The sequence below is a fragment of the Candidatus Dependentiae bacterium genome (assembly GCA_040878395.1).
Taxonomy (GTDB): Bacteria; Babelota; Babeliae; order Babelales; family Vermiphilaceae; genus JAKBEL01.
Window position 1 is genome coordinate 1 of record JBBDMI010000014.1, and the last position, 57,671, is coordinate 57,671.

The window sequence follows — 57,671 nt, forward strand, 5'->3', positions numbered from 1 at the left end:
TTACAGGATACTGGCTTTGATTTAAATTATGCACTTCAATATTGAATGTGCGTACTAAAAAAACTCTCTCTTTATTAAAAAACAAAGAACTTACGAATGCTACTTTAAAAAAAAATGACATTCCCACAAGTGATGGCGAAAACCGCTCCTTTTTTTCTGCTCTTGCCTTTGTACAACAGGTCAGTTTTCCACTCGTGATAAAACCGACATATGGTACACTCAGCCAAGGTGCACATTTCCCTATCAACTCTTGGCCACATTTTGTATATGCATTTTTTGCCTCCAAAAGATATGGATGGCACACCATGGTGGAAAAATATTATAGCGGCAAAAGTTACCGTATTGTAGTTACTCAAGATAACATGCTTGCAGCGGCACACAGGCTCCCTGCCAATGTAATAGGAAACGGTAAAGATACAATTAAACAGTTAATACAACAAAAAAATAAAGACCCTAGACGCAAACCAAAAGAAATTCAAAATACGACATTGCACCATGTGATAATCGATAATAACACCACGCGCATGTTACGCCAACAAAACAAAACATTACATTCTATACCCGCACAAGACGAACAAATTTTTCTTGAACAAAAACTACTCCTTTCCCGCGGAGGTGATGTCATTGATATTACTGATCAAGTTCACCCAAAAAATAAAGCGATGTTCATCAGAACAGCAACTGTTTTAGGCGCAAACTTGGCTGGCATCGACTGCATTATGACAGACATATCTCAACCATGGAACGAACAAGAGACCGGCATCATCGACGTAAATGGGAAACCATATATTGATATGCATCATTTTCCCTCTCAAGGAATTACTCGTAATATTGCAAAATCTATAGTATCTCTGCTTGATGATATCCCCTCAGGAATATATCTATAAAGGGTTTTCCTCATTATAAAAAAATAAATGAACAAAATCCTTTATTCTGGGTAAAAAGCACGCAACTTTTAAACATAATCTATTATTACGTAATGCTTTATGATAATCTTGAAACTGTATAAATATACATAAAAGAAAAATCCAAAAATAGGTTACATCATGCAAAAAAGATATAGTGACATAGAAATAATAGCTTGGACTAGGCGTCGAGAAGGCAGTCGCATACATACATCTGCTGCACTTAGCGAAATTGAGTATATACTCAGCCTATTGTCATTAGATAGTGATCTGATCAATCAAGGCGATGCTGAAAATGCCACACCATTACATTATGCATGCGCAGTCGGCAGCCTGGACACTGTTATATCTTTAATTCAGCATGGCGCCAATATAAACGCAACAAACTTTCATGACGAAACACCATTGCTTTGGGCACTTCTGGAATCTGATATCAAAAAAAGACACGGCAAAATTACATATTTAATTAAAGCCGGTGCGGATATCAACAAAGCAAATGTCGAAGGCGAAACTATAGCACATCAAGCATTTCGCGATCCAATACTATTACTGCACCTTCTACAACATGCAGCTAATCCAAATGCAAAGAATATCTTCGATTGGACACCACTCCATTATGCAATGCTATTTGAAGACTCTATCGAAAGCGCAAAACACCTTATTGATCATAATGCGAATATTAATAGCCCGGACGATGAAGGCTTTACGCCATTACATTTAGCAGCGAAATATAACAATATAGATGCTATCAAATTACTCATCTCATCAGGTGCTGACCTGACCATACAAAATAAATATGGACAAACAGCCTATGATCTTGCTTGTAGCTTGGAATTAGATAATAAAATTTTGGACAGATTAAAGTAATATGAATTCGACCTAAAACAGCACAAACACATTTAAATAAACAAACTTTTTTGGCCAAGTATTCCTCAGCCTGTCCTTTGTAGTTCTTTAGTCCGGTATAACTTTATGTAACGATGGATTAACGAAACAGGAAGACCACACCGATCACCGCTGGATCCTCTGCGCCTGTCCGCCATAGCCTTGGCGTCGGCTGGGAGGATGCCAAAATGGGCAAATTGCTTTGTTCTTTGCACCTGGATTATTACATTTTATTTAAGAATTTTTTGAACATACTTAGTGACAAAAATAACGTCTTTTACAATACACAAAGAACTATTCAGATCGAACTCATGTTAAAATAAAACTACTCAACTGTCACTGATTTTGCTAAATTACGTGGTTTGTCAATTTCACAACCTAACACTTTTGCAACTTCATATGTAAAGTACTGCATTAAACCACTCATGGCCAATGGCTCAAGCATCGGTTTTACACGCGGCAATACAAATGCAGTTTCAGCTAAATCATAGAGCTCATCTTGGCCTTCAAACGCAAATACCACAATATGCCCACCTCGAGCTTTTGCCTCTTGTGTATTTGCAACCAATTTTTGATAGATTATTGGATCTTGTACTGAAAAAACAAATACCGGCGTTTGCTCATCGATCAAAGCAAGTGGCCCGTGCTTTAATTCACCTGCCGGATAACATTGAGCAAAATTATAAGAAATCTCTTTTAGTTTAAGCGCAGCCTCCATCGCAAATGGATAACTGATATTACGCCCTAAAAAGATACTTTTACTAAATTGTGCATATTTTGGTGCTAATATTTTTTGTATCACACGTTTATAATTTTCAATACCATTTTCTAACACCTCACCAATAACCAATAAATCTTGCTCTGCAGCCTTAAGCCCTTGTTCATCAATAAGTTTTTTTTCAAATGCAATGCGATGCGCCAACCAATATAATGCAGTCAATTGCGTTGAAAACGCTTTGGTAGAAGCGACTGCAACCTCTTGACCCGCTTGCGTTAAAAGAAATCCATCAGCTTCGCGAACCATAGTGCTTGACGCAACATTAGTTATTGCCAATGTTGGCACATTAAATACTTGCACCATACGTAATGCTTCCAAAGTATCAGCAGTTTCACCTGATTGAGAAATAGCAATCTGCATAGTATGCTTCTCTTTGAAAAAGTGCATATAACGCATTTCAGATGCAAGGTAAACTTTGGTAGGCACATTGCATAATGTTTCAAAAAAGAACTGTGCAATACGAGCTGCATGCCATGAAGTCCCACAGCCAACCATTGAAATGCTTTCTAACTGTTGAATCTGTTCTGCTGAAATATCAATGTGGTTCCATAAATCAGCACTCCTTGAAGATAAAAAATCGACAGTATCATGGATTGCTTTTTTTTGTTCGTAAATCTCTTTGAGCATATAATGCTCATGACCATTTTTTTGATGTGCTTGCCAATCTGAAGTAATATCTTGCATAAGAAGTGGCTTTGGATTGCCCAAAAAATCGTACAGTTCAATCATATCAGACTTCACTATGGCAAAGTGCTCATCAGGAATAAATAAAACTTTTTTTGTTTTATCTGCAAATGCTATAATATCTGATGCAATAAACATTTGACCATCACCAACACCCACACACAATGGTGAACGTTTACGCACCAACAACATTTGATCCGGTTTTGACTGTAAAATTGAAATAAACGCATAAGCGCCATTCAACTGCTTTACCAAATCAACAATTGCAGCTTTAAATGTATTATGCGTTAAAAGGAGAGACTCTAATAGATGAGCAATAATTTCAGTATCAGTTTCTGAATGAAATATATGACCGGTATTTACTAACTGTTGCTTAAGCTCATGATGATTTTCAATAATACCATTATGCACAATTGAAACGGTCTTATTGCAATCAAATTGAGGATGCGCATTTGTTGCTGTAGACTTGCCGTGCGTCGACCAACGAGTATGTCCAATGCCAATAAAACCATCAATTGGAGACAGTTCACATTTTTGCACTAAGTTACTCAAACGCCCTTCTGCCTTACAATACAACAGTCTATGATCATCCGGATGCAAACAAGCAAAACCTGCTGAATCATATCCACGATACTCAAGACGAGAAAGACCTTCAAAAATAAACTCACGGCTATAGTTTTTGCCTACATACCCAACAACACTACACATCCTTTTGCTTCCTGTACTAATGCTCTCTGATACAACTTTAAACTACCCTAACATACCAGAAATGATATGTATGTGAAATTTAACGTTTAACGAATTGGAATTTACGACGTGCGCCAGGTTGCCCAGGTTTTTTACGCTCTTTAAGACGTGAATCTACAGTTAGTAAACCATGTTTTCTTAAAAGCACACGTAATTCTTCATTTTGTTGAACAAACGCACGAGAAATAGCTAATTGAATAGCGCCTGCTTGAGAATGAGTTCCACCACCTTTAACAGTGATTTGAACATCATATTTGTCACCTTGTGGGATAACTTTTAGAGGAGTTGCGGCTTCAAGGCGAGCGATATCTGTTTCGAAATACTCTTTGTAATCACGACTGTTAACCAAAATATTACCTTTACCACGACGTAACCATGCACGTGCAACAGATGATTTACGACGCCCTACACCGTGAGCTAAAGGAGCTCCAGATTTTGCTTTTGCTTGAATCTTTGCCATAATATTTTGAAAACCTTATACAATTTGAAACATTTTTTATCCACAATATACGATTATTATAATTGATTGGATGAAAATGTCAATGTAACCTCTCGTTAACTTATGGCATAAAAAAAGAGCTTTGCAATTCGTGCAAAACCCTTTAAATCAACTAAATTTTGATATTATCTTGATGGCGTAAAATTAAATATAGGTATTCCTGCACTTTCAAATCCTTCACGAGCAAGCCCACAAGCAGCAACCGCTGCTACAAATTCACGCAATCTCAATTCTTGAGCGCCAGTTGCACATTGCTTTAGACCTAAATAAACGGTACCTAAAGCAGCTCCGGAACCCAATATATTTTTAATCATTTTGTCATCTGCGCCACCTGCATATGCAAGCATCGCTGTACACAACGTTGAAGCGGCAACATTTTGAAAATCTTCTGCAAAAGAGGCTCTTTGACGACGACCATTTTGCCAGTCATTATATGAATTTCTTATTCGTTCCAAGGCCCATCCGCCACCAACAAGTACACAAATTCCTTTTGCCAACATTGGCACCAAATCAGCCGGGTCATTATTGCGTGCTTGCACATTACTGCTCATTAATCCCATCAAGCACAAACTCAACAATAATTGCTTTTTCATCATAAAAAACCTTTGATGTAAATAAATGAAATATTAAAAACCTACTGTGCAGAAGTATACTCTGTTTTATATGAAAAATAAAAAGGATGCCCAAAATTAAAGACCATGAATATTATTGCTCTAAATCATTTTGTTCTTCAAATGCCTCTTGACACAACAGACAACGAGTTGCATTAGGATAATATTTCAGACGTTTATCAGAAATTGCCTTACCACAGTCAACACACACACCATAGCTGCCCTCATTAATCATTTCCAACGCTTGTATCACACGTTTATATTCAACATTCTTATTATCATGCAATGAAGCCTTTAAACTCTCCATAGTTGAAGCAAGTGCTTCATCAGCACTATCTTGCACTTGGTCATCAGAAAATTTTTCTTGATAAGAGCCGATCATTTCCTCTTCTAATTCAAACTTTCTTGCTTCGAGATTTTTTCTTATTTTCTCTAGCTTTTTTTTTGATAATGCTTCTTGTGACATACTCTTACCTTTTCTTTTTAAAAAATTGCTTTAATAATTTTGCTGATTCTTCATGCATAACTCCCGGAATAATCTCCACAGTGTCATACTTGTATACCGAATCAATTCCTTGTTTGTCAAGCTGATATCCAAACACCGGTGAATCCGCACCGTAAACGACTCTTGCTAATCGATGCAATAAAATTGCATACATACACATCGCACACGGCTCAAGCGTTACATAAATCCAACAATTTAATAATCGCCAATCTCCTAACTTCTTGCCCGCTTTTTTTAACGCTAACAATTCTGCATGTGCGCATTGCGTATCTTTTTGTTCAACTTTATTATATGCACGCGCAACAACAGTTCCATCACAAACAATAACCGATCCAACCGGCACTTCATCTTGATCAAATGCTTTTTTCGCTTGTTTCAATGCCTCTTTCATATATCTTATATCGATCATTTTTTGAGTATTTGCACCTGTCATCATTTGTTCCTTGCTGAATCTGACTCATCAAACTTTATATATCGAACTGAGCAGAGTAGAAAAAATACGGTTTTTTGTCTATACTCGAGTATAATATATTAAAGATGGTTGCAATAGCCATCTACCTATATTACGGTATTATAAGTTTGTACTTATCAAAGAACATGTAAAAAATTTTTTTAGCCTGCCAGGAGATCTACATGGCACAGCCCGACGATAAAAAAATAAATGAATACAAGGCGAAATCGATTCGCGTCATGGAAGGGTTAGAGGCGGTTCGTAAACGTCCTGCAATGTATATCGGGTCGACCGGTCCGCAAGGTTTACATCATTTAGTATATGAAGTTGTAGACAACTCTGTCGATGAAGCACTTGCCGGTCATTGCGAAAACATTTTTGTTATGTTGCATAATGATGGCTCAGTAACAGTAAAAGATGACGGACGTGGTATCCCGACAGATATTCATCCAACTGAAAAAATTTCAGCCGCTGAAGTTGTACTCACCAAGTTACACGCCGGTGGTAAATTTGATAAAGATAGCTACAAATATTCCGGTGGATTGCATGGTGTAGGTATTTCAGTAGTAAATGCCCTATCGAAAAGGCTAGATTTAACCATTTTTCAAGATGGCAAAATATATCAACAATCATTCAAACGTGGCAAACCGCAAGGACCTCTAAAAGTGACCGGCACAACTGATAAGCGCGGCACCGAAATCCGCTTTTGGCCGGACGAAGAAATCTTTAGAGAAACAACTGAATTCAGCTTTGATACCTTATCAGCTCGCTTACGTGAATTAGCATTCTTAAATAAAAATCTGCGCATTGTTATTGAAGATGAATCCAACAATAAAAAACATGATTTCTATTTTGAAGGCGGTATTGTTTCATTCGTTGAACACATTAATAAGAAGAAAATCCCACTCTTTAAAGATGTAATCTTTATAAGTGGTGAAGACGACAAATACCTTCTTGAAATTGCAATACAATATAACGATGGTTATAGTGAAAACCTCCAATCATTTGTAAACAACATCAACACCGTTGAGGGCGGTACCCATGTTGCCGGATTTAAATCTGCACTTACAAAAGTAAGCAACAAACGCGCACAAGCATTAAACGTTCTCAAAAAAGGTGAAACCTTCTCTAGTGATGACACCCGTGAAGGCTTAGTCGGTGTTATTAACATTAAAGTTCCTGAACCTCAATTTGAAGGCCAAACAAAAACAAAACTGGGCAACAGTGAAGTTAAAGGCTTAGTTGACTCATGGGCATTTCAAGCACTCGATACTTATTTTGAAGAAAATCCTGCTGTAGCAAAAAAGATTTTCCAAAAAGCTGAAGTTGCAAAACGTGCACGTGAAGCTGCAAAAAAAGCACGAGAAATAACCAGACGTAAAACCGCACTTGAATCTTCAATATTGCCTGGTAAATTAGCCGACTGTTCTGATGAAAACCCGGCAAATACTGAACTATTCATAGTTGAGGGTGATTCTGCGGGTGGTTCAGCAAAAATGGCACGTGACAGACACACACAAGCAATTTTACCTTTACGCGGTAAAATCATTAACGTTGAAAAAGCTCGTATTGATCGTGCATTGTCAAACGAAGAGATAAAAGCAATTATTGCTGCCGTTGGCGCAAGTATGGGTAAAGATTTTGATGTAGAAAAAGCTCGCTATCATAAAATTATTTTAATGACCGATGCTGATGTTGACGGATCACACATTCGCACATTACTACTGACCTTCTTTTTCCGCTATATGAAACCGCTTATCGAACATGGTTATTTGTATATTGCACAACCACCTTTATATAAAGTTAAGATCGGCAAAAAGCAACAATATCTCAAAGATGAAAAAGCATTTACTGCATTTCTCTTTGATTGGCTAAAAGAACAATCAACACTATCAATTGGCAAAACAACACTTACTGATGATGCATGGCATACATTACTTGATAACATTACTGCTTACAGTGATCAACTGCAAAAAACCGGCGCTCATTTCCGTGTAAGCTCAAAACATGCTCATAAATTAGTTTGGTGTATGTATCAACACAAATGGGAGCCACAAGACACCATTGAAAAACTTCTTGAAATCTTGCGCAGCTGTTTTGTCGACAATGCAATCAGCATAGAACAACAAGAAAGTTTAACGCCTGAAAATGAAACTCTACAAGAAACATTTGTGATCTTCAGACATCAAGGGCGCCAATGGAAAGTGGAACTTGACTTCTTCTCATCCCCTGAGCTGAAGACTCTAGTTGATCTTTTTGAGCCCCTTCTTGAAATCCAAACTAAACCATGGCAATTAAGCGTTGTTGGCAAAGAACGTACAGCTGAAGGCACCGGCTATAATGCATTGATGCAATCAATCAATACTATTGCAAAACCATACATGAGCATTCAACGATACAAAGGTCTTGGTGAAATGAACCCTGATCAATTGTGGGAAACTGCAATGGATAGAAAATCACGTGAACTTCTTAGGGTTAAAATTGAAGATGCCATAGAAGCTGATTCTTGGTTCACCACATTGATGGGTGATGACGTTAAGGGTCGTAAGCATTACATCGAAGAATATGGCCAATTTGCTAAAAACTTGGACGTATAGCACAAAAGAAATAGTTAGAAATACTATCAAGAAATATCATTTTAGTGCGCCAATTAATTTGGCACACTAAAATGATCAAAAATAAAAAAAGTGAATTTTATTCAACAATGCATGAATTCTATCTAAGATTTTTTTTTAAAATAACAACTTAAGAGCTTATCTGAGAAACATTAGTTCCTTTGATCAAATTCACCTTAAAATAGCCTATCGTACAAAGTGTATAAAAACATCAAAATATGACACCTCTTTTAGTTTTTTATATATTGCTATATCCTAACAAAAACTAAAACTATCGAGGTCTATATGAAAAAACTATTAATACCTATATTCATGCAATTACCATTACTGGCAATCCCACCGCTAGCTCCCGCACTCTATGTTCCTGCAATTGTCTCCACTCATGCACAAGTCATGCCGCATACATTAACTATGGATGAAGAACAACCAAAATATCCTTCTTTAAAGGATATGAAAAATCGGTGTGTTCAATGCAACAATCATCCCCTCACACAAAAATGTAAAGAAGCTGCACCACTTTGTGCTGTAATGCTTGCCGGTTCTTGCTGCATTATGCTTTGTACAACCATAACACCAATTGCCTGTATCGAATGCATCAAGCACACCGGCTTTGGCCTCACTTTATAAATTCATATACCATTAAATACTTGCTTCACTTCTTTTTAAGATGCTACATACAAAATAAATCTTAAAAAAAAGGAAGCCCAATGCTCAAAAAAATTATCTCCGTCAATGTAAACAAATCACCACTTGATCAACCCACTCCATTACACAATCGTTGGCATCCGGATATCCCTGCTGTTGCACATGTAAAACCGGGCGATGCATTCCGCATTGAATGTTTAGACTGGACTGGAGGACAAATAAAAGATAATGATTGTGCAAATGACATTCGCGATGTTGAGCTGGATCAAGTTCATTATTTAAGCGGTCCTATTGCAGTTGAAGGCGCTGAACCCGGAGATCTACTAGTTGTTGATATTTTAAACATTGGACCTCTTTATGAATCTCAATGGGGCTTTACCGGCATCTTTTCAAAAAATAATGGGGGTGGTTTTTTAACTGACTATTATCCAGATGCAGGCAAAGCAATTTGGGATCTTGAAGGTATTTATGCAACCTCACGTCACATACCTGATGTACGTTTTGCAGGAATCATTCATCCGGGTTTAATTGGCACTGCACCCTCACACGAATTATTAAAAGAATGGAATCATCGTGAAAATATATTGGTATCAACCAATCCTGATCGCATACCCCCTCTTGCATGCTTACCAAACTCAAATGCAGCGTTATGTGGTCAATTGACAGGGGATAAATTATTAGAGGTTGCTGAGACTGGCGCACGAACTGTGCCTGGACGTGAAAATGGTGGAAACTGTGATATTAAAAATCTAACGCGAGGATCCCGCGCATTTTTTCCTGTCTTTATTGATGGTGCAAACTTATCAATGGGTGATATCCATTTTAGCCAAGGTGATGGTGAAATCACTTTTTGTGGTGCAATCGAAATGGCTGGATGGATTGAAATAAAAGTTGATCTGATTAAAAATGGCGTTTCAAAATACGATATAAAAAATCCAATTTTCTTAAGCAGCCCGCTTGAACCTCACTATACTGAATATATTACCTTTGAAGGTATTTCAGTTGACGCACAAGGAAAACAACATTACCTCAATGCGCATATTGCATACCAAAATGCATGCCTCAATGCGATTGCATATCTCAAAAAATTCGGATATACCGGCGAACAAGCTTATATGATTTTGAGCACGGCACCGGTTGAAGGTCGCATAAGCGGTGTTGTTGATATACCAAATGCAATATGCACCATATATATTCCAACCTCTATTTTTAATATGGATATACGCCCAAATCATGACGGACCTATAAAAAACGATCGCGGACAGATTGCACTATGCTCATAAACTCATTTGAGAGAACTTATCAAAGCTCTCTCACTATTCATTTCTTTATCAATTTTATATATACTGATATCTATGTTTAAAAAAATTAATACGTTTGTAACCAAACACCAACTGTTCAAAAAAGATCAAACAGTCATCGTTGGACTGTCTGGTGGTCCGGACTCATTGTTTTTACTGCACTATCTGGTTACAATAAAAAACAGTTACAACTTAAAGCTTATCGCAGTTCACCTTGACCACGAATGGCGTAAAAATTCAAATCAGGATGTTATATTTTGTAAAAAAATATGCGCCGAGTTCAAAGTGCCATTTACAAGCAAAAAACTGTCTGAACTTTCCATCCACATTAAACCAAGTGGTTCAAAAGAACAGGATGCCAGAAAAGCACGGCGTTACTTTTTTGAGCAAATAGCAAAAGAACATGATGCTGATGCAATTGCCCTTGCACAACACAAAGATGATCAAGAAGAAACATTTTTTATTCGTCTTTTACGCGGCGCAAGCTTAACCGGTTTATGCGGTATGTGGCCAAAAAAAGGTTTGTATATTCGCCCCTTATTAACAACTTCAAAAAAAGAAATCGTTACGTGGCTTAATAAACATCACATTAATTATCTCATTGACCCTACCAATATAAGCGACGATTTTTTACGCAATCGCATTCGTAATAAACTTATTCCCACTATTAATGAGATTGATCCTCGTTTTTCCGGTACATTAGCAAAGACCATGCAACGATTACAACAAACAGAAAACTTTCTGAAAAGACTCACTATACAAACATTTGATCATATCGCACAGCTTGATGAAAAGAAAATTTATATCATCAATAAAAAGGATTTTTTAATGCTTGATCCAATACTACAGTATCGCATATTGGTACATTGGCTTACAAAAGAAAAAGTACCATTTCCGATAACACAAGGGTTTCTTGATGAAATTATTCGCTTTCTTAAGCAACCTGAAAACAAAATCCATACGATTGCCCAAGATTGGCATATAGTTAAAAAACAGAACATATTTTATATTCAAACATAAAGATCTTATTCATGCAAAAACAGATAATTATTTTACTTACTTGCTTACATATTGGCATCATGCAAAGCGCTGCCCAAGGCATATCTCCTGTAACTACGCAATCGCGCCACATAAGATTTGTTGATGATTTTCATTTTCATGCGCTCCCCAACGGTTGCTATGCAAATACCTTAAAAGAAGGGCCTTACTTTAATGAAAACATTCCTGCAATAAAACATTTGCATACTGCTCTTAATATTTTATATTCGCACGCTCAATCAAACAAAGTGACTCTATCACAGAAAGAATCTTATCTAGGTGTTTGCAGCATGATTAGGCAAATAAGCAGTAAAGTTCCCTCAACTGCACCTGAATTACTGAAACAACTGCATGCATATCAACCTGTTATTACACATTTTAAAGCTCATACACCCTTGAATAAATCTCGTGCTTTCGCTATCACCGAAACATGGCGCGGTTTATTCCGTACGTGCACTACATGTGATATTAATTTACCCGAATTTACAAGGCAAATGCGTGAAGCACTCAACTCATTAAAACAAGATTTCGATAAAAAAAAATCTTTAGGTGAAAAACGTAAACGAGAATAAAGAAGCTTCTGCGTTTAAACCAAAATTTAAGCTCCTAATCTATCCCAACTTATGCTATACATATAAAATATAACAAAAAGATTACATCTATAATCATCAACTTGTTAGACTAAAAAAGGATATAAAAAAAGGATGACTTATGGAGCAATATCGCATTTCAAAAGGATGCACACTCACGGTGCTACTCATATCACTTTTATTGCATTTCGCCCTTGTCATGCTTATTTTATGGCAAAGCATTTCCCAATGGCAAAAACCAACTTTCATGATGCAACATGAAATCGATGATGAAACTTATATTGCCCAACAACTACTTTCTTCAGGACAACAACAACCGGCAACGGTTCTTTTTCAAGATGAAGCACCATCAGGAAATGAAACCACTCAAAAAGATGAAGTCATTGAAGAAGAAGAATCTGAGCAAATAGAACAACTATTTGAAGAAAAAACCAAAACGCCGGCAGAACTGCAACCGGACCTGCAAACTGAAGCCACAACTCAAACAACCATAGTTCCTGAACCGGCTCCGACACAAATGAATGCTGAAAAACCACAAGAAATACAAAAACCTCGAACAAAGAAAAAGAAAATAAAACATAAACGTACAAATAATAAACAGCCAATTACTATGGCAGATGTTTCACGCGGATTTATAAAAAGTTTTGCCCAAGAGGCCGGACACAATAACGCATCACGTGATATGAAGCAACTTTCTCTACAGGTATACACAACCAAAGTATGGAACTTAATAAAAACTGCATTCTTAGCCGGTGATAGCAATTTACATTTACCTGAAGCAGTAAGCACTCACACACAATTAACATTAACTATTGATCGATCAGGAAAACTTATCGACATCGGTTTAGACTATCCAAAACATATAACTGCTTTGCGTAACATTGAGCGTTTATTAATTACACGCGCACAACAAGCCGGACTATTTCCACCACTACCTGCAAATGTCAAAGGTGCAAGTAAAACATTCAGTTTCCCTCTTTTCATTCAAGGACAACCCGGATTTCATTCATACTCATTAGGTTACCGATAACTATAAAGCATTTTTGCAAAATACCGCAATTATAGTAATCTTATCAACTAATATATACACATACTTTAAACATATCCGAAAGGTATCACTATGCAAAAGCGGTTCACCCTTCTTTTGACACTACTCTTAACTGTGAGTACTTCATACACAGAGCATTACCGCAAGGCTCCTACCTTGACCGGCATTTCCTATCCATCAATTAAACACAACTATGCAAAAATTGATGCCTGGGGCATGGAAACAATTATCGATTTAAAGTCATGTGATCCTGAACTGATTCGTAATGCTGATGCAATTAAGCAGTATGTAAAAGAACTCTGTGAATTAATTGAAATGAAAACTTTTGGTGAAACAATAGTCGTGCATTTTGGCGAAGATGAAAAAGTTGCAGGATATTCTATGATTCAATTAATTGAAACTTCATTGATTTCAGGACACTTTGCAAATATCACAAATAATATTTATATTAACATTTTTAGCTGCAAAGAATATGATCCATATAAAGCAGCAGAATTCACTAAAGAATTTTTCAAAGGAACTGAATATTCCATGAACGTGGTATTGCGCAAATAATGATGTAAAAAAAAGGCGAGTATGGCAAAAGTAGTAATATTGGGTGGTGGACTTGCAGGTATCTCTGCAGCTTACCACCTTGAACAAAATGGATTTCATGATTACGTCCTGTTCGAAAAAGAAGCTGATGTTGGTGGACTATGTGGATCGGTGCAACAAGATGGGTTTACTTTTGATTATACCGGACATTTACTGCACATCAATGATCCGTATTTTGAAAAATTAATTGCCGATGTTATTGGATTTGACCAATTTAATATCATAAATCGTCGCTCTTACATTTATTCACAAGAATGTTACACCAAGTTTCCTTATCAAATTAATTTACGTGGCTTACCCATAAAAACTATATCTGAATGTATTAACGGCTATGTCAAACGGCACAAACATATAAAAAACCCAAAAAACTTTAAAGAGTGGGTACTCAAAAACTTCGGTTCAGGATTTGCCAAACATTTTTTTTGCCCTTATCAACAAAAAATATTTGCATGTGACTTGAAAGAAATCACTGCAAGCTGGACTGGCCGATTCGTCCCTGATACTTCACTTGAGCAGATAATTTCAGGATCTATACAAGATAATGAAAATGAAGCTATTGGCTATAATGCACAATTTTTTTATCCAAAGAAAGGCGGCATTCTATTTTGGGTAAAAAAACTGGCAGATCAATTACAAAATAAAATTATTACCAATGCAAAAGCAACCTCTATTGATATGGTGCATAAGTTTGTTGGCTTTTCAAACGGCCATGTTGAAAGTTATGATACCTTGATAAACACTATGCCACTCGATGACTTTCTGATCATGCAACGTGGCACTATGGCAAATGTTTTAGAATCTGCCGCTGACAATTTACGATGCAATTCGGTAGTAAACTTTAATTTGGGTATCAAGCGGCCAAATCTATCCGATAAACATTGGATTTATTTCCCTGAAAAAGAGTTTCCTTTCTATCGTATTGGCTTTGGTCATAATTTTGCTGATTCTATGGCACCGGAAAATTGCAGCTCATTGTATGGTGAATTTTCCCATTTATACCGAACTGATCGTTGGGTAGAAAAAACATTGGAGCTCGCACTGCAAAAAACAAAAGAGTTTCTACACCTGTCTGATGATGAAATTGCTACTGAAAAAATAATCCCTATTTCACACGCATATGTCATTTATGATCAATGGCGTGAACGCAATTTAGACAAAGTGCATAAAAAGCTTAATGAAAACAAAGTCTATTCTATCGGCCGTTATGGCGCATGGAAATATTGTAGCATGCAAGAAACCTTACTTGATGGAAAAGAAATTGCAGACCAACTACTCAAAACTGCATAGAAATAAAAAATAAAAATCCAAAGGAAACTTCAATATGAAGAAAAAAATATTACTATTCTGCTTCATTGTGATAAACGTTCAAGCACATATTTCATGGAGATCAAACAAAATGCAAAATTTTTATAAAAACAAAGAAGTTTTAGTAACCGGCGGCTGCGGATTTATCGGCTCACATATTGTAGAAGAATTAGTTTCATTAGGTGCACAGGTTACTATACTGGACAATCTATCAACCGGGTTTCTTGAAAACATCGAACATGTAGCTGATAAAGTTACCTTTATTAATGGTTCAATTACCGATAAAAAACTATGCTTGCATGCAACAAGAAACAAATCTCACATTTTTCATTTAGCTGCATTTATTTCAGTACCAAAATCGGTTGAAGAGCCAACACTATGTCACGAAACCAACATTGACGGTACTTTTAACATGTTAGAAGCTGCACGCATAAATGGTGTTAAACGTTTTGTTTTTTCATCATCATCTGCTGTGTATGGTGCACCGACTCATGCTTGCAATGAAGAAAGCCCATGCGAACCAACTTCACCATATGGCTTTTCAAAACTGATCGATGAATATTTATGCAAACAGTTTGTTATCAACTATGACATTGAATGTGTGTGTATGCGCTACTTTAATGTGTATGGCGAACGACAAAATCCAAATGCAGCTTATGCTGCAGTAGTAGCAAAATTTAGAGATTTAATGAAACAAAACAAACCGATCACTATTTTTGGCGATGGCCTGCAAACACGTGATTTCATTCCTGTAGAGCAAGTTACCCAAATAAATCTCTTGCTTGGCATGCTCCCCGCTCACACCATTAAAGGTGAAATTTTCAATGTTGCAACGGGCAAAAGCATCACCGTACTTGAACTGTTTGAAGAATTAAAAACTTCATTCCCGGCGTACAAGCATACTCCTCAATTTGCACCTGCACGCTCAGGAGACATTAAACATAGTATCGCTGATTGCGGCAAATTACAGAAAATACTACAAAAATAATGTAACCACTAAGCATCAAAATCAACATGTTTTTTCAGTTCTTGTACAATCTCATCTTTATTTTTTTTTGACGATGCAACCTCAAAAGCAAGTTTATAAAAATCTTCCTGACTAGGTTGAATCTTAACACGATTATATCTCAAAAATAATATGGCACAGATAATACCGGTACGTTTATTGCCATCTAAAAAAGGATGATTTTTAATAATCCCAAAAAGATAACAAGCTGCCATTTCATATAAGTCTTTGTGTAGATAAACATTATCAAAAAAAACCTGAGGCTGAGATAAAGTTGACTCCAATAATGCTTGTGATCTTATCCCCTTCAATCCCCCAAACCTTAAGATTTGATCGTCATGAATAGCAAGAACCTCTTGAATTGTTAAAAAAATAATACAGTGCATAACTTACTTTGCTAATTTTTCTAAGGCTGGCCCATACTCTTGTACAAGTTCTTCATAAAGCTTTTGCAACTTCTTATCTTTACTGATTTTTTTAGATTCAATTACTGGCTCAATAATGATTTTCTTTCCATCAGTTCCTATTTTTAGCGTTGTCCCTGCAGTAATATTAAGTAATTTTAGAATAGGCTTATCAATTATAAGAGCAAAACTATTACCAAGCTTAGTCAGTTTTTTATTCATTATCCCTTCCTATATAAGTAAATAAACATATTTGTTATAATTATAACAATGTAAGTACGGCATTACAACAGTCCTCCATAATCCGTTAAAATCGTTAACAACTACTCTTATCAATCTATATATCCTTAAAAACTGAATTATTGCCCTACGTTAATACCCATATTTAGCTCTTGTAAATTTTATGTTATACTTTATAAAAAACATATTAAATATACAAATTCAGGACAAAGCACATATCTTATGAGTAAAAATTACTATGAGGTGCTGGGTGTTTCTAAAAACGCTACAGCCGAAGAAATCAAAAAAGCATACCGTAAATTAGCTATGAAACACCATCCGGACCGCAATCCGGATAACAAAGAAGCTGAAGAAAAGTTCAAAGAAGCTGCTTCAGCTTATGAAATATTGTCTGATGAGAAAAAACGTCGTCAATATGATCAATTCGGTCACAATCAATATCAACAAATGGGTGGTATGGGTGGACATCCCGGTGGCATGAATACCGATGACATTTTTGAATCATTTGGTGACATCTTTGGTGATCTTTTCGGTGGACGTCAAAGCACACGCAAGAAATCCGGCCCTGAACCTATGCGTGGCCACGATTTAGCGAAAGAGATTAACATCACCTTAAAAGAAGCTTATTTAGGCACAAAAAAAGAACTATCTTACACTCGCCTTATTGCATGTAAAACATGTAATGGCTCAGGTGCAAAAAAAGGCAGTAAACCTTCAGCTTGTGCAAAATGCCAAGGCGCCGGACAAGTACAGTTCAGACAAGGTTTTTTCATGTATTCACAAGCATGTGGAAACTGTTCAGGACAAGGTTTCATTATTTCATCTCCATGTGATTCATGCAACGGCAAATCTCGCATACAAGAATATACCAAATTTACCGTGAATATTCCTGCCGGTATTTATGATGGTGCTGAATTGCGCATTACAGGCAAAGGTGACGCCGGCGTTTATGGTGGTTCTTCCGGTGATCTGTTTTTAAAAATTCATGTCATGCCTGATAAAAAATTCAGACGCGTTGGTGATGATCTGCAATGTTTAATTATGCTCACTTACCCACAATTGGCTTTAGGTGCACAAATTGAAGTTGAAAATATCGATAACACAAAAATAAATATTAAAATACCAAAAGGCTGCCCTGTTGGCGAACGCATTATAACACCAGGAAAAGGTTTTGCAACCATGCGTGGCAGTGTTCGTGGTAATTTGGTAGTAGTTACACAATGTCACATTCCAAAAAAATTACCTGCTGAAGCCAAGAAACTACTCACTCAATATTCTGACATTATCGGTACCGATCCAAACGATAACGAAGGAACTATTGCAAGTTTTTTCAAAAAGTTTTTGGGTTAATAGGTTTTAAAATATAACAATAAAAAAGGCTCCTGTAATTGGAGCCTTTTTTATTGTTATATTAATCTAAATATTATTCATTTGTACCTACATCGCCAGAAAAAGCAATTGCAGCATCAAGGTCAATATCAGTGGCTTGAGATACTAAATCCGATAGACCACCCTCAGACTCTTCAGCTTTTTCAGAACTTTCCGCAGATTCTTTGAGAGCCTTTGCAAACGAACCTATTTGCTCGTCATGCTCCTTTACGCTGCCTACAACTTTTTCCAACTGAGCTTTAACAACACTCAACTCGTTTGCCTGCTCAACTATTGTACCCTCTGCATTTAGTAATTCAGTTCTTAATCTATCTAACTCTGATATTGATAACCGATTATCTTTTTTGTTTTTTTCTAAAAGAGAGATATTTGAATGTAAGGTCTGCAATACTACAGTTAAACTTTGCCCTCTATGCTCATCGCTAAATTTGCCGTTACCAACTAGCAACTCCAATTTCCCTAATGCACCTTTCAATTCCCAAACAGTTGAATCTTTTTCCAAATCACTCAATCTTTTAGCTAAACTTGAAACATCTGAACCTTCTTCTAATACTTTAATCCTTGATTCTAACAATCCTAATTTTGCATCTGAATCACTTGAACTCGTTGTTTCTACCGAACCTTTTTTATCTTGACCCAAGAGCTTATATCCTCCCCAAGCACTTAATACCATAACACCTGCAGCCGCTCCTAATGCTAGTGTTTTGTCGTCAAAACCGTCGGCACAAAAAGTTTGTTGTGATTGAAATAGCCCTAATGTTAACAATAAAGCTGCACATTTACTTTTCATAATATTCCTTCTTATATATCTATAATATGAGTAACGACAGCTTAGATATAAAACAAAAAAAGCATTTTGTAAATTGCATGCGCAAAAAAAAAGAGCCCCGAAGGACTCTTTCGTGATCAAATTTATATATAAATTTACGGGAAAACAGCATAATCTAATTCAACGCTCTGAGTTAGCACTGAATGCGAAGGCGCAGGGCTCTCTGAAAACACTTGACCTTGACCACAAGGAGTATCATAATACATTGTCGGCCTTGGACGAACTGCTTCTCTTTCTCGAATAATTACTTCTCTTATTTGCATTTCTAAATTTTGTCTTTGTTCTTCTATCTCACGCAATTGTTTCGATATAGCTGCACGCTTACAAGGATCAGATATTTGTTGAGCCAATTGAAGCAACTCATTCGCTTCTAGCAAATGTACACTAAATAAAAAAAACGCAAAACTTAAAACTATATTTTTAAAATGCATATAGGACCTTAAAATAAAATATAAAAACATCTATTCATATATGTATTCTACTATATTGTTGCATTTTGTAAACTACTCAGCACATATAGCTGATGTACTCGCATAAACTTCATCATCGCTACAACCCTCATTAGAGGACAATTTAATATGCATTCCATCGTCACTTTCATTTTCCATGACATCCATTGTGCTCAATTTTCTTTTTAATGTCTCTACTAAGGATAGAGATGTATCAAGCTCACCGGCCTGATAATCAACCTTCTGCAATAAACGTTCATACATTTTTCTCATTTTCTCTAATTCTTTTTTTGTTTGAACCTCTAAAGTGCTTGGTTTTATCATGCCTGGTATTGGATGCTCAATCTTTGTTCTTAATGAATTCATTTCTCTCTCTAATTTGGAAAAACGAACTGTAAGATGCGCCAATAAAGCTTTCAGATCATATGTTTCATATTGGCCCTTTAAAATTCCAGGTTTAGTTAACTCATCTAATTGCGCCTGAAGAACTAATACAGCTTCTGCATTCTCATTTTCTTGTCTAGATATACGCGGCAACTGAATGCGAACTGCAGGAGATTCCACAATTTTTGATGACGAAGGAGCTGCTCCTTCTTTACGACTTAGCAATTTTTTTTGCATTGTATCTGTACAATGAAATAATTTCATAATTGCAACAGTCAAAGAATCATCTTCTTGCATACCGGCAACTCCGCTAAGACTACCTGAACCAACTATCGATTCTAAATAATGAATTCTATTTTTTAACTCTTTATTTTTTTTATCCGATACCGCTTTGTTTTCATCCAAACGTTTAACCAGTGACGCATTTTCAGAACTCAAATGCACAAACCATATCCTACTGTACATAAGGCGAAAGCACCCAATCCATCTTTTAAAGAAAATCCGCTAGAATCTACAGAAAGAACAACCTGCATATGCATCAGACTCAATAGGGACAAAACTATAATTAATTTATTTTTCATGACACTCTCTTTACTGATTAATTTAAATAACATAGATATAACACGAAAAATAAAAAAAATTAATATAGTGTGAACTCGATTTTATAAAAAAAACTCTCAAACAACACTGTGAACAGTTTTTAAAGATTTTTTGTATAATAATGATCATTATAAATGAAATAATTTGCCTATTTTGTCCCTGGATTATTACATTCTATTTAAGAATTGTTTGAATTTGATCAAACATTGATTTAATTACATCCTGATTATGGAAATATGCATTGATCCAGCAGCGTTATACATTAGAAATGTTCACAGTAGTGCTCAAATCAAATTCTCATTAATATACTATTTTATTTTCAAATTCCTGCCATGCATTAAATGGCTTTAAATGTTCTTGTACATCAAGTTTGATAAACGGAATAGCACGTTCTTCATGCTTTCTGTTTAATTGTTCATATATAAACGCATCATCAAAATTAATTTTTGCAGCATCTTGTGCTGTTGCTGCAAAATAGACTTTTTGAGGCCTTGCCCAGAATATAGCACCCAAACACATTGGACAAGGTTCGCATGAGCTATACATAACACAATCAATTAACTGAAAACTGTTTAATTTCTTACATGCATTACGTATTGCGACTATTTCAGCATGTGCAGTTGGATCATTAGTTACAGTTACAAGATTAACGCCCTCTGCAATAATTTCATTATTTTTAACAATGATTGCACCAAACGGTCCGCTATTGTTTTGTATAACATTTTCATATGCTAAATCTATTGCACGTTGCATAAATTGCTTATGATTACTCATTTTTTTTCTCACTCGCTTTTCTTGCCACTTGCACAAAAGTATTGATAGCCTGTTGCAATTCACCAAGTCTTTCATCCACTTGCTTTTTTAATTCCCGATTACTATCTTCAAGCTTCTTAATTTGTTCATGTTGTACATTAACTAATTCCGTTAATACCGGAACACGTCGAAGCAACTCTTTAACTGCAAATTTTTGCGATGGCTTATTTGGTAAAGCCACTTGCATGGGCGCCAAATCTACTACACTCAATCCATCAACTTTTTGCTCCAATGCTGCAAGTCGTTCGAAAATAATTGCCCGTCTTGCTCTATCCATCTTGTTGCAAGCTATAAATAAATTCGCCAGACTTGGTGTTTTTTGTACCCCTTTTGCATCCATACATTGCATATACCATGGAAAACAAACACATATAACTATAATAATCTTTTTCATAATTTAAATTCCCATAACTCGTTTTTTTGAACTTTTTTGTGAAATAAACATTCTCTTTTTAAAATCAATAGCTAACTTATTCACCATTTGATAGAAAAACTCACGATCCGGCCCTTTGACCACCGCTTGCTCATGCGCTTCTGCTAATGCCACCGGATAACCATTACCCTTTTGCGCCTGATCATACATAATACGCGCAACGGCATTAACATTTTCTTCATCTTGTGCAATCCAAGCAGGCACTTCGATTCTGGCAATTTCATCACCAACATGCAAGTAAAAAAAATAGGGCATAAGATGTTCCGGATATTCATCACAAATTGGAGAATGACTTTTGAATACAATACTACGTTGCCCAACTTTGAGAAAAAACCCTGCAATCGTACTATCAGAAATATGATCCATAACTTTATGTTCTGTACATCCTTTTACCAAAAAATTACACAATTCCATACGAATCAAATTTACCAAATCTTTACCTTTGGACAAACTGATATACCCACCGTGCAAAATCCGTGCTGCATAAAGTTGATGCATCAACCCTAAATAGCGTGCTATATAATGATCTTTTAAATTCGGTGACTTTGATGCTAAATGCCAAAAAATAAGCGAACCATCAAATAAAAATGTCTGCGGAACTTCATGATTAAACAGTGGTTGACAAATATCAAGGCCATATTGCAATTCTAACTCTTGCCGACGCGCATTAACTACATCCATCAAGTTATCATCAGCTTCATTTTCATTCCTGCCAGCATACACATATGGAATTGAGTTATACACAAATGGCTGGTGCTGCATGCCATACGAAATAACAATCGTACCAACATTAATTAAATAGCAACTGGTGCCTTGATGTCGATCGGGATAAATTTGTGAACCATCAACCGATACCACTTGATACGGTTCATGCAATGGTGCAACATCAAATGTTTTGTCAATAGCATCAGTCCATGATGGCACCACCCATGGTGAACTTATTGCATGTGCTTTTTTTTGAAATTCAGGATCATTGGCAATACGCTGCCATGATGCACGTGCAATAGAAATCTCTTTTGAAATATCAGTAAACAGTTCACCTTTAATGTCAGTCAAAGCTTGCATAACTTTTGCATAATGAAGCATATCTTCATAAACCTTTTTGCTGAAACTGTTTTATACCTTCTTTTAACGCATGCAATGAAAGAAGTGCACATTTTAATCGCGTAGGGCCCAAAGGAATTTTAATCAATTGCAACATATCGTCAACTGAAAATTGTGACAATTCATCTATCGGTTTTCCCAAAGCATATTCTGCAAGCATAGAGGCAGTTGCTTGACTAATAACACAACCTTTACCTTCAAATGCAATATGAGTAATCACATCATTGGTAATTTTACCTTGCATAGTTACCGCATCACCACATGAGGGGTTATACTGACCACTATCAAAATCTGCACCGGTTAAAATGCCTCGATGACGCGGATGTTGATAATGATCCATTAATTCTTCTTGATACATATCATATTATCTGTTTTTAATGTTCAATAATTTACATACACCCTATCATGACATATTTTTGTGCATCAAAAAAGGGTGCCTTATAAAAAAAGCACCCTTTTTTCTTTATATAGTTTTTAAAATTTAAGCCACAAGCTCTTGTTCAGCAACTCGTTCATCTTCTAATGTAATAATTTCAGCATGTGTAAGCCTCATATCAACGCCTTGTTGAATATTTTTATATATGCAGTCTAACATATGTATATTTTCTTTATTTTCTTCACATGAATTATACAAATCAACAAATAGGCTCTGCAACATATTCAATTCAGCTGCCAACTCTGCATTAACTTCTGACAGATCAAACTGTTTTACCATTGATGGTTGTCTGTTGCCTGCACTAAGGTGTTCAACATCTTGCTTCATGCTGTCCATCAATGAACAGATAACTTCATGCTCACGCTCAGTAATACGCAATGGATCAAGCGGCATTGCACGCTCTTGCCACCATAGATAAGCTTGATAACCTGCATAACCCAAAATGGTTACAATACCAATTAAACTAGCCAATTGTACTCGTGTATAATTTTTAAACATACGTACAACAGAATTGCTACTTTCAGGATCTTCCGGTTCGATTGGATCTCCACTTGCGTCACTTTCAACAACTTCCGTGATTACATCAAGTGTTGTCGCATTAAGAGCTTTAACTGATGTACCATCTTGAGCACCTACATTTTCTGAACCAGCTGCCTCATCTGACAATGCATCATTCGATGGAGCTTGAATTTCATCTTCTGAAATCTCTTTTTTTCTCTTTGTCTGATCTTCATTAACTGACGGAGAGAGAAAATCACTTACCTCTTCTTTTTTTTCTCCAAACCAAACATTCATCCGTTTAAAAATCTCAACTAATTTTTCTTTTGGTGGTTGATCTGTATCGGGAATAATTTCAGCAAAAATTTTTCTTGGTGCATTTGACTCATTGTTATCTTTATCTGCATACATACCAAAAGTTGATAGCAGTAAAAGAAATGACAACATTTTTTTGCTTGATACACACATCTGCATAAGAGACCTCGTTGTTAAGAATAAACATAAGATAGATTTACTTTTTGAAAACAATTACTTTTTATAATTGTTGTCCTGAACAGGTACAAGTATACAAATGAAATATATTATTGCAATCCACTCTCACAATAAACAAGGCGCTTAAAAAAGCACCTTGTTTATTTCAGATCTATATATAAAAATTAAGCTGCACACATCGCTTGTACATCTTGTACAATTGAATCGTAGAAGCCCTCTAAGACTGCCATTTTTTCAGGATTTTCAACACACTGTTCATACATATGCAGAAAGCTACGTTTTACCATAAGGCCTTCTTGTGCCAATTGATGATCATCCATTTGACTGAAATCAAACGACTCTATAAGTATTTCAGTTTGATCACCCTCTTTTAAACGTCTCAAATCTGTTTCCATTGTATCGGTAAATTTAATCAAAATTCCTTGATCATTCTGACTTAACAACATCACTTCTTCATTTAGCTCATCTTTTTGTTGAGATTGAGACCATTTATAATCTACACATTTATATAATGCATAAAGACCAACCGCTGATGCTGTTACCCATCCAAAAACTGTTTTATTAAAGTGAGAAAGAAACATTTGAACATTAATTTCGGCTGCAACAACTACCGAATCCTCTTCATTTTGAGCACACAACTCAACTGAACAAAGCAATATAAGAGCTAAAAAAAACTTATTTTTTTGCATAACACTTTCCTTTTTTATATTATTATCAAAACATTTCTCTTTAAAGAATTTAGTATAGTAATTATGACTGCAATTGCAATCCAAGAATTAATTGCCAAAACAAGCATCTCGCTGTATCATGAAAAGATAGCTATAATCATATGATTCAAGGAACATGAGCCCAATGTGTAAAAAAATAATCCTATTAGCATTTCTGTTATTTCAATTAACTATTTTTCCCGCCACCATCATATTCGATTTAAATGGTGTATTGGTCTATCAAAATAAATTAAAGGTCTGCCTGAATGCCGGACTTTATACTCTGGCTCGCTATGTGCTCACTCATGGTCCATTCATTAAGAACCTATTTACCACTACCCTAAATGCCGTTCCTTACGATACAAATGTGATAGAAGCGCCTGAAGATCAGGATGGCAATGCATTACCCCCTATCATGATTGGATGGTTAAAAGGTGAAATCGATGGCAATCAATTAGTTGATCACGTTGAACAATTTTTAGCATCTACTCCTGAATGTTGCAAGACTTCATCAAAAAAACGGTTTATCAGCTCTCTTGCCCGTGCTGTTTTTGCACCGAAATCTTTTGCACAAGCAACCTGTTTTTATAAAGACGCAATTACATTGGTTAAAAGCTGCAAAGCGGCCGGTCACAAAGTGTATATTTTATCAAACTGGGATAAAGCTTCATTTGAATATATTCAACAATGGTACCCGGAATTTTGTGAGCTTTTTGATGGTATAGAAATCTCAGGAAACATCGACATGATCAAACCACAAAAAGAAATTTATGAATACATTATTAATAAATATAATTTAGATCCAACCAAAACAGCATTTATTGATGATCAACGCGTAAACATTCGTACCGCAAAAGACTGTCATCTGTTTGGCATACAATGCACACAAAAAAAATCTTTCATCTCATCATCTCCTGATACACAAAAGATACGCAATAAGATTAATGCATGGTTAGCTAGCATTAATGAAATCTACATCAATTAACATCTAATTGACATAACGTACCAAATCTTTAGGCTACATAGAATATTATCGTTTTAAATAAAGCTTTTCTTAGCCTTAAGGTTTTCAATTATGTCTATAGTATTCTTTGCCACATTGTGCATTCTATTGAACAATGTTATAACACATACATCAAGTCAAGAATATATACTTATACCTCCAGCCGATGCTCAATATGTTGATGCAGCAAAAGGTGTCATTCTTAACTTAAGCAACCCGGCTCACATCACAGAACAACTGAATCAAACTGTAAGAATTATAGAACAACTCCAACAAACAAATATATCCAAAAAAAATAAAACTAAACTTGTTAATCAAGCATTGAATATAGTAACGCCAATTACTTTAATGCCACAGAATATCGATTCTAATTGTCAACTTTGCACTACCCGTAATGATGGATTAGTTGAAACATGGAATCCGGTTTGGACAGCACAATGTGAAGCATTAAAACTGAAAGCGCAACTGCTTGAAATAAATCATGATTATCGACAAGCAATAACAGAAAACATTAATACACTCTTTACCGCCTACCTTAACGACAACTCCGGACTTTTTCCGGCAGAAGACACTGTCATTAAAAATTTAGCTACATTACTAAGAAAAAAAGGAAATATCTCATTTGCCAAAAAGCTTGTTGCTCAAAGATTCGAAAATAAAAAAGATGTTGAATATACCATGGAACAACTATACCTATATGCGCATCAAATAGGCAGTAAAGATGGCACCTATCTATGGGCACAAAATCGACTGGAAAACAAACAGTTTGCTCATGCCATTAAGCTTTTTAATGGATTACCATCTAAACAGTTCCCTGACGCACCAATTCATATTGCAGTATGCAATTGGCTAAACAAAACAACATTTTCTCAAGAAGAATTAACTGAGCAAGACCAACAACTCATTGCAGCGTTTCAAAACGAACAGACACGCTTTGCATTGGTTCAATTAATCACTATACACAGCAATGATGATAATCTAAAAGAATTTTGGCAATTGATGTTCAATAAAAATAAAAACCATCTCAAATTCCATGCTGCATTGCAAATGAGTATCTTAGAGACTAATACTCAAAAATCGGACATCTATTTAACTATGGCTGCACAAAGTGGGAATCAAGATGCATGTCAACGCGCATTTGATATAGCAAAAAAATTAGCTGAAAATTCTGAAATGGTCGACCGACGACAAAAATTAATTAAAGCTGCTGCGCAAGGCGGTCATGCTGAAGCACAGCTACATCATGGACTTTGGGCAAAAATTATGCATGAACAACATGCTCAAACTGATCCCAAACAAGCTCAAGATATGTTTGAGTTAGCTAAACAAATGCTGCAAAAAAGTACTCAAAATGGAAATGACTGTGCTCGTGTAGAACTTGCTATTCTACCCCATAAACTAGAACACCGAATAAAAAATCTGCATGCCATAATCAAAGAAAATGACTGTACAGAAATGGTTCGTGCACAATATTGGCTTGCAAAAACATATAATGAATTTGCAACATGTGCAAAAATAAATGGACAACAAAAACTTTATCTTGCACGTCGCAAACATGCGTTAGAATGGTATGCCATAGCCGCACAATCACAAGACATCCCCGCACGTATAGTATATGCCTGTGAACTATATGTAGAAGCCCTACAAAATAAAAAGGTACAAAAAAAGCATCTTGAACATGCCAGACAAATAATCACTAAAGTCTTAAAACGAGATCCTAATAATGCCGATGCACGATTGGCATTGACCACTTATTACCTGATTAAAAATGATTTTTTACATGCAATTGAACAGTTAGCCCAAGCGCATAATGATAATCCGGACAATGATGAAGTCACTGAAAAAATGAACGATCTTATTTGTGAAATCAGAGCAACCCAGCCACTCGATTTTTTTAAAAAAACAATAGAACGCGCACTCAGTAAAGATAAAAAATATTCTCAGTTATGGATTGAATTAGGTAGTATATATAGAAAACAAAAAAATGTTACTGAAGTAACAAGATGCTATAACAAAGCCGGCGAACTTGGCAATCCAATCGGTTATTGCAACATAGCTGTTATGTATATCAATGAAGAGCTCACCAAGCAAAATTTTAAAAAAGCCTTACTCTTTGCGCAAAAAACCCTTGAAATTGATCCTTTATATGATGATGCATTGACCATGGCTGCAAGTATTTATGAAGAGCTCGGTGAATATAAAAAAGCTAAAAAATATTGGTTAAAAAGTGTTGAAAATAACTCTGCATTCGGCACTCGCGAGATGGCTGAACGTATGCGCAAAGGCATTTGGGGAAATGCGAATATCATCGAAACTTGCAAATCATATAAAAAAGCATGTGATATATATCAACTTGAAGCTCAACAACTTCTTACTCAAGGTATTGCTAAGCTTAAAAAATTAAATGAAAAAGAATTAGTTAAACAAGCACAGATTGAACTTAACAATAAATACAAAAAAACCATGGCAAAAGCTCATGAATGTCGCCATCTTGCAGAAATCCTCCTTCTTCAAAGCCCTATTCAATTAAATTCAGAAAATCCATTAAATAAATTTAAAGAAAAAAAAGAAACAATTAATCAATTCATAAAAAACATGAACAGAATAATCTTTTAGTTTCTGAAGCTTATGTTGCTCAAGCATTTTTATCTGTTGCTATGGTTGATCATTTTCCTGATAAAGATACAGAATATTGTCGTCAGGCAATTGAATATCTAACTCAATCAGTAAACCTTGTTGCATCAACTCAGCGTGGTAGCACTCTGCGAACGTTGCATTTCCTTGCTTATCTTTCTTTTAACATCATTCGACAGAAGCCATTAAAACAGTTAACTAAAAATGAAACTATCAACATTAAGCAAGCTGAGGAAATCTTTGATGCATTAATTATACAATTAGAAAATGCACAACATTACAAAAACTTCTTTTTGCTCAGTTCTTATCATCACATAGGACTTATTCAAGAAACAATCTATGAAAATTTTGAAAAAGCTCAACAATTTTATAGCAAAGGAATTGAGCAAAAACATATCCCAAGCTGTATGAGCTTGTCTAAATTGCACATGCACAAACAAAACTATGCAGAAGCATTAGAACTGGCTAAAAAAGGATTGAGTTATGCACAAAAGCAAAAAGATGCTGAAGCTACAGCATCAACACAAGAACTTATTAATCAAATTAAAGAAATACAAAATCAATCAAAACAATTGGCATGCCAATTGACATAACGTATTAAATCTTTACTCTACATAGAGTATTATCGTTTTAAATAAAGCTTTTTTTCAATTCCAAGGTTTTCAATTATGTTATTAATATTTTTTTATATATTTTTATTTTTTGCACCAAATATTATCATTGCTGGTAACACAGAAAAATTCCCCTCTTATGCTGCTGTAACTTCCGGCAAGCAAAAGGCTCCAAAAAACGGTTTTTCTAACACTAAAATTGCACAGCAACAAGTAGAATCGACTCACTTAAACAATCAAGATCCTTATATAGCGATTTTACTACAACTTGAAAAAGGTCATAACGCAATTCAAGCATTGCCTACTACAAACTCCAAAAAAGATAAAAAAACTATAAAAAAAACTTTAAACTCTTTACAATCTTTGGCTGAAATGAATGAAGCACCTCCGATTTGGGGTTGGCATCCGGCATGGACAAGTCAAGCAGAAGCATGGAAGTTCATTGGAAAATTAGAAGAAATAAATGGAAACAATAAATCTGCAATACAAAGCAACCTTAATGCATTATTTGTAGCTCATAATAATACGCTTCATACACCTGATGATGGACATGACCATTATCCTGTTGATGACGAAGTTGTAACATCTCTAACACGTCTGATGAACACAGAAGATAATCTAAAATACATACCTGATCTTTTACAACAGGCCGGTCTTGAAACAGAGATAGAACAACAGCAATATTTGATTCCACTATATAAGTACGCAGATCAAATAGGCAGCAAAGATGGCACTTATTTGCTTGCAAAACATAAACAGAAATGTGGCACAGTAAAAAATTTAAAAAAAGCGGAGCAGTTATTTTCAGGCCTTGTGCAAACAAAAAATAAAAATGCTTTTATTGACCTTCTTGTAACTCAGCATGCATTAGTATCAAAGTTACAAGAATTAGATAAACAATCTGAAGCCGAACAAAAACAAAATACTTTTTTTAAAACAGCTGAACAAAACATCAAAACGCGCCAACAATTTGAAATGGTAATAGCTGAATTTGAACAAACAGGTAATCAACAGGCAATTTATGAACTTGCAGAACATATGTTCAAAAAAACAGATACAAAAAGAAAAGATAATTTTAGATTTAAAGCCGCATTTGAAGCTGCAAAACGAGAACCAAACAGAACCAAATCTGATATATACTTGAGTCTTGCGGTGCATCATATTGCCGAAGCGCAAACATATGCATTTGAATTACACAAAAAAACTCAAGACCCTCAGCGCTCAATGTCACTACTCAAAATGGCAGCCGATTCGGGACACCCAGAAGCATCATATCTCTATGGATGCTCATTAAAGGAAAAATATGTAAACTCAAAGGTAAAAGATCGAAATTTAATTGTACAAGCACAAAAATATTTAAAACATGCTGCAGAGCACAAAAATGCCGATCTTGAAACAAAACTGGAATATGCAACTACAGCGCACAATCATGAAGATGCTATCAAACGATTAAGAGCATTAGGAAAGGAGCCTCGAGCGTATTTTCACCTTGGCGAAACCTATAAACAATACGCAAAACATCCTACAACAAAACCTCGTATGCAAAAACGGTATCAACAACATGCCTTAGAGTACTATAAAAAGGCTTCTGATGCAGGATGTTTCGAATCCACAATTAGATTAGCTTCATTACATACTGAAATGGCAATCGTCCAAAAAAATAACAAAGAAAAAGAAAAACATTTAACTGAAGCTAAAGACTTAATCGAAAAAACTTTACGTAGCGACATTACACAGCGCCAACGAAGTAATATCCTATGTAGCCGTGGCAACATGTATTTATATCAAGACAATATACACGATGCTATCACATCATTGCTTAAAGCATATAAAACGGATCAATCTAATTATGCGGCTTGCGAAACTTTATATCTGGTTATAGATAAATTAAAAGAGCGTAAAAGCTATGAACTTATGATTTATACCTGTGAAAAAATACTTGAAACCAATAATCAATCTCACCAAGCTCATTTGGCATTAGGTGTTGCATATTTAAGTAAAAAAAATCCACAAAAAGCAATAGAACATTTTGATCAATCAGAGAAACTCGGATCTCATCAAGCAGCCTATAATTTAGGCCTTCTATTTGCTCGCGATAAAACGGTCGAAAAAGATCTTGATAAAGCCATTAAGCATCTGCAAAGAACTCTCGAAATCAGTCCAAATTTTGAAAAAGCGCTTAATCTTCTTGGCAATATTCATCAAGAACGCAATGAAAGAAAAACAGCTCGTTCTTATTTTATGCGCAGCGCTATGCAAGGTTCAGGTGAGGGCAATTTTGCAATGGGACAATGTTACCAAAAGGGACTAGGAGGAGCATTAAATTTAACACGAGCACTCGAGTATTACACAACTGCACATGATAATTTTGCTTTGAATAAAAGAAAAATTGATCAAGAAATAGCTCGCATAAATATGAAGTTATGTTTTTATCTAAATGCAAATCATTTAAGCAGATACTCATCAACTGAAATTCCCAAACAATTTAAAAAAATAGAAGAAGAATTATTTGGCATGCTCCCCAAAGCATCTCCTGAACTGCATAACGAGATACATCTTGCACTCGCCATACAAAATGGATTTATGGCATCATATGTTCAAGATAAAAATAAAGCGAAAGAACACAGAAACAAAGCTTTTACTACATTGAAAAAAGTCCTCGTTGCAACAAACGGTGATCGAAAAAAAATAAATTTAGATAGCGTTAGAGCTCTTTATCACCTGTCTAATATCCTCATCAAACCAATAATGAATTGTTCTAATAACTCATTAACTACAGAACAAAAAGATGATTTGAAACAGGCTAAAAATTCTTTGGAAAAAATCACAGATCTCAAGGTCATACCTTCACATTTTAAAGACGAAGGCATTTTAGATTTAGCTCTGAATGATTTAGCAACAGTCTATAAGCGCTTTTTCAATGATGATAAAAAAAGCGTAGAAACTCTAGAGAAAGGAGCCGAACGAGGTGGCACAATTTGCTGCATTAGCTTAGCACAACAATATGAAAACAAAGATTTACAAAAAACAAAAAAATTACTTGAAGAAGCTGTTTCTTATGGTGGACTTGGTTCAGATGATGCCTATAAACATTTAATTGTTATTAAGTCTTATTTAAGAGAAAAAATTGAAGTACCGGTAGAAGAAATGTTTTTAAAAGATTATTCCAAAAAAACTTTACCGATAATTCAAGCAAAGACGAAACGCTTTGAACAAAGTGAAGGTTGGAATAATTTAACGTCAGAACAACGCAATCAATTAACCCGATTAACCTTTGGAGAGCGCAGGTCAATTTTTGCTTCTTTAGATTTAAGTATTGAATAAAGGATACTAAAAAATTCTTAGATCAAATTCACACTAAGAGCCTATCCGGAAAATATTTCTTTGCTCTTCAAGGCTATATAGTTATTTGTTTCATCGTATCGAAGGATTCAATTAAAAATCAAATAATGACGTTTTGTTATCATAATAAACGGAATCCTTCGATACTTTCGATTACATCGAAAACTCAGGATGAAATAAGTATGAATTTATATTCAAAAGCATTATTTAAAAGCTATGCAAAATGCATTGTCGGATAGGCTATAAGAATTGTTTGAATTTTACCAAACATTGATTTAATTCCGTCCTAATCATGGAAACACGCATTCATCCGGCAGCGTTATACATTAGAAATGTTAACAAATGTTGCTATAAGTTCAATCTTCATGATTCACTAGATATCAATTTTCTTATAACCATTGGTACCATAACCAAAATTGATAATATAAACAACAGGACAAAAACTATAGGCGGCATAACATCATCAAGTTGTGTAATTCCCTGTATCTTTTGTCCGGCTAATGCATAAATAAATGCACCCGGCAACATTCCTACAAATGCTGTCCACATATAGGTCCATAATGAGATATTGGTTAACCCCATAAAGAGATTAATAAAAAAAGTGGGCGTTATGGGAGAAATTTGCAAACTAAGCAAATAGCGTGCTCCATGTTTTTGGAACGCTTTACTAAAACGTTCAAACTGTTTTGCATAATGTTCATACACCCAATCACGCAATAGATGACGTACTATTAAAAAGACTAAAGAGCCGCCAATAGTACCGGCCAAAGTAGCATAGATTGCACCATATATGCCTCCGAATAGAAAACCACCTAAAATAGTCATCAAAATAGTTACGGGAATAAAACATGCTGTTGTACCAATAAACAGCAGCATATAACAAAATAACACGGTCCAATATTTTTGCTGAGTATACAATTGCAAATCAAATGCATGCTTCTTTAAGAGCATTAATGAAAAAAAATGCACATCAAATTTTAAGATCAAAAATATACACAAAACCAATGTAGCAAATACATATGCATAACGTTTTTTTCTAAATAGTTTCATGGTTGCCATTTCGATTATTTTTCAGATATGAGAATAACATAGGAATCAATAATAAGCATGCAATAGCGGCAAATGCCAGCATCATACGTGGTGTAAAAATATCTTGCAAAGCATCGATTTTTTGTAACTGTTGTCCAGCAAATGTATAAGCTAGTGAAGCGGGTAAAATACCAACCGATGTTGTCCATACAAAAGTCCAAAAAGGAACTTGAGTCAAACCGGCCAACATATTAACTAAAAAATAAGGGAAAATAACAATTAACCGCGCTACTAATAAAAAAACTGCCCCTTGTTGCTCAAAGCGATTATTAAATTTCGCCAATGCTAGAGCATAACGTTGCTGAATTGACTCACCTAAACTATAACGTACCAACAAAAATATAATCGATGCACCTATAGTAGCACCCACATTTGTATATAATGCACCCAATGCTGTTCCGAATAAAAAACCACCGGTTACGGTAGCCAATGAGGCAAGTGGCAATGCAAGTGCAGCAATTACTGTATAAAAAAGAATAAAAAATAGAACTGCTAAATAATAATGATCATGCACAAAACTGCGCAATAAATCAACCTGTGCTTTTATGTTGAGCAAAGTAATAGCATCTAAAGCGCCCGAGACTCGCAATCCAAAAAAAATAATAATCAAACAGCTTGCGATAAAAATAGTAATTTTTTGAGATGTTTTCATTAAAGCTCAATTGTTTTTTTATGTTTCTTTAATAATATCGGTATACATGCTAACAGAATAAGTAATATAAAGGCAATAACAACTTCAGTTGAGAAAACATCTGAAACGGTTTTAATTGATCCTAACTCTTTGCCCGCAAATGCATATACCATACCTTGTGGAATAAATCCTACCGCAGTTGTCCAGATCACCGTTACAAGCGAAAGACGTGAAAGCGCCGCAACACTGTTAATAATAAAATAGGGAAAAACCGTTGAAAAATGGAGCATCAATAAATAACTCACGCCATACTCTTGCATCGCTTTTTCAAACCGTTTTGCACGATCAGCATACATTTGATGCAACATATCAGAGAAAAACAGACGATATGCAATATATGCCAAACTCGCGCCAACAGTTACCCCAATAGTCGACAAAAAGGCACCCATAAGTGCACCAAATAGATAACCACCTAATAATGTTAAAATAATTGATGAAGGGAGAGAAAATGCTATAGATCCAATAAAAACAAGCATATATGCAAAAACAGCCAAATGATAATTATACTCAACTAATGACTTGAAATAGCCACTCTTTTCTTGCACAAAACTCAATGAAAAATAATGTCCAAGTGGTGTATAGGCTTGTAATAACCAAAAAACAACACATGAAACAATAATATATACAGTTTTATTTAACACAGTTTTATTTATCATCTTAATCGTTCCTAAATATTATATACACGAGAACCATTTTGCAATTTTAACCAATGGATTACGCATTAAATTTTCAATATATGCCTGTTTACCTGCCTGCCATATCAATTCTGAATACGTAGGATATGCATGAATTACCGGTTGTAACTGTTGCAATTTTAGATTATACCATTTTGCACATTGTGCTTCGTGAATAATATCACTCGCATGTGCCCCTAAAATATGTATTCCTAATATATTACCCCTTTTATCGCATACCACTTTTACCATACCTATTTGTGCATTATCCGTAATAGCTCGATCCAATGTTTTATATGGCTGTTTGTACAGTATAACATTTTTTTTGCCCAATTTATCAATTGCCTGTTTTTCAGTTAATCCTGCAGAGGCAAGTTCAGGGGCAGTAAAGGTGGCCCAAATCACATTGCGGTAATCTATAGATTTTTTAAAAATAGGAATACATATATTACGCACTGCAATTACCGCTTGTTGCCATGCCATGTGACTAAATAAATATGGCCCAACGACATCTCCACATGCATATATATTACTTGTAGTTGTACGCATATACTTATCTGTCTTAATTCCTTTTTTGGTAACCTCAACATTAACATTATGCAAATCTAAATGTTCAATGTTCGGTTTCCTGCCCACCGCTACTAATAACTGTTCTGCAGTAAATGTATGTTTGTTTTGTTGCGCATCAACACATGTTAATGTTATTTGATCTCCATTTTGCGCAGCATGTACTGCTTTATAACCGGTTTTAATACACACGCCTTCATCTTGCATATACTCTGATAATATTTGAACAAGCTCTGTATCCTCATGAGATAGTATATTATCTTGCATTTCAATCATGGTGACATCAACACCAAGACGATTACATGCTGATGCCATTTCCGCACCGATTGGTCCACCACCTAAAATCAACAATGATTTAGGTAATCTCTTTTGATTAAAAAATATTTCATTTGTTTTATAATCAACATTTTCTAGCCCATCAATGTTTGGCACAAAAGGACTTGAACCGGTACAAATAATAATATGTTTTGCAGTAATAGTTTGATCGATAAATTGTAAGGTATGCTTATCCACAAATATACATGATTGCATGAACATTGTTATGCCTAAACCTTCAAATGATTCAGGTGTTGTATGTTCATATATTTTTTCAATTCGAGAATGAAGATAATCCATTACATATTCTGTATCAAATGCCGTATCTGTGGATATGCCCCATTTGTTGGCTTGGGTTATATGATGTGCTATTTCTGCTGATTTGATTAAAGATTTACTGGGAATACACCCTGTCCAAGTGCATTCACCACCAATTTTATTATTTTCAATCAATGCAACTTTTTTGCCAAATCCAACTGCAGTTTTTGCAGCAGTTATACCTGCAGCACCTGCCCCAATTATAGCAATATCATAATCAAATTTCATGCTTACTTTCCTTTTTGCAATTTAGTTTAGCAATCGGGAAAAGTAATCACAACTTGTTATCTATTTTTATTCTGAATCTACTAGTCTATCTGTCAAAGTAAGCTGAGATGCTCTACCAAAGGCCGGTGGTGACGTATACAGACTTGATGTTGATGCAGGAAGTACACCAAATTGAGATAAAACAGTTGATGCTGCCCTCTTTGTTTTCCTTGTATTAAGTATTGCAACATTTATGACACCAGGTTTTTTGTCTTGCAATAACCTCAAAATTTCGCTTTGATTGCTCAATAGAACTTCTTGCCCTTCCTCCAATTTGACTAATCTTCTATCTAATGTTCCAAATTGTTGTTGAAATACATCTAATTTATTTTGCAAAAACTGTTTCATAGAAATATCAGCATGTTGTAATTTTTCTTGTAACTGATCAAGAAAATTTTTCTCTAAAGCTGTAAGTTGTTCTTGAAGTGGTGCAATCGCTTGCGCAAGTCCTTGATCTTTCAATTCATTCAATATTTGCTGCATACCACCAAGACGTTCGGCAAATTGTGCCGTTTGATCTTCAATTGATCGGTTTGTGTTTCCCAAACCTGATTCTAAAGCAACTTTAAGCGTTTCAAGTTCTGTTGTGATCTGTTGAACTTGGTCTGATTTTGCCAAAAGTGCTCGCTCTTGCGTTGCTTGTTCAAATCCAGCATGTACTTGTTGACCCAATGCATCAACTTTGCCATTCACTTCGTTAATTTTCTTTCCATTTTCACGAACTTTACCCACCGTATACACTCCAAGTGCAGTTGCAAATAAGCCACCACTTAAAATATGGGGAAGATATTGAGCAATATATGGGGCTAAAATCACCATAATTGAAACACAACCTTTACCCACGGAAGCACATGCTGATAAAACTGATTTTATTGCCGATGGCAACATTTTTTTTTCAACAGTTTCATCTTGCATTGCATGCAATGCTTCAGGTAACATCTGCTGCATAAATACCGGATTAAGTCTTGCATAATCTGGCAAAACGAAAGATTGAGAAGTAGATCCATACAAGCAAGAAGATAAAGAAAAACTATCAGCTGCATGCGATGAGAAATAAAATAATATGCATGACATAAGTATTAAAACTATTCTTTTCATATCTGTTCCTATGCGTAAGTTGCAAACGTAAATATCTTTTTCAAAGTGTAATAAATATTTCAATTTTTTGCAAAAAACATCTCCGTACTGCCAAGAAAATTACGCAATATATTTAATCCTATTTCTATTATATATGTGTAGATACACTTACTTAGCAAACTATAACCTCTTATATATAAATACATGATGATATAGTATAGTATAAACAAAAATGAAAATTATATGCATATATTAAGGAGTTTGTATGTGTTACTCAGCGCAAGCCAGCTTTATTGCTGCAACCTATTTGACCACTATCGGCATATTATGTATTAAAAAAAATAAAATTAAGCATGCTATCCTATTCGCTTGTATTCCGGTTGTGTTTGCATTGCAACAAATCTCTGAAGGATTGTTATGGATGAGTTTCCCTCGTGATTGGCCGATGATACAATCTATTACCCCTTACATTTTTTTATTATTCGCATTTTTTGTTTGGCCTATCTACATACCAACAAGTATTGCATTCCTTGAAAAAAAATCGTTACGCAAAAAACATCTCATACTACTCAGCATGCTCGGCATTATTGTATCGCTCTATTTATATAGTTACATTGCACTGTATGGAGCATCGGCTGAAGCACTTAATTGTCACATTTATTATAATGTAAGTATTCCGGCATCAGAAAATAAAATCGGCACCCTACTTTATTTATTAACAACTGTTGCGCCATTTTTTGTATCATCGCTTTCTTATATGCATATATTTGGTTTTGTGCTCTTGCTTTCATACATTATTTCATATCAATTTTACTTCATACATCTAATTTCAATATGGTGCTTCTTTGCAGCAGTTTTGAGCAGTCTGGCTTATGTGATAATTGTGCAACTTAATAATAAAAAATCATAAGGAAAAAAATAGATGATCGAAGCCCATATAAGACCAAAAATACAACCGCTTTTTGATATCATAGGATCAATACTCAACCAATGCTATGTTACACCCAACATGCTGACTTTATGTGCATTTTTGTGTGGCATATCTGCCGGTATTGCTGTTGTATTGCACTATTTATATCTTGCATGCATATTACTTTGTATTTCAGGTTTATGTGATATTTTAGATGGTTCACTTGCTCGATTGCAAAACAATGCTCAACCAATAGGAGCATATATTGATCTCATTTCTGATCGCATGGTTGAATCTGCATTTATATACGGATGCGCAATAGCCTATCCGGAACATATACATGCATATATCACTTTTTTCATTGCACTGTTATTACATTTCACCACATTTGTCGCAGCGGGTGCATTGTTTAAAAACAGTGGAAATAAAAGTATGCATTATGACAGTTGCCTTATTGAACGCGCTGAAGCATTTGCCTGTTTTTGCGCAATGCTCTTGTTGCCCAACTATATGTTTTGGATATTAAGCGCTTTAAACATCGGCATTTCTGCTTCTGCTATAAACCGTTTTATAAAAATTACACAAAAAAATTCCTCGAGGGATTAACCGTCGAGGAATTTTTATAAGCAACTTTAAACAATAAAGTTTTTTTATTAAGCTTCTTCTGAACTATCTAATTTATGCCATGGAGCGTGATTTGCAATCACATATTTTACAACATTGTTCAAAAACTCATCTACAAGTGGGTCACGCACATAGTGGTTTACTAGGCTACCAACTTGTGGCCCAAATCTTTCTTCAAAATTAATCAAACTTAAATTAAATGGACTTAATATGCTCCATGCAGTTTTTAATGCAGCTGATAAAGTACGAGATTCTGTATGCAATAATGCATTTTTTAAACCTGCTTTAACGGCTTCTCTTACATCACCCTGTGATAAGTCATTCAATCCATCATATGCACAATCAACACCAACTAGAGCTGCAAAACGAGCTAGATCTGCTGTCGAAACCTTTACACCTGATTGATTCAATAGCTCTCGATCTCCTGTTACTTCACCTTCAACTTCTGAAGCCCATTTTTCAGCTTGCTCTTGAACAACTTTTTTAACTAATAACTTTGCAGTTTTTGCAGAAACCGGATTAAATGCCAATTGAGGAAGGTCTGACAACGGATTTTCACCTTTAGCCAACAATGCACATGGTACCAACGCTAATAATGCTAATTTTTTCATAATATTCCTTTAAACAAGATTAATAAATCAAATTACTCTGCTTATTACAACTATTTTTTGTAAATTTCCTAAAGATCGTACATCTAAAAAATGAGGCACCCTTCCAGAGAAAGATGCCCTATATTTTTTATTGTTTGTGCATTAGTTGCCTGAAGCTCTGTTTACTAATTGAGAAACTGCATTATTCAAGGATTTACCTAATGCATTGCTAAACCAAGCTTTACCAAATCTGTCATAGTTATCTTTAACTTCATCACTTACTTGATCAACAACACCAAATAAAGTTAACAACTCAACAAATGCTTTGTGCGCTAATGTTCCTGCACAAGATACTTTTACTGCATCAGTTACTGTATCAACACACTCAAATTTATCACTAAAAACATATTCATCTACAACTACAGCAATTGCATCAGCTAATGCATTGAAAAGATCATGAGCATCTAAAGTTGAAGAGCCCAAGCTTACAAAATGTTTGTTAGGCAAATGTTTTTTAACCAAATCATGTAAAGCAGTTTTTACTACTAAATCACGAAATACACCATGAATAGTGTATTCTTTTTCACCTACATCTTTGAACGTATCCAATGGTGCAAATGCACTTACTTGTTGCACACTCACCAATGCCAATACGGTTAATGTCAAACTTTTGCAAAATGATGTTTGCATAATGAAACTCCCTATAAAATTATAATTATAATACGCTACAATTCCAGACTAAATAAACACGATGTTTATCTATGAAAATTTACAGGGATAAACTACACTGATAGAAAAAAAAATTCAACCTATTTTTTAATCTTTTTTTGAATAAGTTTTTAAAAAAAAATTCAAATCCATACATTTAGGTATTTCATTAAACTTTTTTTATTTTTTTCATATTTTTTATTAATTGATCAATTTCATCAGATGTATTATAACATGCCAAACTTACACGAACTGATGCATCAATATTCCATTTTTTTGCCAACGGCTGTACACAATGATGCCCAGCCCGCACTGCAATACCATAATCGCTCAAAAATGCAGCAACATCATGAGCGTGCATACCATCAACAACAAAGCTTACAAGATGCCCTTGTTTTTTCAGTTGTTCAATCGGGCCTAAAATGCGTATTGCTGAAATTGTTTGCAAGCCATTAATTAATTGTTTCATTAATGCAGATTCATGTTGTTGAATATCATGCATATTCTGTTTTTGTAACCATCGCAATGCAGCAGCCAAACCAACTGCTTGTACAATAGGAGGCGTACCGGCTTCAAATTTTTGAGGCGTTTTTAAATAGTTTGCATCATGCCAATCGACATCAAACACCATGCCTCCACCAAGTTGATACGGCACCATACTCTCTTGTAATTCTTTTTTTATATACAATACACCAATACCGGTCGGCCCAAAAACTTTATGCCCTGAGAATACTAAAAAATCAATTTTTTCTTTTTTTACATCGATTGTATCATGAGCCATTACTTGTGCTGCATCCACCAACAATTTTGCGCCAACTTTGTCTGCATAGTTTGCTAAAATAGCAACTTCGGTCTTTGCACCGGTCACATTTGAAAGGGCTGAGCATGCAATTAGTTTTGTATGGTTACTGACAAATTTTGATAACTGTTCATATGCCAAAGTTCCATCATCATGTACCGGCAGAAACTTAAGCGTTGCGCCTGTTTTTTGCGCAACACGTTGCCAAGGCAACAAGTTTGCATGATGCTCATATTCGGTGAGCAGTATCTCATCACCTTGTGTTATATGCTGCATTGCCCATGAATAAGCGATTAAATTTATTCCTTCTGTGGCATTTTTTACAAAAATAATCTCATCAGGTTGCGCACCTATCGCTTGAGCAACTGTTGCACGAGCATCTTCATACAGTTGTGTTGCTTGCTCTCCAAATGTATAGATACCACGATGAATATTCGCATTATGTTGAGTATAAAAATCAACAACTGCATCAATCATCATCTGTGGTTTTTGCGTAGTTGCTGCATTATCTAAATATATAAAAGGCTTATCTTTTTTATTTTCAAAAATTGGAAATTGATTACGTATCTGTTCAATGTTCATAAACGGCCCTACTGTATTATTATACATATAAGATTCTAGTGTAATAACAATAAATTATGAAATAAAGAGTGTTTAAAGATTTGTATTTATACTACCGGCTGAACATCTGCAAAAAAAGCATCTTCCAGCAATAGCATTGCATCATTTTCTGACAAACCACGCGCTTGCAAATAAAATAAAATATCTTTATCAAAAGAACCGATTGCACTTCCATGTGCACATTGCACATCATCTGCCAAAACCTCCAGACTTGGAATTGTGTGCGCCTGTGCAGTTACATCCATCAACATAAATTTGCTTTGCTGATTTGCCACCACTTGTTGTGCATTTTTTTCGATACGAATCATACCCAAATGTGTAGCATGCGATTGTTGTCTATGTAGACCTTTTGTTACTGAAACTGATTCGGTTTTTCCAACTTGATGATGTTGCATTGTTTTTAACCATTGCGTTGTGTCATCACTGCCAACAAAACCGTTATACAAATGCGCATGTGCATGCTTACCCTGTAATATCGACTGTAGGTGATTATAAACTGTTTTTTCATACCAACCATACCATTTAAACAAACTATACTCTTGTTGATAACAAACTATGTGATTATACGATTGTATTGCATGTTTATTTTTTTGTATGCACGTTAGTTGTGCATAAGGCTCTAAAAAAATAGAAATAGTATTAATGCTTCTACCCAATAGATCGTGCGCAATAGTAATTGAACTTGATTGTTGCACAATAATATACAGATTATTAACCTGCATTTGCGCGCTCAACACTATAGGCAAAGCAATACACATATCAAAAGAAACCCCTGAAGGAACATATAATACATATGAACGATCACAAGTATCCTTTGCTAATAAAGCATAATGATCATGTTTATAACTATGATATGTTTTATTTAATATATATTGTTGTGCAATAGCAGGAAATGCTGCAATAAAATCATCTGTATCATAAATACCGACACCTTGTGACAGATCAATAAAAGATTGTTTTTCATATGACACACCAACCGGATCAAAACTAAATTCCGGCGCTTTACAAAAACGCCAATCATCATGTTGTTGCATTAGCCAATTGATCCTTCCATTTCGTGCGCAATTAAACGATTTATCTCAACGGCATATTCCATCGGCAACTCTTTAACAAATGCATCAATAAAGCCATTTACAATTAATGCACGTGCTTGTGCATCATTAAAACCACGAGACATAAGATAGAAAAGCTGTTCATCATTAATCGTACTCACAGATGCCTCATGGCCAATATGTGCAGTTTTTTCTTGTATATCAATAGTTGGATAAGTATCCGAACGCGATGCACTATCTAACAATAACGCTTCACATTGCACCGTTGCTTTTGCATGAGTTGCACCTTTGACAATCTTGAGCAATCCGCGATAACTTGCACAACCGCCATCTTTTGAAATTGATTTTGAAATGATGTTTGAAGTTGTATGTGGTGCCAAATGTATCATTTTTGCTCCGGCATCAAGAGATTGACCATTGCCTGCAACAGCAATAGAAATCACTTGACCTTGAGCACCGGGCTCTTGCAAAATAATACATGGATATTTCATGGTAACTTTACTACCAAAATTACCATCAATCCATTCAACAGATGCATTTTTTTTTGCAATGGCACGTTTAGTTACTAAGTTATATACATTGTTAGACCAATTTTGAATTGTAGTGTAACGAATTTTTGATCTTGGATGAGCAATAAGTTCAACAACTGCACTATGCAAAGAATGTTGACGATACACCGGTGCGCTACACCCTTCGACATAATGTACAAAGCTATCCTCATCGGCAATAATAAGTGTCCGTTCAAATTGACCCATCTGTTGTGCATTAATTCTAAAATAAGCCTGTAATGGCATATCCATATGCACACCTTTTGGTACATACACAAAACTACCACCTGACCACACTGCAGAATTCAATGCTGCAAATTTATTGTCCCGTGCAGGTACGACTGTGGCAAAATGTTTTTTAAATAGTTCAGGATACTCATGCAATGCAGAACTCATATCAGCAAAAATAACCCCTTTTTTTGCCCATGTTTTGCGTAAACTTTTATATACCACTTCCGATTCATATTGCGCACCCACTCCGGCTAAATATTTTTGTTCAGCTTGTGGAATACCTAATTTAATAAATGTATTTTTTATATCGTCAGGAACATCATCCCATGATTGTTTTTGAGCTTGAAGCGGCTTTACATAGTAATATATATCATTGGGATTTAATCCGGATAAATCAGGACCCCATTCGGGCATCGGCATAGATTCAAAAATTGCTAATGCTTTGAGTCGAAAATCAGTCATCCATCCAGGTTCATTTTTTTGCTCTGATATGTCAGTAACAATTTTTCTGTTTAACCCTTTAGGAACTTTATAAAAAATAGTATCAGCCTGTTGCATTAATCTGTCCATCATAACCATGTTGTTCAACATGCATCGCTAATTGATAATCACCTGATTTGACAATAGTTCCATTGCCCATAATATGCACATAATCAGGTTTAATATAATTCAATATGCGTTGATAATGAGTAATAAGTATAATCGCAAGATCCGAATTTTCTTGTTTTGCAACGGCAAGCGCATGCGAAACAATCTGCAATGCATCAACATCAAGCCCTGAATCTATTTCATCTAAAATGACAACTTTTGGCTTTAATAACAACAGTTGCAACATTTCCAACTTTTTCTTTTGGCCCCCGGAAAAACCTTCATGTAAGTTGCGATAATATAATGCATGATCCATTTGTAAAAGATCAAAATAATGCAAAACTTTTTCTTTTAATTCTTTGGGATTAATATGACCATGTATCGATTCATACGATGCTTTTAAAAATGAAGCAATAGGAACACCTGAAATTTCATACGGTTGTTGAAAACTTAAAAAAAGACCTTGTTGCGCACGTTTGTGTACCGGTAAAGACAATATATCTTTGCCATGCAAAAAAACCGATCCTGATTTAATATCATAATGAGGATGCCCCATAAGCGAAAGCGCTAAGGTACTTTTGCCCGAACCATTTGGGCCCATTAATGCATGCACCATTCCTGACTTTAACTCAAGATTAACATCATGCAAAATATGTTGATTCTCAATTGAAATTGAAAGATTATGTATCTCTAATGCGTTCTTCATAGTTCCTGTTATTGTTAAGTGTGTATACCTTTTACCATAACATGTATCTCTAAAAACAGAAAGAGGCAATCGTTTTATTGATTACCTCTTTATAGCTTTTTAAAAAAATATTCTAATCTGCAACGTAAGCAGATTCTGCAGCATTATTATTTAGATATGTGCGAAACAAATAAGCTGCAACACCGACAACACCTGTTATGATAGCAACCGGAATTCCTATTTTTTTAACTTTTAAAACAATGGTACTGCCTTCATCCTCTGTCGATAGCTCAACTTTTAATCTATGATATGCTTCTGCATGTGTTTCAAAATCATTTTTTTCTTTTGCAGTAGCAAGTGCTTGTTCTAAATCTTCAAGTGATAGTGATGACTGCTTATCATCACCTGAAAACAGTTGTTTTGCACGTGTATAGGCATTTCCATTTTCTGAAGGCAACGAACTTAAATCTTCAAGCGATGCTTTGCGCCCACAACTTTGTTTACAATTCTCTTCTGGACAAAATTGCGCAACCAATCCCATTGGAGATAAAAGGACCATTAACAAAAACAAATTACTTTTTTTCATATTCATCATAAAAAAAAATCCTTTACTTAAAAAGAAATGAAATATTACCAAAGTGAGTTTAAAATAAGACAAAAAAAATAGGAAGAGTTTTTTAATGCGAACTATTAGATATCTCTTTTGCAAGAAAACCGATACCACCAAAACATATCGCTACAAAAAGCAGCGTTGACCAATTGTGCATTGTTTGCTGTTTTGTCACCAAATAGCTATGTTGAATCTCAAGCGCTTTTTTCAATTCACCCTACTCAAGCGCATCTTCCATCTGTTTTCTCGTTTGCTCATTTACTATAACTGACGTAAGCAAACTGCGTTCTAAATCAGAAAAAACCGGATATGAAGCAGATACAGCTGACAACGAAAAACTACTTAAAAATAGATATATTAAGAGAACTTTCATAAAATGAAGTATAACAAAAAAATGCATTTTGATACAAATAGTTCAAGTTACAACACGCAATAATTCATGCAATGAAATATCACCTTGCTTTACTTTTTCAAAACCATCATACAACAAGCTAACGGTACCGTCACGTTTTGCTTGAGCACGAATGTCATCAATTGATGGATTATGAGAAATCAATGCACGCATTGCATCATTTAATGTTACCAATTCAAAAATACCAATTCTACCTTTGTGCCCAACATCAAAACAGTCTTGGCACCCTTGAGATTCGCACACTGTTTGCATCTCAATACCATGCATATCACAAAACTCTTGTTCTTTTTCAGTTAAATTACGCTCTGTTTTACAGGCAGAACATAATAAACGAACCAAACGTTGCGCTAAAATGCCGGACAAACTTGCATTAATTAAAAACGGTTCAATACCCATATCCATCAAACGCATAATAACCGAAGGTGCATCATTCGTGTGTAATGTACTCAGCACCGAATGACCTGTCATTGCAGCTTGAATTGCAATGCGTGCCGTTTGTGCATCACGAATTTCACCGACCATTACAATATCTGGATCTTGACGCAACAATGAACGCATACCCTTTTCGAAGGTAAAGCCGGCTTCAGGATGAATATGCCCCTGAGTAATGCCCTCAATATGATATTCAATTGGATCTTCCAAAGTAATAATATTTTTATCAACAGTATTTATATGTGATAAACCTGCATATAACGTGGTTGTCTTACCCGATCCGGTCGGACCGGTAACCAAAAAAAACCCTTGCGGCTCTCTAAGTAACTGTTCAAATTGCGATAAAACATGTGATGACATACCAAGCCGTGCAATGTTAATCGTTTTTTCAGACGGATCTAAAATACGAATCACCATCTTTTGACCAAACAAGGTAGGAAAAGTAGAAATACGCAAATCAATCTGTCGCTCATCATCAGCAATCTGAAATTTGCCATCCTGAGGAATACGTTTTTGAGCAATATCAATATGAGCTAAAACTTTTATGCGCGAAATGATTTGAGGCATAAGCATAGTATCAAAAAATGCATGATCATACAAAATACCATCAATACGTAAACGAACGCGCAACCCATCTTGACACGATTCTAAATGAATATCGGAAGCACCTCGTTCAATTGCATTATGCAAAAGTGCATCTACAATTTGAATAACAGATCGATCCTGCATATTACTCACGACAACTTATTTCTTTTTTTGTGCATTATGTGCACGCTTATCGATCTCTTCACGTTCTTTTGCTGTTTCTGTTTGCTCAAACTGCTCTATCTTTTCTTCAATAAATTCTTGTTGATCAAGCTCTTCTTGCCGTACAGGCAAATCATCAAGAGCTTCAATTTGCGCCTCTTTTACATAACTCACCGGTTCTGTTAATGATTTATTGTAATACATACGAATCATGTTGATAATATCAGTCTGAATCCCAACATTAAAACGAATATCATACGAAACGTGTGCACCAATTTTATCCAGTAATGCTTGATCACTGGGATCAGCTGCCACAACCAACAACATATTCTGATCTTGTTCATAAGGAATAATTGCATTGCGCAATAAAAAATCTTTAGGGAATTTTTGCAACATGAACGAATCAAAAAAATAACCGTCAACATCCATATAAGGAACTTGATACAAAATACTTAATGCTTTAAGTATATCCTCTTTTGAAACCAACCCTTGATCAAGCAAAAAATCGTCAAATTGCTCATGACTCGATTGCGCAAAGCTATGCTCAAGATCATCATTCATTTCCGGTGTAATAGCTTTTAATTGTACCAAAATATCTGTTAATTTCTTTACGTACATTTTGTCTTGCATAATATTATCCTAATCTTAATCCAAGGATAAACCCAATAGATGTACTTAAAACAATAGCAAAATTTGCTTTTACCCAATCAATATATGAACTGAGTACCTGTGCATCAAATGCGGTTGATGCCGGCCTTACATTAAATAATTCTTGGATTTTAGCCCAATCAATGGTTAAATGTAACACATCAAATTGCTCCAAAATAACTAATGAAACAATAAACAAAACCAATAATAGAATATACTTTAGATATTTTTTAATTAAGAAACCTACTATAAATCCAATCCCCAAATAGATTCCCCAATCGAGCAATGTGTATTTCCACTCATGAAACCGCTCAACTAAAGTATTTGATTTTGCAGCCTCTTTTGCTGATTCAAACGCTCCGGAAACCTTTTCTGTAACACCTTGTATAGCTTCAGGCATCATTCCTTGTTCACTTGACATTGACATACTCCTACTCTTTTAATTCATCATTATTTACTATTAGTATAATGAATAATTATTGCTGCAATCAAGAAAAAGGAAGTAAAAAGCTATTTTTATCCCTTGAGTATAGGTTATTTTATATGTATAGCCAGCTGTTCTTCATGGTATAATAGCCATTTTTTTCTTTCAATTCCCCCTGAATACCCTCCAAGAGCTCCATCGGCATTAATGACCCGATGGCACGGAATGAGAATGGCATATCGATTAGCGGCATTAGCACGAGCAACCGCACGAAATGCAGATGGATGCTTTATTGCTTGAGCTATCTGCTTATAAGAACATGTCTGCCCAAAAGGAATCACTTGCAACGCTTGCCAAACTGTTTGATAAAAGAGTGAATCAAATAGAGAGATCGGAGTTTTAAAGTCTGCCAAACCGTGTTGAAAATATTCTTTTAATTCCTGTTGAATCGACACTATAGGCTCTGTATACCCCAATGTTATATTTGAAGATCTCATTCTACATAGGCGTTGCACTTCATCTGCCACATTTTTAGCATCTAAAAATGATAATAAACAAAGATCTTGTTCATCTGCAACTGCAATCATAGGACCAACAACTGTTTGTATTTCAATTGCATAGAGAAAATTATTATGAAATTTTTTTGAAGAAATAAGATGAACAAACATAATTGATCCTCCTGTGAAACATTTAGCAACAAGTAAGAACATTTCTGACTATATTTATTGATCTCAGAGCATAAGCATACTTTGAATTGTACGCAACTTAACAAGTGTTGCTATATATTTCGGACAATAAAAAAAGCACCCAGAAAATGAGTGCTTTTTTTAATTTGTATCTTAAAGATCTATTTTAGATCAAATCTTTAAGAGCTTTTCCTGGGCTAAATTTAGGAACTTTTTTAGCTGGAATAGTCATTTTTTTACCAGTTGCTGGATTCACACCAACACGGCTTTTTCTTTTCATTACTTTAAAAGTACCAAAACCAGTTAAAACAACTGTTTTGTCTTTTTTCAAAGCACCACCAACAGTTGTGATAAATGCTTCTAAGCATTCCTTACAAGTTGATTTTGGCAAGCTAGTTACTTTAGCCATACTTTCAACTAATTCTGCCTTATTCATAAGCGTATCCTTTTAATATTTGGTTTTGTTCTATGATTACCAATAAAAAAACAAACCTCATAAATGCAATCTATTGAGATGCATTGACTTTGTCAAGCTTATTTTTTTGGTGCCGAGAGCCGGACTCGAACCGGCACAACCTAAAGGTCGAAGGATTTTAAGTCCTTTGCGTCTACCATTCCGCCACCTCGGCATATAGTCTAAGATTTAGCTTCTCCTACTCCTTTTTTTTATATAATCTTAATACATCATTACTCTTTTTGTGGAGGCGGCACCCGGGATCGAACCGGGGATAAAGGATTTGCAGTCCTCTGCCTTACCACTTGGCCATGCCGCCCTTTTTTTATCTATTTTTAAAGCTTCATCTTCCGAGCCAATTCATCAGTACTTATTATACGTATTTTTGATGATTCTTCAAGCTCTTTTTTATCAATTATCTTCTTTAGATATGGTTTTGTACATTTTCCTTCAACCGGCAACCCTTTTTGATGCCATTCTGCCATACCTGCCTCATATGCCCAAACATTTGAAAAGCCCATATCTTGCAATTTTTTAGCTCCAAAGCCACTCGCTGTACACATGTAATTAGAGCAATAAATTACCAACTCAGATTTATCTTTATCAAGGTTTGCAACAAACTTATCTAGACCGTCAACAGATACATTGATTGAATCTTTAATATGACAATCATTAAAGTAATCTGCATCAAGTACATTAATAACAAATAAACCTTCTTTTTTTTGCTCACCAAAACAACCCGGAAGCAATAAAAGAATACTCAATGACATTATATATTTTGAAATCATGTTATACATTTTTAATAATCCTTTATTATTCATAACCTAGCACAAAAAAAATCTTGTGCAAATTACTTAACAGTTAGCGCATTATTTTGAAAAAACGACTCCATCTCATACGTTTGAAAAAATCGATTGGGTGTTTCAACAGATCAAAAATCCACCATGATTCATCACTATCTAATGACCAAATCAAGAATACAATTTTACCATGAATTAATTGTCCGTTAATCGGCCCAAAACAACGACAATCTTTACTTCCTAAACGATTATCGCCCATACACCAATATTGATTTTCACCTAATTGTACACGGAAAACGTCTGACCCATCCCAATAATTTTCTTGTGTATTCATTTGACGATCTTCTTGTGGTTCACGAATTGGTGTACCAGGCCACATCAAAATCGGTTTGCCATCCGCACCGGTTACAATACGATTTGCCTTCATACGATAAAATGGTTGGTCTGCATACGATTTATTCGGGTCATATGAATAAAAAGTTACATTACGCCAAAAATCATCAATTGAACGACCGGTCATATGTTGGAACAATCCTGATGGATCAACTTTATATACCGCAATTAACGGATATTTATTCAAATATGGTTCATCCAGCTTTTTATTATTAAGATATATTACCGGTTTACCATCTTCAATTTTACCCTCAACCAAATCTCCCGGTTGGCCTATAACACGTTTTGTCCAGTTTGATGGGCCCCATACATAATTTTGATACAATCGTGTTAATTTATCATCTGAATAATTAAAAGTTGGATCATTAAATGAAATAATGTCACCACGCTTTGGCGAACTGAATAAATAACTAAATTTATCAGCAAAGAAGCGTTCGCCAACCAACATGGTCGTTTCCATCGATCCACTTGGAACTTGGTATAAACCGAATCCAAATGTACGAATTAAAAAAACGAGCAATAATAAACCACCCATTTCTTTAAAATTTGCTGTTGAGAAAAAAGGTGGTTTCTCTTTCTTTTCTCTTCTTCTCATTCCAAACATGTATAAAACCTTTCCTGTTATAATGAAACTATTTAACTAAAAAATATTAATGGATTCACACGCTTTTCATGCGAATAAACTTCAAAATGTAAATGTGATGCATCGCGTCCGGTTTTGCGTACATTACCGGTTGATCCAACATGCCCTATCAACTGCCCTTGCTTCACTGATTGTCCCTGCGTTACCAACATCTTATCTAAATGAGCATAGCGTGTTTTATAGATTTTGTTATGTTTTATTATAATTGTTTTGCCATATCCCACAGGATCTTCATACGCTCGTTCAACGATGCCTGAAGCTGCAGATTTCACTCGAGTACCTTTTAATGCGGCCATATCAATACCATTGTGAAACTGTTTCCGCCCACTTGGTAATTTTCTCATTCCAAAATAAGAGCTTAACCAAAACTTCTGTTTTTCAATTGGCCATATAAAATCTATATCTTTTTTTTTAATATCAACTTTTTGTTTTGGCTGCTCAGTCACTTGACGTATAGAATCTATTTCAATTTTTGCTTCAGCTATCGGCTGCATTCCTGCATGTTCAATTGATAATGGCATTTCAATAGAAGCCAAATGCTTTTCTACCATTTCAGGATAAGATACATCACATGATTTATTTAAAGAACTTATAATATCTCTCATTTGGGCCATCTTATCAACTTCTATGATATAAGCATGATATTCTCTGTGCAAAAAAGCAAATGATAAGCCGGCTACACATAACGCTACTCCAACGAGCATATTGGAACGAAAATTTAATCTGTTAATCACGTTGCCCTAATTGTTTAAATTTTAGTCACCGATGCCCGTTCAACCCAACCGACCATTTTATCATAATCGATTTTATACCATTGCTTTGCCGATGCATCAACCGAAACTAATGCTCCTTTTTTTAAGGTACCAACGGTATAAAATGACTTATTAGGTCCATTATATACCGCAACATCATCTTGCATAACCAATGCTTGTTGCTTATTTGCATGATATGCGATCACAATTGGCCATACAACAAAGCCTAATAACATAATTACTAAACCCATATAGAGCCGTTTTTTTTCTCGATTACTACAACCAATCCATAACCAAAAAAGAAGATACCATAATCCCAGAAATAATAGTTGCCAAACAAGAGGCGATACCTTTTTTGTTAATAATAAAAACCAATCATACACCTGATCTGACAAAGTTGGTTCAGATAATCCCATTTTAGCATGCAAGTAATGCATGTTTTGCCTGCCTAATGCAAAAACTGTTGCGTCACCATATTTTTGAGCGCGTAACCAATATAAAGTCGCTTTGAGATAATCTTGCATATGATAGGCGGCATTCCCCATGTTATACCAAACAGCAGCATCTTTATGTTTTATTTTTTTATACGTTTGTAAAGAGTCCGCATACTCAAGTTGTTGATAAGAGTTATCTGCCTTTTTAAACAATGGTGCATCTTGCGCAATCAATGCAATAGGCAAGAAACAAAAAAGATAATACTTTATATTCATCAAACTATCCTTTCAAGTTCTGCAAGCCATTGTGCAGCTTCATGAAACAAACGTAGAACTTCTTTTGGGCCTGCAGCACCTGCATAAGCAGCTTGTGAAATTTTATCAAAAAACACAGACCATTCATGTTTTTTTTCATGTTCCCATGAACTTTTGGCAATAATATCATTCACCTCAGTGCTGCTCAATTGCGCAACTGCAACAGATAAACGATGCGCAATCAATTGCATAAATATACCATATAACAAACGTGTATCATGATAACGATACGCGCGAGCAAGTTGTTTTTTTGCCAACTTAAATGCACGTTGCTTTATATAATGAGGTGCAATTTTTTGAACTAGCCAACCGGAACGATACAGTAATACATAGCATAATGAACTGAAAAGTGGCATTACTAACAAGAAAACAAACCACCAGAATGACAATACACTGTTTCTCGGATAATCCGATAATCTATACTCGATTAAAGGCGCAATATCATCTTGTATAGATACTGGCTCACCACCGGATACATCCGGAAGCGGCGCTGATGCCTTACCGGGCAAAATTGAAATGAATAAAGGAGTAGTATGCAATGTTTTATAGGTGCGTCCTTCAACATCAAAAAATGCAAATGTTTGCTCAGGGATTTCCCAATCCCCTTCTTGCATTCCTTGTACAATGTATTCAAATGTTTTCTTTTGTCCAAATGGCCTATTTTCAACCGCGCTTTTTGAAAAATAATATTTAAAAGTTTCAGGCATATCCTGCAATATCGGTTCTTTTAAACTGATCATATTGCCATCACCTTCAATTGACAAACGCAAAACCATTCCTTCATATTTCTTTGCAACTGCCGGTTGAATTTTTGCACGATAAGCAAGAAAGTTTCCAACAGCATCAACCTTGCGCTGCTCATCGGGTAATGCACGCACTTGTAACGTTAATGCATTTGAATATACTCGTTTACGTTCATAACGAGGACCAAAAAATATAGCAAAATGTCCCAATCCACTGTGCATAGGTAACTGTTTATTATAATCAACAAAATAAGCCGGAATAACCAATTTTCCTGCCTGATTTGCATACATGTCCCATTGCCATTCATAAAAAATATATTCCGTACCATCAATTTCTTGTACCCCTTTTTTTGGGCCAATTTTTTCAGTAACCTGAATAGTATCCGGATCGTTAGTGATAATCTGTTCAACTGAAATATCATCACTTTCAGGGAAATATAAACGTAAAACTGTTTTTACTTTTTCTCCAACAAATACGGTATCTTTATCTGTCCACAGACGTAATTGAACATCACCATTCTTTTTCTTTGATGATGCATGTGATCTGTTTGCTCTATTTTGCGTTACCTGCTCCGCTTCAACACTCATTCGTATAGAATTTGAGCGCTCTTTAGTGCTTGGACTATAAGCGGGCCCTAAACTATATGAACCCGGCCTGTCAATCTGCACTTGATAGGTAAGCTGTGCTGTTTTTTCTCCATTAACCGTAATAAGACTGTAACCGGTTTTGCGTACAGAAAAATCTCTTAATCCTTTAATTTGCATATCTGCGGCTGCATCTGCATTATCCAATGAAACTTTTATTAAAAAAGGTTCGCCCGCTGCAACTTGTGAAACTTTGTTTCCATTAATATTGGTAACTTCCATTACAAGTTTTGCATGCAATCCAACATGTACTAATACAAGTAAAAAACCAATGTATCTGTATTTACCAACAATTTTGTCCATCCTGTCCTGCCATTTCGTGACTAACTAAAGCTTTTACCATTCGTTTATTCAATTGAGCATCTCGACCTTCACGTTTTTCAAGTACCCGTTCTAATGCCGGATCAAGTTGTTGTACCGGTTGCGCTGCTTCCTCTTGTTCAAGGATATCTTGTTCTTTTTGCTCACCTTGCATATCCTGTTGTTGTGCGTCATCTTCATTTTCACCTAAGGATTGATCATGATCGAACTGTTTTTCTTGTTGCTGTTTTTGCTCTTCATCTTCCGTATTTTTATTAAACTCGTTACGTTTGTCCCGTTGATTATCCTGTTGGGATTGCTGTTCCTCTTTATCTGGCCCACCCTCTTTTTCGTCTTCTTGATCGCCTTGTTGGTCAAGACGGTCATCATTTCCTTTTTTTGGCTGTTCATCCTGTTTTTGTTCGTCACCCTCGGATTCTTGTGAATCATCAGACGATTCATCTCCATCTTTTGGTGAACTGTCTTTATCTTGTTGACCATCTTTTTTACTTTGCTCGTCTTTGCCTTGGCAATCATTACAATCATTACTATCTTGCTCTTGATCATCTTCCTTGTTTTGATCATTGTCCTGTTTTTGTTGATCTGATTGTTGTTGATCCTGATTTTGATTATCCTGCTGATCTTTGTTTTGATCTTTATTTTCTTGATTATTTTTTTCTTGTTGCTGTTGCTCTTGTTGGTCAAGTATTTTTTTTACCGTCTCATGATTATGCTTTGCGTGTTCATTTTCCGGATTAAGCATCAACGTTTGCTCATAACTCAACAATGCTTCTTTTAATTCTTCTGCTTTAACATGCGTATTCCCTTTATTAAAGTAAGCCTGTTCTTTTAATGTACGCGATGCTTTTTCATTTTGTGCAGCAGCTTCAAACAATGCTTTTGCTTGCATAAGATCTTCATTTTGAAAAGCAACTACACCCGCATCATATAACAACTCAGGATTATCCGGTTGCTCCGTGACCAATGTTTTGAACTGCTGACCTGCTTGAGCCCATTGTTCTTTTTGTGCACTATGTACTGCACGATCATAGTCAAATAGCCCATGGGCATTGCAAACTACTAACAGAAAAATAATTAACTTCTTCATAATAACCATTCAATTGCAAAACAAATAAAACTGATTAACAACGGATAATGATACTGTTCTTGAAACTGTGTAACCATCTTATCTTCAAGATGTTCTTTTTCAAATGAACGTACAAATTGCTGAATTTTTTTAATATCATTACTGTTTTCTGTAATCGGTACAAACATCCCCCCGGTATCTTCTGCCAAACGATGTAAAATGCCTTCATTCATACGAGAAATCACTACATTGCCTTGTGCATCATGTTGATGTCCCGTTTGCTTTGATCGTCTATCATATAAAGGAATCGGTGCACCTTCAGGAGTCCCCACACCTACTGTAATTATATGCAAACCAATCTTGGCTGCATCTTTTTTCACTTGCGTTAAATTACTGGAGAAATCTTCACCATCAGTAAAAATTAATAACAGTTTATTTTTACGTTCAGGCATTTTTTTAAACAATAAAATCGCTTCTTTTATTGCTTGTTCAATCGCAGTGGTTCCCGATGAGATTGTCTCAACATCAATTGAATCTAAAAACATATTAAATGCAGCTTTATCGTCAGTAAGTGGACATTGTAAAAAAGTTGAACCGGAAAATAGAAGTAATCCTACACGTTCAGTCGGCAACGATCCTAACAATTTTTTTATTTTATTTTTTGCAAAACTTAAACGATCTGGTTCTAAATCTTGTGCTAACATACTGCGTGAAATATCAAGCGCAATAAGCAGGTCGCGCCCTTTCTGTGTAACCGCATGTTCAGCTTCATTCCATTGTGGTCGCATTAATGCAACAGCCAAAAAAAACATCCCTGCTAAAAACAGAACAATTTTGACTATAGATCTTATGAATGAATAATGTCGTAACACATTTTTTATTTGATTCGGACCGGCCAATAAATGCACTACCGCATTTGTTTTGTATAATCGATACATTAATATAACGGTAGCTACAATAATATAAGGTAAAACCTTCCACAACATATCCGGCCGTGCAAAATGTATATTAAAATCCATAATGTTCATAAACTAAACCACACAAAAGTTGCAACACTTAATTCAACAATTAACAATGCTAGAATAAACCAAATTACAGAAAATGCGATATCATACCATTTACTAAATATAGGAACCTCTTGCTCTGATGTTTCCAATGCATTGATCGTATCATAAATTGCACGCATATCATTCGGTTTTTTTGCCAAGAAGAATTTACCACCGGTTTCATGCGCAATAGATTCCAATACATCACGATTGATGCCCGGAATTAATGCCATGCCCATATGAGTATGCACATATGCAGGTTTATCATTGCCCACACCAATTGCATACACTTTAATGCCAAGTTGTTTGAGTATTTCAGTCACAACTTGCGGACTCATATCGCCATCGGTCGGTTCACCATCAGTGAGTAAAATCATAATTTTACTTTTTGCTTTTGAATGTTTCAAGCGATTTGCAGCGGTCAAAACACCGGTAAACAATAAGGTGCCATCCGGATTAATAAATCCTAAATAAAGTTCTGAAATCACTTTTTTTAATAACTGTTTATCCATAGTTAATGGCACACGAGACAATGCATCATTTGCAAAAAGAGCCAGTCCAATTGCATCATTATCACGCTTATCAACAAACCGAATCGCTTCTTGCTTTGCAACATCAAGTCGTGTGCGCGGATCACCCGCTTCATCCTGAAAACGCATACTTCCTGAAATATCCAATACCATCATAATATCAACACCTTCAACCGGCACCCGCGAATCCATATCCACTAAACGTGGCTGCGCAATAAGCAATGCAAGAGTTGATAAGGTAAGCAATCTTAACAGAAAGAAAAATGATGCGTATATATGTTTTGTTTGTATATTATTTTGAAAAAATTGTTGTACTAAAGTAAAACGATAACGCACCGGACGATACATTTTCAGTCGCAACCAACAAAACAAAAAAATTGCTGGAATAAGCCAATAAAGATAAGATAATTGTTGCCACTCTAACGTATAATTCATTACTGTTCCTGCTGTATAAACCACCGGTGAACCCGATCTTTAAACTCCGTATCTGTTTCATCTTCACGCATGTACATTGGTTCACCAATCACTACATTGACCGGATGATAATGCACCCAAAACGTATTGGGTGGATACACTTTTTCCAAGTTAAACATCCGTACCGGAATCACCGGAAGATGCATTTTTTTTGCCAACAAAGAAAA

Annotated in this window: 61 protein-coding genes, 2 tRNA genes and 1 pseudogene (1 of these 64 running past the window's edge); 18 read left to right on the forward strand and 46 right to left on the reverse strand. The window is 35.3% G+C overall.

The window, feature by feature from the left end:
- Window positions 1-47: 47 nt before the first annotated feature.
- Entirely contained in the window at window positions 48-887 is an 840-nt protein-coding gene (locus WD055_05490) for a hypothetical protein (GenBank protein ID MEX0849658.1), read from the forward strand.
- A 159-nt stretch (window positions 888-1,046) separates the two neighbouring features.
- Entirely contained in the window at window positions 1,047-1,772 is a 726-nt protein-coding gene (locus WD055_05495; protein MEX0849659.1) for an ankyrin repeat domain-containing protein, read from the forward strand.
- A gap of 343 nt (window positions 1,773-2,115) precedes the next feature.
- Here the strand turns inward: WD055_05495 and glmS are convergent, their stop codons facing one another.
- The 5 genes from glmS to WD055_05520 form a co-directional block, all read right to left on the reverse strand.
- A complete protein-coding gene (gene glmS, locus WD055_05500; GenBank protein ID MEX0849660.1) occupies window positions 2,116-3,960 on the reverse strand; it encodes a glutamine--fructose-6-phosphate transaminase (isomerizing) in 1,845 nt (614 codons plus the stop codon).
- 79 nt (window positions 3,961-4,039) lie between these two features.
- Complete coding sequence (gene rpsI, locus WD055_05505; protein ID MEX0849661.1) at window positions 4,040-4,459, reverse strand: 30S ribosomal protein S9; 420 nt, start codon at window positions 4,457-4,459, stop codon at window positions 4,040-4,042.
- Between the two features lie 164 nt (window positions 4,460-4,623).
- A complete protein-coding gene (locus tag WD055_05510) occupies window positions 4,624-5,094 on the reverse strand; it encodes a hypothetical protein (GenBank protein ID MEX0849662.1) in 471 nt (156 codons plus the stop codon).
- Window positions 5,095-5,203: 109 nt separating this feature from the next.
- A complete protein-coding gene (locus WD055_05515; GenBank protein MEX0849663.1) occupies window positions 5,204-5,575 on the reverse strand; it encodes a TraR/DksA family transcriptional regulator in 372 nt (123 codons plus the stop codon).
- A gap of 4 nt (window positions 5,576-5,579) precedes the next feature.
- On the reverse strand, window positions 5,580-6,023 hold the full coding sequence (locus WD055_05520; GenBank protein MEX0849664.1) for a nucleoside deaminase: 444 nt from the start codon (window positions 6,021-6,023) through the stop codon (window positions 5,580-5,582).
- 224 nt (window positions 6,024-6,247) lie between these two features.
- On the opposite strand from WD055_05520, the gene gyrB reads away from it, so the two are divergent.
- The 9 genes and pseudogenes from gyrB (at window position 6,248) to WD055_05565 (ending at window position 16,189) form a co-directional block, all read left to right on the forward strand.
- A complete protein-coding gene (gene gyrB / locus WD055_05525; protein MEX0849665.1) occupies window positions 6,248-8,662 on the forward strand; it encodes a DNA topoisomerase (ATP-hydrolyzing) subunit B in 2,415 nt (804 codons plus the stop codon).
- A 303-nt stretch (window positions 8,663-8,965) separates the two neighbouring features.
- Window positions 8,966-9,307 carry a hypothetical protein gene (locus WD055_05530; protein ID MEX0849666.1) on the forward strand — a complete coding sequence of 114 codons (342 nt, stop codon included), beginning with the start codon at window positions 8,966-8,968 and terminating at the stop codon, window positions 9,305-9,307.
- Window positions 9,308-9,387: 80 nt separating this feature from the next.
- Window positions 9,388-10,608, forward strand: coding sequence for a formamidase (fmdA, locus tag WD055_05535; GenBank protein ID MEX0849667.1), 1,221 nt, complete (start codon window positions 9,388-9,390; stop codon window positions 10,606-10,608).
- 72 nt (window positions 10,609-10,680) lie between these two features.
- The gene (tilS, locus tag WD055_05540) at window positions 10,681-11,646 is read left to right on the forward strand and encodes a tRNA lysidine(34) synthetase TilS (GenBank protein ID MEX0849668.1); all 966 of its coding nucleotides are present in this window, start codon (window positions 10,681-10,683) and stop codon (window positions 11,644-11,646) included.
- An 11-nt stretch (window positions 11,647-11,657) separates the two neighbouring features.
- Window positions 11,658-12,236 carry a hypothetical protein gene (locus tag WD055_05545; GenBank protein ID MEX0849669.1) on the forward strand — a complete coding sequence of 193 codons (579 nt, stop codon included), beginning with the start codon at window positions 11,658-11,660 and terminating at the stop codon, window positions 12,234-12,236.
- Window positions 12,237-12,375: 139 nt separating this feature from the next.
- Window positions 12,376-13,284: a hypothetical protein gene (locus tag WD055_05550; GenBank protein ID MEX0849670.1), complete on the forward strand. Its 909-nt coding sequence runs from the start codon at window positions 12,376-12,378 to the stop codon at window positions 13,282-13,284.
- Window positions 13,285-13,476: 192 nt separating this feature from the next.
- Window positions 13,477-13,857, forward strand: a pseudogene (locus tag WD055_05555) (S-adenosylmethionine decarboxylase).
- 21 nt (window positions 13,858-13,878) lie between these two features.
- Window positions 13,879-15,183: an FAD-dependent oxidoreductase gene (locus WD055_05560; GenBank protein MEX0849671.1), complete on the forward strand. Its 1,305-nt coding sequence runs from the start codon at window positions 13,879-13,881 to the stop codon at window positions 15,181-15,183.
- 34 nt (window positions 15,184-15,217) lie between these two features.
- Complete coding sequence (locus WD055_05565; GenBank protein ID MEX0849672.1) at window positions 15,218-16,189, forward strand: NAD-dependent epimerase/dehydratase family protein; 972 nt, start codon at window positions 15,218-15,220, stop codon at window positions 16,187-16,189.
- 8 nt (window positions 16,190-16,197) lie between these two features.
- On the opposite strand, the gene WD055_05570 is transcribed toward WD055_05565, so the two are convergent.
- Both WD055_05570 and WD055_05575 read right to left on the reverse strand, forming a co-directional pair.
- Window positions 16,198-16,593: a type II toxin-antitoxin system death-on-curing family toxin gene (locus tag WD055_05570; protein ID MEX0849673.1), complete on the reverse strand. Its 396-nt coding sequence runs from the start codon at window positions 16,591-16,593 to the stop codon at window positions 16,198-16,200.
- Window positions 16,594-16,596: 3 nt separating this feature from the next.
- Window positions 16,597-16,833 (reverse strand): AbrB/MazE/SpoVT family DNA-binding domain-containing protein, encoded by a 237-nt coding sequence (locus tag WD055_05575; GenBank protein MEX0849674.1) that lies wholly within the window; start codon window positions 16,831-16,833, stop codon window positions 16,597-16,599.
- A 240-nt stretch (window positions 16,834-17,073) separates the two neighbouring features.
- Between WD055_05575 and dnaJ the strand changes: the two genes are divergently transcribed.
- Complete coding sequence (dnaJ, locus tag WD055_05580) at window positions 17,074-18,201, forward strand: molecular chaperone DnaJ (protein ID MEX0849675.1); 1,128 nt, start codon at window positions 17,074-17,076, stop codon at window positions 18,199-18,201.
- Window positions 18,202-18,274: 73 nt separating this feature from the next.
- Here dnaJ and WD055_05585 read toward each other — a convergent pair whose 3' ends face one another.
- From WD055_05585 to WD055_05625, 9 genes are all read right to left on the reverse strand, one after another.
- Window positions 18,275-19,030, reverse strand: a complete 756-nt coding sequence (locus WD055_05585; protein ID MEX0849676.1) for a hypothetical protein — start codon at window positions 19,028-19,030, stop codon at window positions 18,275-18,277.
- A gap of 134 nt (window positions 19,031-19,164) precedes the next feature.
- Window positions 19,165-19,500: a hypothetical protein gene (locus tag WD055_05590; protein MEX0849677.1), complete on the reverse strand. Its 336-nt coding sequence runs from the start codon at window positions 19,498-19,500 to the stop codon at window positions 19,165-19,167.
- Between the two features lie 72 nt (window positions 19,501-19,572).
- Window positions 19,573-20,346 (reverse strand): hypothetical protein, encoded by a 774-nt coding sequence (locus WD055_05595; protein ID MEX0849678.1) that lies wholly within the window; start codon window positions 20,344-20,346, stop codon window positions 19,573-19,575.
- Window positions 20,347-20,802: 456 nt separating this feature from the next.
- Entirely contained in the window at window positions 20,803-21,276 is a 474-nt protein-coding gene (locus WD055_05600) for a nucleoside deaminase (GenBank protein MEX0849679.1), read from the reverse strand.
- Window positions 21,269-21,709, reverse strand: a complete 441-nt coding sequence (locus tag WD055_05605) for a hypothetical protein (protein ID MEX0849680.1) — start codon at window positions 21,707-21,709, stop codon at window positions 21,269-21,271. The genes WD055_05600 and WD055_05605 overlap by 8 nt, the downstream gene beginning before the upstream one ends.
- Window positions 21,710-21,712: 3 nt before the next feature.
- Entirely contained in the window at window positions 21,713-22,834 is a 1,122-nt protein-coding gene (locus tag WD055_05610; protein MEX0849681.1) for a DNA double-strand break repair nuclease NurA, read from the reverse strand.
- A gap of 4 nt (window positions 22,835-22,838) precedes the next feature.
- Window positions 22,839-23,210: an iron-sulfur cluster assembly scaffold protein gene (locus WD055_05615; protein MEX0849682.1), complete on the reverse strand. Its 372-nt coding sequence runs from the start codon at window positions 23,208-23,210 to the stop codon at window positions 22,839-22,841.
- Between the two features lie 123 nt (window positions 23,211-23,333).
- A complete protein-coding gene (locus tag WD055_05620; GenBank protein MEX0849683.1) occupies window positions 23,334-24,233 on the reverse strand; it encodes a hypothetical protein in 900 nt (299 codons plus the stop codon).
- A gap of 209 nt (window positions 24,234-24,442) precedes the next feature.
- Entirely contained in the window at window positions 24,443-24,967 is a 525-nt protein-coding gene (locus WD055_05625; protein MEX0849684.1) for a hypothetical protein, read from the reverse strand.
- 163 nt (window positions 24,968-25,130) lie between these two features.
- Here WD055_05625 and WD055_05630 point away from each other — a divergent pair, with 163 nt between their 5' ends.
- The 4 genes from WD055_05630 (at window position 25,131) to WD055_05645 (ending at window position 32,557) form a co-directional block, all read left to right on the forward strand.
- Entirely contained in the window at window positions 25,131-25,970 is an 840-nt protein-coding gene (locus WD055_05630) for an HAD-IA family hydrolase (GenBank protein MEX0849685.1), read from the forward strand.
- A 90-nt stretch (window positions 25,971-26,060) separates the two neighbouring features.
- Window positions 26,061-28,604 carry a hypothetical protein gene (locus WD055_05635; protein ID MEX0849686.1) on the forward strand — a complete coding sequence of 848 codons (2,544 nt, stop codon included), beginning with the start codon at window positions 26,061-26,063 and terminating at the stop codon, window positions 28,602-28,604.
- Between the two features lie 41 nt (window positions 28,605-28,645).
- Window positions 28,646-29,215 carry a hypothetical protein gene (locus WD055_05640; protein MEX0849687.1) on the forward strand — a complete coding sequence of 190 codons (570 nt, stop codon included), beginning with the start codon at window positions 28,646-28,648 and terminating at the stop codon, window positions 29,213-29,215.
- A 75-nt stretch (window positions 29,216-29,290) separates the two neighbouring features.
- Window positions 29,291-32,557, forward strand: coding sequence for a tetratricopeptide repeat protein (locus WD055_05645; protein ID MEX0849688.1), 3,267 nt, complete (start codon window positions 29,291-29,293; stop codon window positions 32,555-32,557).
- Between the two features lie 381 nt (window positions 32,558-32,938).
- Here WD055_05645 and WD055_05650 read toward each other — a convergent pair whose 3' ends face one another.
- The 5 genes from WD055_05650 to WD055_05670 all read right to left on the reverse strand — a co-directional run bounded on the left by WD055_05650 (window position 32,939) and on the right by WD055_05670 (window position 37,594).
- Window positions 32,939-33,625: a TVP38/TMEM64 family protein gene (locus tag WD055_05650; protein ID MEX0849689.1), complete on the reverse strand. Its 687-nt coding sequence runs from the start codon at window positions 33,623-33,625 to the stop codon at window positions 32,939-32,941.
- Window positions 33,612-34,316 (reverse strand): VTT domain-containing protein, encoded by a 705-nt coding sequence (locus tag WD055_05655; GenBank protein ID MEX0849690.1) that lies wholly within the window; start codon window positions 34,314-34,316, stop codon window positions 33,612-33,614. The genes WD055_05650 and WD055_05655 overlap by 14 nt, the downstream gene beginning before the upstream one ends.
- The gene (locus tag WD055_05660; protein MEX0849691.1) at window positions 34,316-35,011 is read right to left on the reverse strand and encodes a VTT domain-containing protein; all 696 of its coding nucleotides are present in this window, start codon (window positions 35,009-35,011) and stop codon (window positions 34,316-34,318) included. Before WD055_05660 ends, WD055_05655 begins: the two co-directional genes overlap by 1 nt.
- A gap of 18 nt (window positions 35,012-35,029) precedes the next feature.
- Window positions 35,030-36,457 carry an NAD(P)/FAD-dependent oxidoreductase gene (locus WD055_05665; GenBank protein ID MEX0849692.1) on the reverse strand — a complete coding sequence of 476 codons (1,428 nt, stop codon included), beginning with the start codon at window positions 36,455-36,457 and terminating at the stop codon, window positions 35,030-35,032.
- Between the two features lie 66 nt (window positions 36,458-36,523).
- Complete coding sequence (locus WD055_05670; protein MEX0849693.1) at window positions 36,524-37,594, reverse strand: hypothetical protein; 1,071 nt, start codon at window positions 37,592-37,594, stop codon at window positions 36,524-36,526.
- Between the two features lie 244 nt (window positions 37,595-37,838).
- Here WD055_05670 and WD055_05675 point away from each other — a divergent pair, with 244 nt between their 5' ends.
- Window positions 37,839-38,483 carry a DUF6629 family protein gene (locus WD055_05675; protein MEX0849694.1) on the forward strand — a complete coding sequence of 215 codons (645 nt, stop codon included), beginning with the start codon at window positions 37,839-37,841 and terminating at the stop codon, window positions 38,481-38,483.
- A 12-nt stretch (window positions 38,484-38,495) separates the two neighbouring features.
- Window positions 38,496-39,089: a CDP-alcohol phosphatidyltransferase family protein gene (locus WD055_05680; GenBank protein ID MEX0849695.1), complete on the forward strand. Its 594-nt coding sequence runs from the start codon at window positions 38,496-38,498 to the stop codon at window positions 39,087-39,089.
- Window positions 39,090-39,136: 47 nt separating this feature from the next.
- Here WD055_05680 and WD055_05685 read toward each other — a convergent pair whose 3' ends face one another.
- The 25 genes from WD055_05685 to WD055_05805 all read right to left on the reverse strand — a co-directional run.
- Window positions 39,137-39,718 (reverse strand): hypothetical protein, encoded by a 582-nt coding sequence (locus WD055_05685; GenBank protein MEX0849696.1) that lies wholly within the window; start codon window positions 39,716-39,718, stop codon window positions 39,137-39,139.
- A gap of 141 nt (window positions 39,719-39,859) precedes the next feature.
- Window positions 39,860-40,387, reverse strand: a complete 528-nt coding sequence (locus WD055_05690) for a hypothetical protein (protein ID MEX0849697.1) — start codon at window positions 40,385-40,387, stop codon at window positions 39,860-39,862.
- 187 nt (window positions 40,388-40,574) lie between these two features.
- Window positions 40,575-41,813, reverse strand: coding sequence for a SufS family cysteine desulfurase (locus WD055_05695; GenBank protein MEX0849698.1), 1,239 nt, complete (start codon window positions 41,811-41,813; stop codon window positions 40,575-40,577).
- Between the two features lie 59 nt (window positions 41,814-41,872).
- A complete protein-coding gene (locus WD055_05700) occupies window positions 41,873-42,859 on the reverse strand; it encodes a SufD family Fe-S cluster assembly protein (protein MEX0849699.1) in 987 nt (328 codons plus the stop codon).
- Window positions 42,859-44,247, reverse strand: a complete 1,389-nt coding sequence (sufB, locus tag WD055_05705) for a Fe-S cluster assembly protein SufB (protein ID MEX0849700.1) — start codon at window positions 44,245-44,247, stop codon at window positions 42,859-42,861. The genes WD055_05700 and sufB overlap by 1 nt, the downstream gene beginning before the upstream one ends.
- Window positions 44,201-44,950: a Fe-S cluster assembly ATPase SufC gene (gene sufC, locus WD055_05710; protein ID MEX0849701.1), complete on the reverse strand. Its 750-nt coding sequence runs from the start codon at window positions 44,948-44,950 to the stop codon at window positions 44,201-44,203. The genes sufB and sufC overlap by 47 nt, the downstream gene beginning before the upstream one ends.
- Window positions 44,951-45,062: 112 nt before the next feature.
- The gene (locus WD055_05715) at window positions 45,063-45,524 is read right to left on the reverse strand and encodes a hypothetical protein (GenBank protein MEX0849702.1); all 462 of its coding nucleotides are present in this window, start codon (window positions 45,522-45,524) and stop codon (window positions 45,063-45,065) included.
- A gap of 82 nt (window positions 45,525-45,606) precedes the next feature.
- The gene (locus WD055_05720; protein MEX0849703.1) at window positions 45,607-45,750 is read right to left on the reverse strand and encodes a hypothetical protein; all 144 of its coding nucleotides are present in this window, start codon (window positions 45,748-45,750) and stop codon (window positions 45,607-45,609) included.
- 6 nt (window positions 45,751-45,756) lie between these two features.
- On the reverse strand, window positions 45,757-45,912 hold the full coding sequence (locus WD055_05725; GenBank protein ID MEX0849704.1) for a hypothetical protein: 156 nt from the start codon (window positions 45,910-45,912) through the stop codon (window positions 45,757-45,759).
- A 42-nt stretch (window positions 45,913-45,954) separates the two neighbouring features.
- A complete protein-coding gene (locus tag WD055_05730) occupies window positions 45,955-47,112 on the reverse strand; it encodes a GspE/PulE family protein (protein MEX0849705.1) in 1,158 nt (385 codons plus the stop codon).
- 15 nt (window positions 47,113-47,127) lie between these two features.
- Window positions 47,128-47,760, reverse strand: coding sequence for a hypothetical protein (locus WD055_05735; protein MEX0849706.1), 633 nt, complete (start codon window positions 47,758-47,760; stop codon window positions 47,128-47,130).
- A gap of 4 nt (window positions 47,761-47,764) precedes the next feature.
- A complete protein-coding gene (locus tag WD055_05740) occupies window positions 47,765-48,205 on the reverse strand; it encodes an FUN14 domain-containing protein (GenBank protein MEX0849707.1) in 441 nt (146 codons plus the stop codon).
- A gap of 107 nt (window positions 48,206-48,312) precedes the next feature.
- Window positions 48,313-48,870 (reverse strand): methylated-DNA--[protein]-cysteine S-methyltransferase, encoded by a 558-nt coding sequence (locus WD055_05745; GenBank protein MEX0849708.1) that lies wholly within the window; start codon window positions 48,868-48,870, stop codon window positions 48,313-48,315.
- A 184-nt stretch (window positions 48,871-49,054) separates the two neighbouring features.
- A complete protein-coding gene (locus WD055_05750) occupies window positions 49,055-49,324 on the reverse strand; it encodes an HU family DNA-binding protein (protein ID MEX0849709.1) in 270 nt (89 codons plus the stop codon).
- Between the two features lie 107 nt (window positions 49,325-49,431).
- Window positions 49,432-49,517 (reverse strand) — tRNA-Leu (locus WD055_05755).
- 70 nt (window positions 49,518-49,587) lie between these two features.
- Window positions 49,588-49,661: transfer RNA gene (locus WD055_05760), tRNA-Cys, on the reverse strand.
- Window positions 49,662-49,677: 16 nt separating this feature from the next.
- Window positions 49,678-50,139 carry a rhodanese-like domain-containing protein gene (locus WD055_05765; GenBank protein MEX0849710.1) on the reverse strand — a complete coding sequence of 154 codons (462 nt, stop codon included), beginning with the start codon at window positions 50,137-50,139 and terminating at the stop codon, window positions 49,678-49,680.
- Between the two features lie 64 nt (window positions 50,140-50,203).
- A complete protein-coding gene (lepB, locus tag WD055_05770) occupies window positions 50,204-51,139 on the reverse strand; it encodes a signal peptidase I (GenBank protein MEX0849711.1) in 936 nt (311 codons plus the stop codon).
- A gap of 32 nt (window positions 51,140-51,171) precedes the next feature.
- Complete coding sequence (locus WD055_05775) at window positions 51,172-51,882, reverse strand: M23 family metallopeptidase (GenBank protein ID MEX0849712.1); 711 nt, start codon at window positions 51,880-51,882, stop codon at window positions 51,172-51,174.
- Window positions 51,883-51,926: 44 nt separating this feature from the next.
- The gene (locus WD055_05780; protein MEX0849713.1) at window positions 51,927-52,640 is read right to left on the reverse strand and encodes an SH3 domain-containing protein; all 714 of its coding nucleotides are present in this window, start codon (window positions 52,638-52,640) and stop codon (window positions 51,927-51,929) included.
- On the reverse strand, window positions 52,640-54,370 hold the full coding sequence (locus WD055_05785; protein MEX0849714.1) for a BatD family protein: 1,731 nt from the start codon (window positions 54,368-54,370) through the stop codon (window positions 52,640-52,642). The genes WD055_05780 and WD055_05785 overlap by 1 nt, the downstream gene beginning before the upstream one ends.
- Window positions 54,351-55,475: a hypothetical protein gene (locus tag WD055_05790; protein ID MEX0849715.1), complete on the reverse strand. Its 1,125-nt coding sequence runs from the start codon at window positions 55,473-55,475 to the stop codon at window positions 54,351-54,353. Before WD055_05790 ends, WD055_05785 begins: the two co-directional genes overlap by 20 nt.
- Window positions 55,472-56,482 carry a VWA domain-containing protein gene (locus WD055_05795; protein MEX0849716.1) on the reverse strand — a complete coding sequence of 337 codons (1,011 nt, stop codon included), beginning with the start codon at window positions 56,480-56,482 and terminating at the stop codon, window positions 55,472-55,474. Before WD055_05795 ends, WD055_05790 begins: the two co-directional genes overlap by 4 nt.
- Window positions 56,479-57,465, reverse strand: coding sequence for a VWA domain-containing protein (locus tag WD055_05800; protein ID MEX0849717.1), 987 nt, complete (start codon window positions 57,463-57,465; stop codon window positions 56,479-56,481). The genes WD055_05795 and WD055_05800 overlap by 4 nt, the downstream gene beginning before the upstream one ends.
- Window positions 57,465-57,671: the end of a lysophospholipid acyltransferase family protein gene (locus WD055_05805; GenBank protein ID MEX0849718.1), read on the reverse strand. It continues 363 nt past the right edge of the window; only the last 207 of its 570 coding nucleotides appear in the window; its start codon lies off the right edge, out of view — the gene reads right to left on this strand; it ends in the stop codon at window positions 57,465-57,467. Before WD055_05805 ends, WD055_05800 begins: the two co-directional genes overlap by 1 nt.

Coding starts and splice junctions, on each gene's coding strand:
- sufB (MEX0849700.1), bottom strand. CDS start 44,247: ATGTTGAACAACATGGTTATGATGGACAGATTAATGCAACAGGCTGAT.
- WD055_05740 (MEX0849707.1), bottom strand. CDS start 48,205: ATGTCAATGTCAAGTGAACAAGGAATGATGCCTGAAGCTATACAAGGT.
- WD055_05550 (MEX0849670.1), top strand. CDS start 12,376: ATGGAGCAATATCGCATTTCAAAAGGATGCACACTCACGGTGCTACTC.
- WD055_05615 (MEX0849682.1), bottom strand. CDS start 23,210: ATGTATCAAGAAGAATTAATGGATCATTATCAACATCCGCGTCATCGA.
- WD055_05630 (MEX0849685.1), top strand. CDS start 25,131: ATGTGTAAAAAAATAATCCTATTAGCATTTCTGTTATTTCAATTAACT.
- WD055_05685 (MEX0849696.1), bottom strand. CDS start 39,718: ATGAAAAAATTAGCATTATTAGCGTTGGTACCATGTGCATTGTTGGCT.
- dnaJ (MEX0849675.1), top strand. CDS start 17,074: ATGAGTAAAAATTACTATGAGGTGCTGGGTGTTTCTAAAAACGCTACA.
- WD055_05775 (MEX0849712.1), bottom strand. CDS start 51,882: ATGCTCGTTGGAGTAGCGTTATGTGTAGCCGGCTTATCATTTGCTTTT.
- WD055_05670 (MEX0849693.1), bottom strand. CDS start 37,594: ATGAAAAGAATAGTTTTAATACTTATGTCATGCATATTATTTTATTTC.
- WD055_05605 (MEX0849680.1), bottom strand. CDS start 21,709: ATGAAAAAGATTATTATAGTTATATGTGTTTGTTTTCCATGGTATATG.
- WD055_05650 (MEX0849689.1), bottom strand. CDS start 33,625: ATGAAACTATTTAGAAAAAAACGTTATGCATATGTATTTGCTACATTG.
- WD055_05575 (MEX0849674.1), bottom strand. CDS start 16,833: ATGAATAAAAAACTGACTAAGCTTGGTAATAGTTTTGCTCTTATAATT.
- gyrB (MEX0849665.1), top strand. CDS start 6,248: ATGGCACAGCCCGACGATAAAAAAATAAATGAATACAAGGCGAAATCG.
- WD055_05780 (MEX0849713.1), bottom strand. CDS start 52,640: ATGAATATAAAGTATTATCTTTTTTGTTTCTTGCCTATTGCATTGATT.
- WD055_05790 (MEX0849715.1), bottom strand. CDS start 55,475: ATGAAGAAGTTAATTATTTTTCTGTTAGTAGTTTGCAATGCCCATGGG.
- WD055_05635 (MEX0849686.1), top strand. CDS start 26,061: ATGTCTATAGTATTCTTTGCCACATTGTGCATTCTATTGAACAATGTT.
- WD055_05495 (MEX0849659.1), top strand. CDS start 1,047: ATGCAAAAAAGATATAGTGACATAGAAATAATAGCTTGGACTAGGCGT.
- sufC (MEX0849701.1), bottom strand. CDS start 44,950: ATGAAGAACGCATTAGAGATACATAATCTTTCAATTTCAATTGAGAAT.
- WD055_05735 (MEX0849706.1), bottom strand. CDS start 47,760: ATGCAAGACAAAATGTACGTAAAGAAATTAACAGATATTTTGGTACAA.
- WD055_05620 (MEX0849683.1), bottom strand. CDS start 24,233: ATGTTGTCATTTCTTTTACTGCTATCAACTTTTGGTATGTATGCAGAT.
- WD055_05520 (MEX0849664.1), bottom strand. CDS start 6,023: ATGATCGATATAAGATATATGAAAGAGGCATTGAAACAAGCGAAAAAA.
- WD055_05600 (MEX0849679.1), bottom strand. CDS start 21,276: ATGAGTAATCATAAGCAATTTATGCAACGTGCAATAGATTTAGCATAT.
- WD055_05655 (MEX0849690.1), bottom strand. CDS start 34,316: ATGAAAACATCTCAAAAAATTACTATTTTTATCGCAAGCTGTTTGATT.
- WD055_05730 (MEX0849705.1), bottom strand. CDS start 47,112: ATGCAGGATCGATCTGTTATTCAAATTGTAGATGCACTTTTGCATAAT.
- WD055_05695 (MEX0849698.1), bottom strand. CDS start 41,813: ATGTATAATAATACAGTAGGGCCGTTTATGAACATTGAACAGATACGT.
- rpsI (MEX0849661.1), bottom strand. CDS start 4,459: ATGGCAAAGATTCAAGCAAAAGCAAAATCTGGAGCTCCTTTAGCTCAC.
- WD055_05645 (MEX0849688.1), top strand. CDS start 29,291: ATGTTATTAATATTTTTTTATATATTTTTATTTTTTGCACCAAATATT.
- WD055_05700 (MEX0849699.1), bottom strand. CDS start 42,859: ATGCAACAACATGATGATTGGCGTTTTTGTAAAGCGCCGGAATTTAGT.
- WD055_05625 (MEX0849684.1), bottom strand. CDS start 24,967: ATGCAAAAAAATAAGTTTTTTTTAGCTCTTATATTGCTTTGTTCAGTT.
- WD055_05590 (MEX0849677.1), bottom strand. CDS start 19,500: ATGCATTTTAAAAATATAGTTTTAAGTTTTGCGTTTTTTTTATTTAGT.
- WD055_05510 (MEX0849662.1), bottom strand. CDS start 5,094: ATGATGAAAAAGCAATTATTGTTGAGTTTGTGCTTGATGGGATTAATG.
- lepB (MEX0849711.1), bottom strand. CDS start 51,139: ATGTTTGGAATGAGAAGAAGAGAAAAGAAAGAGAAACCACCTTTTTTC.
- WD055_05585 (MEX0849676.1), bottom strand. CDS start 19,030: ATGAAAAGTAAATGTGCAGCTTTATTGTTAACATTAGGGCTATTTCAA.
- WD055_05545 (MEX0849669.1), top strand. CDS start 11,658: ATGCAAAAACAGATAATTATTTTACTTACTTGCTTACATATTGGCATC.
- WD055_05560 (MEX0849671.1), top strand. CDS start 13,879: ATGGCAAAAGTAGTAATATTGGGTGGTGGACTTGCAGGTATCTCTGCA.
- glmS (MEX0849660.1), bottom strand. CDS start 3,960: ATGTGTAGTGTTGTTGGGTATGTAGGCAAAAACTATAGCCGTGAGTTT.
- fmdA (MEX0849667.1), top strand. CDS start 9,388: ATGCTCAAAAAAATTATCTCCGTCAATGTAAACAAATCACCACTTGAT.
- WD055_05715 (MEX0849702.1), bottom strand. CDS start 45,524: ATGATGAATATGAAAAAAAGTAATTTGTTTTTGTTAATGGTCCTTTTA.
- WD055_05680 (MEX0849695.1), top strand. CDS start 38,496: ATGATCGAAGCCCATATAAGACCAAAAATACAACCGCTTTTTGATATC.
- WD055_05675 (MEX0849694.1), top strand. CDS start 37,839: ATGTGTTACTCAGCGCAAGCCAGCTTTATTGCTGCAACCTATTTGACC.
- WD055_05665 (MEX0849692.1), bottom strand. CDS start 36,457: ATGAAATTTGATTATGATATTGCTATAATTGGGGCAGGTGCTGCAGGT.
- WD055_05610 (MEX0849681.1), bottom strand. CDS start 22,834: ATGCTTCATTATGCAAAAGTTATGCAAGCTTTGACTGACATTAAAGGT.
- WD055_05750 (MEX0849709.1), bottom strand. CDS start 49,324: ATGAATAAGGCAGAATTAGTTGAAAGTATGGCTAAAGTAACTAGCTTG.
- WD055_05640 (MEX0849687.1), top strand. CDS start 28,646: ATGGTTGATCATTTTCCTGATAAAGATACAGAATATTGTCGTCAGGCA.
- WD055_05515 (MEX0849663.1), bottom strand. CDS start 5,575: ATGTCACAAGAAGCATTATCAAAAAAAAAGCTAGAGAAAATAAGAAAA.
- WD055_05725 (MEX0849704.1), bottom strand. CDS start 45,912: ATGAAAGTTCTCTTAATATATCTATTTTTAAGTAGTTTTTCGTTGTCA.
- WD055_05660 (MEX0849691.1), bottom strand. CDS start 35,011: ATGATAAATAAAACTGTGTTAAATAAAACTGTATATATTATTGTTTCA.
- WD055_05785 (MEX0849714.1), bottom strand. CDS start 54,370: ATGGACAAAATTGTTGGTAAATACAGATACATTGGTTTTTTACTTGTA.
- tilS (MEX0849668.1), top strand. CDS start 10,681: ATGTTTAAAAAAATTAATACGTTTGTAACCAAACACCAACTGTTCAAA.
- WD055_05800 (MEX0849717.1), bottom strand. CDS start 57,465: ATGAATTATACGTTAGAGTGGCAACAATTATCTTATCTTTATTGGCTT.
- WD055_05765 (MEX0849710.1), bottom strand. CDS start 50,139: ATGTATAACATGATTTCAAAATATATAATGTCATTGAGTATTCTTTTA.
- WD055_05690 (MEX0849697.1), bottom strand. CDS start 40,387: ATGCAAACATCATTTTGCAAAAGTTTGACATTAACCGTATTGGCATTG.
- WD055_05530 (MEX0849666.1), top strand. CDS start 8,966: ATGAAAAAACTATTAATACCTATATTCATGCAATTACCATTACTGGCA.
- WD055_05795 (MEX0849716.1), bottom strand. CDS start 56,482: ATGAACATTATGGATTTTAATATACATTTTGCACGGCCGGATATGTTG.
- WD055_05570 (MEX0849673.1), bottom strand. CDS start 16,593: ATGCACTGTATTATTTTTTTAACAATTCAAGAGGTTCTTGCTATTCAT.
- WD055_05565 (MEX0849672.1), top strand. CDS start 15,218: ATGAAGAAAAAAATATTACTATTCTGCTTCATTGTGATAAACGTTCAA.
- WD055_05745 (MEX0849708.1), bottom strand. CDS start 48,870: ATGTTTGTTCATCTTATTTCTTCAAAAAAATTTCATAATAATTTTCTC.